The organism is Chryseobacterium sp. KBW03 (genome assembly GCF_003852415.1).
In the GTDB taxonomy this organism is placed as follows: domain Bacteria; phylum Bacteroidota; class Bacteroidia; order Flavobacteriales; family Weeksellaceae; genus Chryseobacterium; species Chryseobacterium viscerum.
On sequence record NZ_QAJO01000005.1, the window covers coordinates 893726 to 951396 of the forward strand.

Below are 57671 nucleotides of genomic sequence, written 5' to 3' on the forward strand. Positions count from 1 at the left end.
AATCCCATCTGCCACAGTTGAGTCCGGCACTATGTTCTTTTAATTCAAATAAAATTTCATCAATCTGAAATGAAGCCGTAATGGTTTCTATTAAAACAGTAGCCTTAATGGTTCCTTCCTGAATTCCCAGATAGTTTTGGGCAAAAACAAAAACTTCATTCCACCAGCGGGCTTCTTTATAATGTTCCAGTTTCGGAAGGTAAAAATAAGGACCACTTCCTTTTTCTAAAAGCGGCTTTGCATTTCTGAAGAAATAAATTCCAAAATCAACCAACGAGCCGGAAGCTTTTTCTCCATTGATTTCTATATGCTTTTCCGGAAGATGAAGGCCTCTTGGACGAATCTGCAAAATGGCCGTCTTATTATTAAGTGTATAAGCTTTTCCTTTTTCGTTAACAAAATCAATAGTCTGGTTAATCGCATCAGAAAGATTAATTTGTCCCTCGATACAGTTTTCCCATACCGGCGAACTGCTGTCTTCAAAGTCTGCCATGAATGTAGAAGCTCCTGAATTCAAAGCATTGATAATCATCTTACGGTCAACAGGTCCGGTAATTTCCACTCTCCTGTCCAGCAAATCTTCAGGCAGCGGTGCACATATCCAATTTCCATTTCGGATCTCTTCTGTTTCTTTCAAAAACTCAGGAAGGTTTCCCTCATCAAATTTCTGCTGTGTTTTTTTCCTTTCTTCTAAAAGTTCAAGTCTCTGATGATTGAAATTCTGATGAAGCGCAATCAGAAAATCTACCAAATCCGGAGTAAAAACTGCTTCAAACTGTTTCTGTGCCTTTATTTTTATTTGAGTCTTAGTTTCCATAACATATTGATTTTGTGATTTGATATTACAAACATATATAAAAACTTTTACAAAACAGCGAACGTTCGCTAATTTTATTTAAAATTTATTATGCGAATAATCGCATCTAATTATTTATATTTGAGTAATGAATTCAGAAAGTGACTTTATCAAAACAGTTTTCGGACTAAAACTGAAACAGCAGAGACAAAAGAAAAACTGGTCTCTGCAGGATCTTGCCGTAAAGACAGGGTTATCAAAATCTTACCTTAATGAAATTGAGAACGGAAAAAAATATCCGAAGCATGATAAGATCATTCAGCTTTCTGAAGCTCTGAACTGTACTTTTGATGATCTTGTTTCTACTAAGCTTGATAAAAGTCTTGCTCCTTTTAATGAAATACTACAGTCGGATTTCTTCAAAGAAGTTCCGCTGGACCTTTTCGGAATCAATAAAAATAACCTCATCAGCATTATCAGTGATGCTCCCAAAAAGGTAACTGCTTTCATCAATGCGCTAATTGAAATCTCCCAGAATTATAATCTTGGAAAGGAAAGGTTTTATTTTGCGGTATTAAGATCCTTCCAGGAATTGTATGACAATTATTTTCCAGAAATTGAAGAAAAAGTGAATCTGTTCACCAAGGAAAATCAGTTAAAAATCGGGAAAAATTTAAAGTCTGACATTCTGGAAAAGATTCTTACCGAAAAGTTCAGTTATACCATTCAATCTGAAGATTTTGAAAAATATGGAACTCTGGATAATCTTCGCTCACTTTTTATTCCTGAGAAAAAATTATTACTCCTGAATCAAAAACTGGAAAAGGATCAGAAAACTTTTATCCTTGCTAAAGAAATCGGATTCAATGTACTGGAATTAAAAATCCGTCCCAATACCTATTCATGGCTTGACTTTGGAAGTTTTGAAGAGATTCTGAATAACTTCTATGCTTCATATTTTGCGGGTGCTTTATTAATTTCAAAAGAACCCGTCATTGAAAAAGCATCAGAATTTTTTCAGCAAAATACATGGAAACCGGAAAACTTCGAAAATCTCATCAACAGCTTTACCCATTCCCCTGAAACTTTTTATTACCGCCTTACCAACATTCTTTCGGCTGAAATGGGAATTAAGGATTTGTTTTATTTATGCCTGGTAAAAAAGAAAAACTCAGATAAAATCCAGATTTTAAAAGAGTTGCACCTGAACCACCAGCAGGCTCCTCATGCGAACGCCACCAACGAACATTACTGCAGAAGATGGATTGCAGTAAAAAATATTGATTATTTAAAAGAAAATGAAACCCTTACGGATGCTCAGATTTCGCATTACAAAGATCAGGGAATAAGCTATCTTGTGATCTCCACTTCACAGAAGAATCCTTTTTCGGATGGAAGCAACAGAAGCTACTGTCTTGGTATTTTATTGAACTCACAAACGATCAAGAAAATAAGTTTTATAAAATCACCTTCTTTAAAAACCATCAATGTAGGCGTTACCTGTGAATCCTGTAGTATTGCTGATTGTGAAGTAAGACAAGCACCACCGGTAAGGCTGGAAAAGGAACATTTTAACCTAAGTATGAAAAGTTCTGTTGAGAAGATCAGGAAAAAGTTTGAAAATTAATGTGGAAAACGCTTAAAGAGTGAAGGTTGGCACACTTCGTTTGTGATTTTTTTATTCTATTGATATTGATTTGCTATTGATTTTGCAGAGCAAAAATTGACTATTATTTTATATCTTTAGTACAAAACACAATCATGATATTAAACTTGTTATTTCCCAATCGTTGCGTTCACTGCAACACAATCATCGGCTCTGAATTTTTGGTATGTGATCTCTGTTTTAGCCAGATTCATTTTACACATTATGATTATTTTGAAAATAATCCGATTAAAGAAAAATGCAGATTACTTTTCCCTGTTGAGAATACCTTTGCTCTGATACAATTTGAAGAGGAAAGCCTAAGCCGGCAGATTATTCATGAACTGAAATACAGAAGCCGGAAAAAAACAGGAAAGATTCTTGCAGACTGGACTACTGAACGGTTAGATTTTAAGGACGAAAAACCTGATCTTTTGGTAAGTGTGCCTCTTCATCCCAAGAAATTGAAAGAACGGGGCTACAATCAGCTTCATTTATTCACAGAGACTTTATCTGAGTTTTATAAAATCCCTTTTGATCATCAATTAATCAAGAGAAATCATTATTCAAAGGCACAAGCATTAAAGGATAAGAAACACAGACTGGAGGCTGTCAATACATTTTCCGTAACCCAGCCTGTTACCGAAAAGCATATTCTTTTGATTGATGATGTTTTTACCACAGGAAATACGGTTTCATCTATTGCATGGGAGATTTTAAATGCAGGGAATAACAAGGTAAGTGTTTTAGTAATGGCGCTGGATGTTTGATGTGAAGTGCGAGATGTGAGTTTCGGGGTACGTGGTGAGTGGATTATATTCAAAAATATTTTCAAACTCTAGAACTCTCAGACTCTCAAACCCTCCCACACTCCTACCCAATCTATTTTCCTTATTCAATTCTTTTTCCTAATTTTCCGGAAACTAAACCACTATGCCCAATCTGATTTTATTACACGGAGCTTTAGGTCACAGCGATATTTTCACGCCTTATCTGAGCACTCTGTCACCATATTTTACCGTACATACTCCTTTATTTTCAGGACACGGAAACATAGAACTTCCTACAGAAGGCATAAGTATTGAAAAGTATACTCAGGAATTATCTGAATATTGTGAAGTGAATAATTTGACAGATGTTTCCATCTTCGGGCACAGTATGGGAGGTTATGCAGCACTTTGTTACGCAATGAAAGCTCCTGAAAATGTAAATTCTATTGTAACGCTGGGAACGAAATTCGACTGGACTGAAGAGCAGGCTTTAAAAGAAAGCAAGATGCTTAATCCTGATGTTATTCTTGAAAAAATTCCGCAGTATGCTCAACTTTTAGAATCTCAGCACGGATCAAAATGGAAGCAACTTCTTCCGGCTATTGCTGATTTAATGATTGATTTAGGTAAAAATCCTCCTTTAGAAAATAATTTGACTACTATTAATGTTCCTGTTCAAATTATGGTAGGAGACAAAGATAATATGGTAACTATTGAAGAGAGCACAAGGGTTTACAAAAGTCTTCCTAATGCAAAATTGGCCGTACTCCCGGATACAAAGCATCCTATGGATAAAGTACGACCTGATTTATTTTTGAATTTAATAAAAGACTTTTGGAATCTTTCTTAAATTATCTCTGAAGTTTTTCTCCGTAGCTAAGATCTCCGGCATCTCCCAGTCCAGGCGTAATATAACCTTTAGATGTTAACTGTTCATCGATGGCTCCTACCCAGATGTGAGCTTCAGGATAGGCATTCTGAATAGTCTCAACCCCTTGTCTTGATGCAATGGCTGCCACAATATGAAGCTGAGTTGGATTTCCATTGGTCAGCAAATCTTTAATCGCTTCAATTAAAGAAGCACCTGTTGCCAGCATAGGATCTGCCACGATCAGAGGTCTTCCTTCGATACTTGGGCACGTAAGATAATCCTGTTTGATTGAGAAATAATCGTTAGCATCATGTTTTCTGTATGCTGCTACAAAACCACAGTCTGCTCTGTCCAGGTAATTCAGAATTCCTTCAAACAATGGAACTCCCGCTCGTAAAATAGTTGTAATAACCGGCTGTACAGCAATTTCTCTACTTTTTATTGTATCTAAGGGCGTTTGAATTTCAACATCTTTATACTCCAGTCCTTTACTGATTTCAAAAGCGGCAATCTCTCCGATTCTTTCCATATTCCTTCTGAATCTCATTCGGTCATGCTGAATGTCAACGTTTCTAAGTTCGTTGATCCATTCGTTGACAAGAGAAAAGTTTTGCGATAAAATAGTAAGCATGAAAATTTTATTTTTTTTTAATTTCAGTTAATTGATATTAATTCTTGCAAAATTACAACTAAAAAACGAATTGAAAGATTGAGCCTGAGGAGAAATCAAGTATATTTAACAAAATATTCCCTCCATACTATATTGTAATTTTTAAATGATGAAAAGCCTTATTTTAGGAAAGATCAGCCCCGAGTTTATCAAAGAAGAAACTCTGCCTGAATTACTGGTTCCCACCTTTGAAAAATATAAAGATAAAACAGCCTTTATATTTAAAGATAAAAAATTATCCTATGCTGAACTAGACAGCTGGAGCAATGCCATTGCCCTTCAACTGCAAGATCAGGGAGTACAGCCCGGTGATCGTGTAGGAGTATGGTATCCCAGAAGTCTTGAGCTTCCTGTAGCCATACTTGGAATTTTGAAAGCTGGTGCCGCATACATTCCTTTAGACCGGGAAATGCCAGAGGATAGAATAAAAAAAGTTTTTACAGACATCAATGTTAAGACTTATTTTTCTGATACTGATGCTCATATTCACTGTAAGCCTTTAGAAATTGTTCCTCAGCCTCCAATCCCTGTTTCTTCAACTATTTCGGACTACACACCGGACAATTGGGCCTATGTATTATTCACTTCCGGAAGTACCGGAAACCCTAAAGGAATTCCCATTTCACACCGGAATATCTGTCATCTGATCCGTTCTGAACAGGATTTTATAGGAATAAACGACACTGATATTGTGTACCAGGGGTTCTCTGTTTCTTTTGACATGTGGTGCGAGGAAGTATGGATCAGTCTCTTTGCCGGGGCTACTATATGGATTGCTGATGCCACTACTGTAAAAGCGATTGACGAACTCAGCGATGTTTTAATCAAAAATAAAATTACGGTACTTCATGCAGTTCCCAGTATTTTAGCCATTATTGATGAAGTTCCTGCTATCAGACTGATCAATACAGGAGGTGAAGCCTGTACAAAACAGGTACAGGAAAAATGGGCTAAACCTTACAGAGCATTTATCAACAGCTATGGACCTACGGAAACAACGGTTTCCTCCAACATGGCTCAACTGAATAGTCAACAAGAGTTGACAATAGGACCTCCTCTTCCCAATTATCATGTTGCCGTGATTGACGAAAATATGAATATCGTGGCGCGTGGAGAGCGTGGCGAAATGGTTATTTCCGGTCCCGGGGTAAGTAACGGATATTTTAATCTTCCTGAACTCACCGAACAGAAATTTTTATCTAATCCATTTCCGGAAGAACTTCCGGGAGACAAAATTTACAAAACCGGAGATGCTGTTATTATACGTGAAGATGGTTTCATCGATTTCCAGGGAAGAATAGACGATCAGATCAAATTACGCGGCTACAGAATTGAGCTTGGTGAAATAGAATCCCGGCTGAACCAGCTTCGTGATGTTTCTTCCGCTGCCGTAGCGGTAAAAGAAGACTCCAACGAACAGGGACAGCTTGTAGGATATGTCGTGATGAACAATGAGTCTTCTTTTGATGAAAATGAAATGCGGAAGGAACTGGCCAAGTTTCTGGCTCCTTATATGGTTCCGATTTCTATTGTTCTGCTGAAAGAAATGCCGAGGATGCCAAGTGGTAAAATCGACAGAAAACGACTTCCCATTCCTGAAAGTTTCACCAGCCATGAGAAAAATGAAGATATCAACATTGATTCTGAAGCTCCTGTAGAGGAAAAACTTATTCAAACTCTGAAATGGGTATTTCCAGGAAAAGAAATTAACCTGAGTCAGGATTTTTTTACTGATCTGGGTGGACATTCCCTGCTGGCAGCTACCTTAGTTTCCCACCTTCGTCAAAAGGCGGGAATTCCTACTGCTTCATTAAAGGAAATCTATGAGAACCGCCCTTTGTCAGCCTATTCTGAATGTCTCAAAAATAAACATGCTCAGGCTGCGTCTCATCAGGAGCCTTTTCACAGGGTTTCAACGTTTCAGTATATTGCCTGTAGTATTGCCCAGACGATCAGCTTACTGGTTGTATTCGCTTTATTAAGTATTCAGATCTTTTTCCCATATTTAAGCTATTATTATTTTCAGATTAATGGATACGGACTGCATTACGCTTTATTGAGTGCCGTTTTACTGTATACGTTGATTCCACCAGTCTATTCCATCATTATTGTTTTTACCAAATGGCTGGTGATAGGAAAAATAAAAGAAGGAGACTATCCGCTTTGGGGCTGGTATTATTTCAGATGGTGGTTATGGAAAACAATTAAAAGGTTACTGCCTTCTGAGTTTATTGTAGAAACTCCTTTATATCCGAAATATTTAAAATTGCTTGGGGTAAAGGTGCATCCAAGTGCTCAATTGAGCCTGCTTCCTATCTCTGCAGAAGATCTTGTAACGATTGATGAAAATGTGAATACCAGTTCCGGCTGTAGTATTGATAATGCTTCTGTTGAAAATGGTATCTTAAGAATAAGAAAAGTACATATTAAAGCGCATGCTTACCTTGGTTCTTCTGTTATTGTGTGTGGAGATACAGTTATTGAAGAATTTGGAGAACTTCAGGATTTAAGCTGTCTTAATGAAGGTGGAAGAATTGGATTTGGAGAAGTCTGGAACGGGAGTCCTGCTGAAAAAGTAAGAGTAAAATCAGGTGAAGAAGTTGAAGTTCCAAAACTGGCGTCAGCAAGAAAGAGAAATCGGTTTGCATTGATGTATGCATGCTCTTTATTTTTCTTTCCTCTTCTTATTGTTTTGCCTTTAGCTCCTACTCTTTATACCCTATATTATCTGGATGACCGTTCAGCCGATTATAATTTTTATTATTTATGGCAGGCTCCGATACTTTCTACCGTGTATATTTTATTGTTTATTGGAGTGGTAAGTATACTGACCAGAATTTTACAATACAATATGAAACCGGGAATCTATCCCGTGTACAGTTTTATGTATTATAAAAAATGGATAAAGGACCAGATTTTCAATCTGTCTCTTATTATAGTGCATCCACTTTTTGCATCCATTTATATCAGTAAATTTTATAGAATGATGGGTGCCAAAGTAGGGAAAAATGCAGAAATATCGACCGCCAGTGATGTTTCTCACCATCTTCTAGAGATTGGAGAAGGTTCCTTTATTGCGGATGCTGTGATTCTTGGAGAACATGATGTAAGAAATGAAAAATTAATTTTATCAAAAACAACCATAGGAAGCAACAGCTTTGTAGGAAACAGCGGACTGATACCGCAGGGATATAAGCTTGGAAATAATATGCTGATTGGTGTTCTGAGTAAAGCTCCTTCTGAAGAACAGTTGAAAAATTCCACTGAGAAAGACTGGTTCGGATCTCCTCCAATAGGTCTTCCTTCCCGACAAAAATCTGAGGTATTCCAGGATAATCTCACTTACAATCCGCCATTCCGCCTAAAGCTTGCCAGAGCTATTGTAGAAGGGATCAGGATTATTCTTCCACAGACTATAGTCATCATTTGCAGTGTATTATTCATTGCGTATACCAGTACCTATCTGGAAGGAAATATTCATTATCTTCTTTTGCTGGCTCCGTTTTATTATTTGGGTATTGTTGCATTACCTTCATTTTTCTTCACTGTATTACTGAAGTGGATATTGGTTGGAAAGTATAAGAAAACCGAAATGCCAATGTACAGTATGCAAGTATGGCTGAGCGAAGGAATCACTACCATTTATGAGGCACTTCCTGTACAGTTTTTTCTTGATTTTCTGCGGGGTACATTCTGGCTGCCGTTCTTTATGAGGTTTCTGGGAGTAAAAATCGGAAAAAGAGTTTGGCTTAATACGACTGACATTACAGAATTTGATATGGTATCTATCGGAGATGAAACAATGCTGAACGAAGACTGCGGTCCTCAAACCCATCTCTTTGAAGACAGAATCATGAAAATAGGGAGTGTAAAAATTGGAAGCCAGACAACGATCAATTCAAGAACAATTATTTTATATGATAGTGAGATTGGAAATAATGTCAACATAGATCCTCTTTCTCTGGTTATGAAAGGAGAAGTTCTTTCCGATAACACATCGTGGTATGGAAGTCCGTTGAGAGGAAAGTAATTATGCAGGAAGATGGAGGCCGGATGATGGAAGTGATTAAAATTCAGAAAAGGAATACATATCTTTCCAATTAAACTTGTTTTATACATCAATAACAAGGATTATATCATTACGCAATAGAAACTTCCAACTCCCCTCTTCCTGCTTCCAACAAATAAAAAAACATCATTATGAATTATTCCATCAGAAAAATAAAAATCAATGAAAACCTTCCTATTGTAGATGAATTGGTAGGTGAGCTTCATATTTCGGAAAAAACAATGAATGATAAAACTGCCGACTGGAGCCAGATCCGGGAAAGCTATCTCCGTTTCATGTCAGAATGTGAGGAAGAAAATGAGGGCACTTTTCTTATTGCAGAAATTGATGGCAACGCTATAGGTTTTCTTTTTGGATATATTGAAGAGAGAGACGACAGTAATTTCGAACTTGGAGAAGGAGATGATTTATATGTTTCTGAAGGATATGTGAAAAAAGAGTTTAGGAAGCAGGGAATCTACTCTGCTCTCAATAAAGCATTTGAAGAAGAATATAAAGGCTATAAAATCCGGAAAATATACCGTTATACGCTTTGTACCAATGATACCATGCAAAGCTGGCTTTCTTCCCAAGGTTACCAGCCTGTAAGATTGGTCTATGAAAAATGGATGTAAGCTAGAAAAGAAATTATTCTCCTATAAATTTAGGTTAAAATAAGAAATCCGGTAAGCAAGCTTACCGGATTTCTTTGTGAACATTGTTCTTATTATTTTTGTCTGAAATATACTTCAATCGGAACTCCGGTAAATCCGAATTCTTTTCTCAACTGATTTTCAGTAAATCTTTTATATGGTTCCTTCACATACTGCGGAAGGTTACAGAAGAATACAAACTGTGGTGACGGCGTAGGAAGCTGTACACAATATTTGATTTTAATATATTTTCCTTTCAATGCTGGTGGTGGTGTCTGCTCGAAGATCGGAAGCATTACTTCATTCAATTTTGAAGTTTTGATCTTCTTCTTACGGTCTTCATAGACCTCCATTGCCAGTTCTACAGCTTTTAAGATTCTCTGCTTCGTTAAAGCTGAAACGAACAAGATTGGAATATCCTGGAACTGACCGATTTTATCTTTGATTGATTTTTCGAAATCACGTATCGTATTGGTCTGCTTGTCTTCGATCAAATCCCATTTATTAACAAGGATTACAATTCCTTTTCTGTTTTTCTGAGCCAATCCGAAGATGTTCATATCCTGAGACTCCCATCCCTGGGTAGCATCCACCATAATGATAACTACGTCAGAATATTCAATAGAACGGATAGATCTCATTACAGAATAGAATTCTAAGTCTTCATTTACTTTAGACTTTCTTCTCATCCCTGCTGTATCTACCAATACAAACTCGTGTCCGAATTTATTGTATAAAGTCTGGATACTGTCTCTTGTAGTTCCTGCAATATCGGTTACAATATTTCTTTCAACATCCAATAAAGCATTGGTCATGGTAGACTTTCCTACGTTTGGACGACCTGCAATAGTAATTTTAGGCAATCCTTCAAAAGGGTCTTTATATTCTGTAGTCGGGAAATCTTTAACGATATCATCTAACAGATCTCCTGTTCCTGAACCGGTAGCAGAAGAAAGTGTATAATATTTATCTATTCCTAACTGATAAAATTCTGTTGCTGGAAGTTCTTCTTTAGAAGAATCTACTTTGTTAATAACGATATAAATAGGTTTGTTGGATCTTCTAAGAAGTCTGTAAATTTCGTAATCTGTATCAGTAAGCCCTTCCTCAACATTCATCATAAAGATAATGGAAGTTGCTTCATCAATTGCCAATTGTACCTGCTTACGGATTTCTTCTTCAAAGATATCATCTGTACCTACATCATAACCTCCTGTATCAATTACAGTAAAGTCTACTCCATTCCAGTCAGATTTTCCGTAGTGACGGTCTCTGGTAACACCGGCTGTAGAATCTACAATGGCTTCTCTTCTTTCTAATAAACGGTTAAAAAGCGTGGATTTTCCTACGTTAGGACGTCCAACGATTGCAACAATATTTGACATAAAAAATGTTTAATAATCCTTTTGCTATGCTCAGGATATGTTATTAATGGGTTACTCCAACTTTTGGAGCCCAATTTTTTGCAAAGATAAGATTTTATTATTTAACTATAGTTTTAAGAGCATTAGCTGGGAAAAGACTCTCAAAGCAACTATACAAAGGATAATCTATGAAACTGTTTTCAATTAAAATGGGATAAACAATATCCACAACTCTGCTATTTTACGATGAAAGTAGTTTTTTTGATTTTTTTATTGAAAAATAATGATTTGGCAATCAATAAGTAAAGCAATTACTCCTCTATTATGTTAATTAATCTTTAATTTTGATTTTCATATTTAAAATAAATTCTATAATTTCGCAGCATAGAAACAGACCTATAGTGTAACGGTAGCACTCCGGTTTTTGGTACCGTCAGTCGGGGTTCGAATCCCTGTGGGTCTACAAACCATCCTTTTTTAAGGATGGTTTTTGTTTTTTATATTTATGATGAAATTGTAAAGCGAGCAATACTATTTTTTTGATTTAGGTACCATATTGCTTATCTGAGATATCAATTATGTTATTGACAAATTTATTCTTTAGCTTCTCATCTGTAAATTCTATCTCTAAACGTATAATTTTTTGGGCTGGTGTTTCTTTTGAATTGTATATAATATGAATCTTCAGGACGGGACAATCTTTGTAACAAAAAAGACAGCATTACCGCCTTCTTTTTGTTATAATGAAATGATTTTTCAAGCTAAATCAAACCTGCCAAATTTCCTTTGTACATCACTACTTCATCTTTCCTTCGAAAAACATGAAACCTCATAGTTATCTCATTTTCACATCATATTTACTCTTATTAAGAAATAATAACGCATTATCCATTTCTATCATTTCTTTAAGAGCGGCATCTTTATCTTCTGCATTTTCATAATAACTTTCTGCTATCTGGTATCCCATACGGTATCCAAGATCTCCGGGGCGGTCTTTACTACTAGCTGCATTGAAGAGCCATTTGCTGAAATCTTTTGTACACAATTCTGCTTTCAGCTCTTTCCAAAGTTTTTTTTCATTTTCCTTGACAAAAGAATAAGCGCGACTTTTATTTTCCTTTTTCTGCAATAATAATTTTTCCGAAATATAAGAAGCCACTCCTTCTTTGATAACATTTTCCAACAATGGGCAATCACATGCATTTTTCACCATCTTTTTCTGTTGAGTATGAACATATTCATGAACTGCTGTTTCTACAATGAAATCATTCACTTCAGCAGAAGATGTTCTGGACAGGATATCTGTTTTTAGATTTTCATTGGTAATTTCGGAAACATCACAATCTTTACTTCCCGCAATCATCTCGGTTCCTAATAAAAGATAATGATTAGAAATAGTGCCTCCTGTAGACATGGGGCCTACGACAAAACAAATTTTGGCAGGAGTAGCGTTTGGATATTTTCTCTTAAAATTCTCAAGCACAGAAGACAATTTTTCTCCCATTTGTAAAGGTAGTTTTGTATTCTCTCTTACACTTTGGTAGAATCTCTTGTATTTCCCAATTCTCTCCACAAAAAGCTCAGCTGCAAAATATCTTGCCTTCTGAAACTCTTTAAGTCCATCCGTCGCACGATCCAGATAGACTGTCTGAATAATATTAATACTGTCCTGATTGGTTTTAGCCAAAGATAACCTGTCATATGCTTCCCAAAAACGGGTGATATCACTTGTTGTAATTTGTTTTATATTTTCCTGCTTAAGCTCTTCCGCAATCTTCTTACGTCTATCAATTTCTTTTTGACTTATTTTTTTAGTGAATATTTCAATGGAGCCATCAGCTTTTTTTTGTTTTTCAACTGAACGGATTATCAATTGGTAGCGATCATCTTTATCTGAAAAAAAATCAATTTTATCATAACCATTATTTCCATCCGCTAAATCAGTGTAAGCAACCCGTTTTTTTGCAGAATCGAGAAGAATCATTTCAACATCAATCTGGTTTTGATGAACTGTAAAAAGATAGGTACTGCCTTTTTTCAGCTGTATTGTATAACTTACGTCAATACTCCCATCAAAAGGGAGTTTGGAATTAGATTTTCCAATCTCTAAAGTTTGTCCAAAGGAAAAGAAAGAAAGTCCTAAAAAAAGAAATAAAAGTAATTGTTTCATAAGTTATTTGTCTATTAATTAGACAACTTTAAAACAAATTTTATTACATTAGAAATAATGATATACAAAAAAAGGCAGCAATAAATGCTGCCTTTCCCTATTTTCATTTTTATGTATTAGACCAGATCAAACCTATCCAGATTCATCACCTTCGTCCAAGCTGCCACAAAGTCATTCACAAACTTTCCTTGTGCATCGGCGCTTCCATATACTTCTGCAATCGCTCTCAATTCAGAATTGGATCCGAAAACAAGATCAGCACGGGTTGCTGTCCATTTTGGCTGACCTGTTGAGCGGTCGCTTCCCATATATAATTCTTTATCGTCTGACATTGCTTTCCACTGCGTTCCCATATCCAACAGGTTTACGAAGAAATCATTGGTAAGAACTCCCGGACGGCTGGTGAATACACCATGTTTAGAACCGTCAAAGTTCGTATCCAAAGCACGCATTCCTCCTATTAATACACTAAGCTCAGGAGAAGTAAGCGTTAATAACTGTGCTTTATCGATCAATAAAGATTCTGTAGAGACCGTATATTTTCTTTTCAGATAATTACGGAATCCATCAGCTGCCGGTTCAAGATATCCCATAGATTCCACATCGGTTTGTTCCTGAGAAGCATCCATTCTTCCCGGTGCAAAAGGAACTTTTACTTCCTGACCCGCATTTCTTGCTGCCACTTCTACAGCGGCATTACCTGCCAAAACAATCAGATCGGCTAATGATATTTTCTTACCTCCACTCTGAGAATCGTTGAATTCTTTTTGAATTCCTTCCAACACACTTAATACTTTATTCAGTTGTGCAGGGTTATTCACTTCCCAATTTCTTTGAGGCTCCAGCCTGATTCTGGCACCGTTGGCACCACCACGCTTATCACTTCCTCTAAACGTAGAAGCAGATGCCCATGCTGTAGATATAAGCTCAGAATTATTTAATCCAGAATTTAAAACTTTTGATTTCAACCCTTCCACATCATTTCCGTCAACCAACTCATGATTTACTTCTGGAATAGGATCCTGCCAGATCAGTTCTTCCTGTGGTACATCTGGTCCTAAGTAACGGGCACGTGGTCCCATATCTCTGTGCGTCAGTTTAAACCATGCTCTTGCAAAAGCATCCGCAAACGCATCAGGATTTTCGTAAAAGTGTCTTGATATTTTTTCGTAAACAGGATCCAGTCTCAATGAAAGGTCTGTTGTAAGCATTGTTGGCTTATGTTTTTTAGAAGAATCAAATGCATCAGGAATGATATCTGCTCCATCCTTTGCTACCCATTGATGAGCTCCGGCAGGGCTTTTTGTCAGTTCCCACTCATTTTCAAAAAGGTTTTTAAAGAAATAATTGCTCCATTGAGTTGGAGTTTCTGTCCATGTCACCTCCAGACCACTGGAAATAGCATCTCTTCCACTTCCTGATTTATATGTACTTGTCCATCCAAGTCCTTGTTGCTCAATTCCTGCTCCTTCAGGTTCTTTACCTACATGATCTGCAGGACCAGCCCCGTGAGTTTTACCAAAAGTATGTCCTCCGGCAATCAAAGCTACAGTTTCTTCATCATTCATTGCCATACGGCCGAAAGTATCACGGATATCTTTAGCAGCTGCAATCGGATCAGGATTTCCGTCCGGACCTTCAGGATTTACATAAATAAGTCCCATCTGTACAGCGGCCAATGGATTTTCAAGGTTTCTTGAATGAATATCTCCGTCTGCATTATCATCTGTAGGGAGAACAGCTGAATGTCCTTCAACTACTCCTTCTGAACCATGAGCATAACGAATATCACCTCCCAGCCATGTTTTTTCTGATCCCCAATATATATCGGAATCCGGTTCCCAAACATCTGCACGGCCTCCTGCAAATCCGAATGTTTTAAAGCCCATCGATTCTAAAGCAATGTTTCCGGTAAGAATCAAAAGGTCTGCCCAGGAAATATTTCTACCATATTTTTGCTTGATTGGCCATAACAACCTTCTTGCTTTATCAAGGCTTACGTTATCCGGCCAGCTGTTTAAAGGCGCAAAACGCTGCTGTCCAGCTCCTGCTCCTCCTCTACCGTCTCCTACACGATAAGTTCCTGCGCTGTGCCAGGCCATACGAATAAAAAGAGGTCCGTAATGACCAAAATCTGCCGGCCACCAATCCTGTGAATCTGTCATCAATGCATGAAGGTCTTGTTTTACCGCTTCCAGATCCAGGCTTTCAAATGCTTTCGCATAGTCAAAATCCTTATCCATAGGGTCAGAAAGGGAAGAATGCTGGCGCAGAAGATCTACTCTAAGCTGATCAGGCCACCAGTCAGAATTCTGGGTACCGCCCCCTGCTACATTCTTCTTCATTGTTCCGTTGTGAAACGGGCATTTACTGATGTCATTCAAATCTTTTTCCATTGTCGTTTATTTTATTATATTGATTAATACAGTTTAGATTCCTTATTGTAAGAACATGACAAACCTACAACGTTTGACTGATAAATACAATCTATTAATTTTTATTTCAACGATAGTTAAAAACTATAAATAAATATTTCCTACCTCATGAAAACCAAGACATAATTGTGGTATTAAATTAGTAATTTTTTAGATTAACTTAAATAAAAACAGCAGTATACAGCTCAATTTAGAATTACTCAACGTAAGCATTAATGAAAAAGAGAAGACCAAAACTGGAAAATAAAAGTTTATTGATAGCCGAAAAAACAGCTTAGCAATTTGCATACAAATTAGTAAAAGAATATGATTTCCGGAGCTTCCTTCTGTAGAATCCACTCTCTTCAAATCAATCTGCATTAAAAAATAATTTAGCTACCTTTATCATGACCAACATGAACATCTGCTATGAAAAAAATAATCGTTATCATTCTCGTTGCCTTTATCCTTATTCAGTTTTTCCCCATTGATAAGACGAATCCGCCTCCTACGCCCGGTATGGATTTTCTGAAAATTAAAAATACTCCGGACAAAATTGCCCGTATCATCAGGACTTCATGCTACGACTGTCATTCCAATGAAACAACATATCCATGGTATGCCAATATTTCCCCAGCTTCATGGTGGGTAAAAAATCATATCAATGAAGGAAGGAAACATCTTAATTTTTCTACCTTTGCAGTATATGAACCTCAAAGACAGCTTCATAAACTGGAAGAATGTATAGAAATGGTTGAAAAAAAAGAAATGCCGCTTGAGTCTTATTATCTGGGGCATCAGAACGCCAAGTTATCAGATGAACAGCGTACAGCTCTTATTCAATATTTCAAAAAAGTAAAAGAAGATACTGAAAGAGGAATCATGTTTAATAAATAAAGTCGTGGAAAACTGGGAAAATAAACATATTGTATTTTTTGATGGAGATTGCGGAGTCTGTAATTTCTGGGTGCAGTGGATTTTGGAGAGAGATAAGAAAGATAAATTCATGTTTGCGTCCCTTCAATCTGACTTCGGGCAGCAGTTTTTATCTGAAAGAGGATTGGAAACAAATGTATTCAATACAATGTATCTATGGAAACCCGGCAGATATTATCAGATCAAATCAAGAGCTATACTGGAAATCGCTAACTTGTTGGGAGGTGTATATTCACTTTCATTTATTGGAAAAATTATCCCCCGATTTCTAAGTGATAAAGTATATGATGTGGTTTCCAGAAACAGAATGAAACTGGCTAATCAGAAATGTTATTTGCCAGATCAGCATCAGAAGAAAAAGTTTATTCAGGTATAATTTTCTTTGTTTCGAAGAAGGATTTCCTTACTATCAATAATCTCGTATAAAATATCATCCCGTAGGAAGCTCAACTAACTTAGCTTTAAAAAGGCCTTGTGTGAATTCCTACGGAATGATAAAATTGATGCATCAATGAACAAATTAGAGCTTATGATATGTTTTATTTTTCAATTCACTCATGGCTCATCATTGATTGCTCATTGCTTATAAATTCAGTGACCAAACAGAATAAGAATTTGGCGCACATTGGATTTTCACCCATTTATCGCCTTGTGTTGTCGGATACCAGCCTGAACTTCCTGTAAAGTCTTTGATCTGCTGACTGCTCCAATTGGTTTCCACCCATCTTTCCTGCCAGCTTGATGACGTATTAATATAAACAACTAACCCGGGATTGCCGTTGTATCCGTTACGTCTTGCAATATATTCATCGTTATCGGTATATAAAATAGAAGTGGTTCCGGTGGCTTTATTATTATGAATCCAGATCAGGTTGTTCAATCTTTCTTTATTCAGCCATTCTTCATAATCTCTATAAAAAATGGTAGGATACCCTTCGTGTGTTAAGATATAAGCATAGGCCGGCATTTTATTGTTAATAATATCCGTGTCGTGATTGGCTACAAAAGTGACTGCTTTGTATGGGTTTCTTTTCCACATCATATCATCATTCAAAGCATTTAAATTTCCGTTATCAAAAGCTTCATCCATTTTATAGTAGGCTGCAAAATCAAAAACGGAACTGTTGGCATTATTCGCCCACCACTCCAGCGTATTGACATTAGAATCCCATAATTCTCCGACAGAAAACCCTCCTACTTTTGAATTCCAGGTATTGACCACCCAAGGACCAAAACCTTTAACATAATCGAATCTCCATCCGTCAAATTTCATCACATTTTTATAATATTTGGCGACAGAATCATCTCTTCCCCAAAGCCAGTCCTGAACATGTGGATTGGAGTGGCACATATCCGGAAAGCCTCCAAAAGCACCTTCATCATTGTTTCCGTAGGCATTTTTATAAAAATCATTGTAGTTTCTCTGGAATTTTCCAGAAGCAACTCCTGAAAAATCAGTCCACGTATTGGTTCCTGTAAAAGGATTGGCTTCCGATTGACCGCCACTGTTGTGATTGATCACAATATCTGCATACACCTGCATATTTTCTGAGTGCGCCTTGGTAATCAATGCTTCCAGTTCGGTTCTTGATCCGAAACGAGTTTCGGTGCTTCCATTTTGATTAAAATTTCCGAAATCATAATAATCTGTAGGATCATAACCCATTGAGTAGGCTCCGTTTTGTGCTTTTGAAGCCGGAGGAAGCCATACCGCACCAATTCCTGCATTGGACCAGGCGGTTAATTTATCTTTAACGGTATTCCACCAGTTACCTCCTTCAGGAACATCCCAATAAAATCCCTGCATCATCACTCCGCCACCGGGACCGGCTACAAATTTACTCTGTGCAGATGCTGAACCGGTTCCAGTACTGAAAGGCCGTCCATCATGGTGGGTTACATTTACCGTTTTGTTATGAACCTCTTCCTGCCTGGAAGGTTCCGTAATAAATTCATCACTGTTCTGGCACGAGTTCGCTAATGCTAAAGCCAGTAGGGAAAGGAAAAAATGTGTTTTTTTCATCGTAATAATTAATTATCAATCTATTAAACAAGATACAATTTTATTGAAAACAAATTCCAATGAATGGGATATATTTTAATTTTTAATAATAAATCAAGAAGAAAGTCATTTGACGTTTTCATTAAAAAATCATAAATTTTTCAGATTCTCGAAGCAATTTTTCTTTTAATCCATATATTTGCATACTATGGAATACAATACCCAAAAAACTCAGCTTAATATGCCGGAATATGGCAGAATAATACAACAGTTGGTTGAGCGCTGCAAAGAACTTCCTACCAAAGAGGAAAGGAACGAAATGGCTATGGCAATCATCGATTTTATGGGTCAGAGAAACCCACAACTTCGCGACGAGGAAAATTATAAACATAAACTTTGGGACCATCTTTTTATTCTTGCTAATCATGATCTGGACGTAGATTCTCCTTATCCGTTCCCTACAATGGAACAATTGGCAGAAAAACCTAAAAGAATGGAATATCCAAAACTTCAAGGTGACTTTAAGTTTTACGGAAAAAGTATTCTTCAATTGATAGAAAAAGCAATCGAACTGGAAGCGGGTGACGAAAAAGAAGCCCTTATCGAAGTGATTGCCAACAATATGAAGAAATCTTATAATGTCTATAATAAAGAACATGTGACGGACGATGTTATTTTCCGCCACTTGAAAGAACTGTCTGAAAACAGGTTGGATCTGACGGGAATAGAATCTCTTGAAAAAAGTAAAATCTATTACACCAGCAATAACAACAACCGAAATAATAACAATAACAACAACAGGAACAGCAACAACAGCAATAATAAAAACAACAACAATAGCAACCAGCCTAATAAAAGAAGGCATAATAACAATCATAAAAACAGAAAGTAATGAGTGGAACGTTTCAGATAAGAGGAGGAAAAAGATTGCAGGGCGAAATAACTCCACAAGGAGCCAAGAATGAGGCTTTACAAATTTTATGTGCGGTTCTCCTTACGGACGAAGAAGTAAGAATCAAAAATATTCCTGATATTCATGACGTCAACAGACTGATTGAAATTCTTGGAGATTTTGGAGTAAAAATTACTAAAAACGGACAGGGAGATTATACTTTCAAGGCTGATCAGGTTAATTTCGATTACGTAAAATCCAACGAGTTCAAAAAGGACGGAGCAAAATTACGTGGATCTATTATGTTGATGGGGCCTATGCTGGCTCGTTATGGAGAAGCATATATGCCCACTCCGGGAGGTGATAAAATCGGAAGAAGAAGATTGGACACTCACTTTCAGGGACTGGTTGAATTAGGTGCTGAATTCAAATATGACGAGGAGGAATATTTTTATTCTTTAAAAGCTAAAGAATTAAGAGGAAAATTCATTCTTTTGGAAGAAGCTTCCGTAACAGGGACTGCCAATATTGTAATGGCAGCTGCTTTGGCAAAAGGAAAAACAAGAATCTACAACGCGGCATGTGAGCCATATCTTCAGCAATTATGTAAAATGCTGAACAGAATGGGAGCTAATATCTCAGGAATCGGGTCGAACCTTGTTACGATTGAAGGTGTTGAACACCTTAGAGGAACTGAGCACACTATGCTTCCGGATATGGTAGAAATCGGGTCTTGGATTGGTCTTGCAGCCATGACAAAATCTGAAATCACCATCAAAAATGTAAACTGGAACCAGCTTGGAGTAATCCCGAATACATTCAGAAAATTAGGAATTGAGCTTGAGCAAAGTGGTGACGACATCTACATTCCTGCTCAGGAACATTATAAAATTCAGAAATTTATTGACGGTTCTATCCTTACGATTTCGGATGCGCCTTGGCCAGGATTTACGCCGGATCTATTATCTATTATTTTGGTGGTAGCGACTCAGGCAAAAGGAAGTATTCTGGTACATCAGAAAATGTTTGAATCCAGATTATTCTTTGTTGATAAATTGATTGACATGGGAGCTCAGATTATTTTGTGTGATCCACACAGAGCTACTGTAATCGGGTTGAATCAGGAAGCTCCGTTAAGAGGAACCACCATGGTTTCCCCTGATATCAGAGCTGGAAATGCACTTCTTATTGCTGCACTTTCTGCAGAAGGAAAATCTATTATCCACAATATCGAACAAATCGACAGAGGATACGAAAATATCGATGGAAGACTGAAAGCCATTGGTGCTGATATCGAAAGAATTTAAAATTATTTATTTAATATAGAAGCGTTCAGAGTAATCTGAGCGCTTTTTTTGTTTGACTTTTGTCATTCTGACGAAGGAAGAATCTTATTGTCAACCCAATATATGAGATTCTTCACTGCATTTATGAGCTACGTTCGCAGACTTTCGGTCTGTGTTCAGAATGACACTCTTGAAGCAACCTCAATTCTGTACCGATTCATGATCGGTCTTTTTAATTTGCTTATAGTATAAAATAAAAAGTGCCTGGTAAAAGAACCAGACACTTTGAGTAATTAAAACTATATGAATCTCACTTAAAAATAGGTTCTGCAGGTATATTCTACCGTCGTATTGATAAGTTTATTTTTATTCAGATAGATCTCAAGCTGATGGAAATCTTCTGAATTGACATTAATATATAATTGTACTGAACCAAAACTATATCCGTTCATATACTCTATGTTTGCTGATAACACTCTATGACAGATGCCCAATTGGTTATAGATGGTATTCATCAAATGTTCAAATTTCATTTTGCCATTCAACTCTATTTCTAATAACAATTCTTTTTTAGGCAGGTTTATTTTGTTTTGTAAAACCTGCAGGCCAGGATTAGGTGTAATCATCGCTAAACATTTTTGGGTTAAACATTATCAGATCATATTGCTCTCTGCATGTAAATCTGTGACAAAAATATAAAAAAATATTAGTCCACCAAATTAGTAGACTAATATTTTTTAAAATTTAACATAAAAAAAAGAAGCTTCATCAGCTTCTCTCCCTATTTTAAAGTTTCTCTATTCTTTCCAGCTTGTCTGAACCTGCAAGTCCATTAGGGTTGCAACCCGGCTCTCCTTCGGGTATCTTCAGATTTTTCTTAGTATAAAATTCTTCCCAGAATGCATTTGTTTTTCCTGTTTTGGGATCTATAAACGTCATCGGCTCCAATTTGAAAATATGTTCTTCCCGAAATGCTCTCTCTACAAAATCTGAACAGTAATAGGAATTTTCATCCAGAATATAATTGAAATTATAAGGTTTCCCCACCATAGAATTTGCTTTTTTAATAGCTTCAGGAATTGTTTTCTGGTACTGGTCCTTCAAGCGATAAACGATCACTTCCTGCCCGTCTTCTTTCTGATCTTTGATAAAATCTTTTAAACTCTGTTTCTGCGAACCGCCTTTAGGAGCTGCATGCAGCACAAACATCCTGCCACCCTCTTTTTCCAGAATTCCTATATGATCAAATGAAGCTGTCTTTTGTTTTTGAGTAACATTATTGATCGCACCGGAAAGCCCCGATTCTTTTGCCATTACAAAAAGCAGATCTCCGTTTTTGAGCTGCATTTTTCCGGGAGAGCTGCGATTACACTGAGTCAATAGCAATAATAAACAGGACAAAAAACCTGCAACAATAATTTCTTTAATCTTTTTGTTAAAAACCATCTTAAATTCCGACATCTGATTATACTTTCGGGACCAAAATTACAAAATAGAATTCATTACATTTGTGAGAATATTGATCTATTCTTCATACCAACCCAAACATTTTCAAGATTCTTATGCCACATATTTTATTAGTTGAAGACGACGACAGACTTTCAAAATTGATTGCAAAGGGATTTCAGGAAGCTGAATTTGAGGTAACTGTAGCTTATGACGGAACCACAGGGTTGAAACTGGCTTTACAGACGAATTTTGATCTGGTGGTGACAGATATTGTCCTTCCTAAAAAAAACGGTCTTGAGTTTTGTAATGAAATTAAAGCATTAAAACCCAATCTTCCGGTAATTATGCTTACAGCACTCGGAACTACGGATGATAAACTGGAAGGATTTGATGCCGGAGCAGATGATTATCTGACCAAGCCTTTTGAAATGCGGGAACTGGTAGCAAGAATCAGAGTTCTTCTGAAACGTTTTTCACAACAGCGGCAGCAAAAGGTTTTCGTCCTTAAATATGAAGGGATTGAAATGAATCTGGAGCAGAAAACGGTAAGCAGGGATCATAGTCCGATCAAATTAACCCCAAAAGAATTTAATCTCTTAAAATTCATGCTGGAAAATTCGGAAAAGGTTCTTTCCAGAAGTGAAATTGCAGAGAAAGTATGGGAAACTCACTTTGATACCGGAACCAATTTTATCGATGTGTACATCAATTATCTCCGAAAGAAAATTGATAAAGATTTTGAAACCAAACTTATCCACACCAAAGCCGGTATGGGATTTATTCTAAAAAAAGATTACGAATCTGGCATTGTATAATCATGAAGATCTACTAAAAATATCCGGATGAAAATAAGAACCAGACTTACCCTGCTTTTTACCTTAATCACCGCTATGCTTTTAGGGGTTTACAGCTTTTCGATTTATTATTCATCAAAAGAAGCCAGAGAGAAATCTTTTTACAGCGAACTTCAGAACGAAGCCATCGCCAAGGCTGATTTATTTTTCCGGAGTTCACTGCCTGAGCAGGAAATGCACAAACTTTATAAAAACAATACCAGAACTCTGAATGAAGTTCAGGTAGCAATTTATAGTGCCAATAAACAGCTGATTTATCATGATGATGCCAAAGTAGATTATGTAAAAGAAACCCCGGAAATGCTTTCGCAGATATTCCAGAAAAAGAGGATTAATTTCTTTTTGAACGATTTGCAGGTGATCGGAATGGTGTATCATTATGAAGGAAAAACGTATGCTGTAACCGCTGCATCTTATGACAAATACGGATATGACTATCTTACCCATCTTCTCACCATCAGTATTATCTCGTTCTTTAGTATTCTGATCCTGATTTATCTGGCTGGAATATTTCTTTCCAAAAAAGCGCTGAGCCCGCTCAGTGAAATGGTGAGTCAGATTAAAAATATTACCGCCGGAAAGCTACAGCTGCGCTTAAAAACGACAAAAGAAAAAGACGAACTTAACGAACTGGCTCAAAATTTCAACGGAATGCTGGAACGCCTCGAAAATTCTTTTGATTCGCAGAAGCATTTTGTATCTAATATTTCACATGAGCTGAGAACTCCCCTAGCGGCCATTATTACCGAACTGGAGCTGGCTTCTGAAAAGGATAAAACCCAACAAGAATATCAGGAAACCATCCAATATGCACTGGAGGACGCCCGAAATATGGTTAAGCTGTCCAATAGCTTAATGGATCTCGCCAAAGCAAGCTACGATCCCAATGAAATCAGTTTTTCTGAAGTCCGTCTTGATGAAGTTCTCCTGGAATCTTACACCAAAATAATCAAAGAAAATTCCGGCTATAAAGTTTCACTGAATATTGAAGACACGGTGGAAGAGCATCAGCTTATCATCCAGGGAAATGAATATCTTTTGCAGGTTGCTTTTAATAATCTTATTGATAATGCCTGTAAATATTCACCGGAACACACATGTCTGATAGATGTCAGAACCGATTCCAAAATCCTTAGGATCCGTTTTACCAATACAGGAAATAATATTCCTCAGGAAGATGTACACCATATTTTCGAACCTTTTTACAGAAGTGAAACCTCCAGACAAGAAAAAGGACATGGAATAGGACTTTTCCTTACTGAAAAAATTATTCTGCTCCACAATGCAAAGATTACTGTTGTATCAGATCATAATGAGACTGTTTTTACAGTGATATTTGATATAATTTAGCTTAGGAGCAACCTCCTCATTCAAATTTATTTGAAACTTAACTTCCCTTAAAACCTTAATTAACTTAATGGTTCAAAATTTCACAACTTTACTCATGAGAAAGAGATTTCTTATTGAACACTGTAGTTCCTATACTGGCACCAATCACACAAGCAATAGAAATCCACTGTAAAAAAGATAATTCTTCAGCAAGAAAAACCAATCCTGAAAGCGCTGCAAATGCCGGTTCCAGACTCATCAGAATACTGAAAGTCTTTGCTGGAAGTTTTTTCAAAGCCATCATTTCCAATGAAAAAGGCAAAGCACTTGAAAGGATGGCTACTCCAAGCCCTTTTACAAAAATACTTGGGGTGATATTAAAAACAGCCCCATCCCACAATGTAAAAGGAATAATCACAAGACTCGCAAAGATCATCCCGGTAGTCACCGCATCTTTTCCATCCATTATTTTTGAAACTTTACCTCCCATGACAATATAAACAGCCCAGAACATCCCTGCAAGAAATGCAAGTCCAAGTCCTACCAAATCAATATGATCACTCTTCCACGGAACAATAAGTAAAATTCCTACACACGCCAGCAATGCCCAGATAACATCCAATAGTTTTCGGGACAAAGCTAATGCAAGAAATAAAGGTCCTGCAAATTCTACAGTAACCGCCAATCCTAAGGGAATCCTTTGAATAGCCATATAGAAAATAAGATTCATAGCTGCTAACCCAATTCCATATATTGCGCAGTACTTCCATTTCTGTCTGTTAAATTGTAAAAATTTTGGACGATTAATCAAAGTAAGCAAAACAGCAGAAAGTACAATTCTTAAAGTAACTGTACCAATAGCTCCAATGGCAGGGAAAAGCTGTTTTGCAATGGAGGCTCCTCCCTGCACACAGATGATCGCTAAAAGTGTAGCAGGTATAGCTAAGTTTGATTTTTTCATTTCTAAAATATATAATTCAAAAGATGTTGGAAGGAAGTTTCCGGGACTAAACACACTCTTATTTCATATGATAAATCGTAAAATTCATCATACAAGAAACCTGCCCCCAAATGTATTGAAATTTTATCTCTTACAATGGGTACAGTTTACAACTATTAATAAGATTTAATCAATAAGTCTGTTTAAACTTAACCACAAAAGTTTTTATTCTTTAAACACTTTAGCACACTTTAGAAAGTGTAAGGAAATACCACACAGTTAAGTTCACATAAGATGAAAATCTCTGATTTTCAACAAAGCTTTAGTGTACTTCTTATACACAAAGTATATAACTTAAAATAGCTTAAGTGTTTAAAAAGCTTTTGTTCCTTTTGTGGTTTAATAAAAAAGGTTAAACAGCTTTAATAATTATTTCTTGTAGTATCAAGCTCAAAAAAATAAGATAATATTTTCTCTAATGATTTTCTAATAACATTCTAAAGCTTCTCTAACAGCCTCTTTCTATAAGGAGGAATACCTTTGCAGCAAATAAAAACCCCTATGGATACCGATCCGTCACATTACATCAACTAAGCATTCAGTCATATCACTTTCTGTATATCGGCTGTATGCTAAAAACAGAAAAGTTATGAACACATTAGAATTTACTTTCCGTCTTCTTATCGCATTTACCCTGGGTGCCAGCATTGGTTTTGAAAGACAGTGGCGCCAGAAAAGTGCAGGTCTGCGCACCAATACCCTGGTTTGTCTTGGCTCTGCAGCATTTGTGCTTCTATCCATCCGTATTGGTGGGGATGCTACAGGGAGAATAGCCTCATATATCGTAAGTGGTATTGGCTTTTTAGGAGGAGGAGTTATTATGAAAGACGGGCTTACTGTAAGAGGGCTCAATACGGCGGCTACCATTTGGTGTTCAGCATCTGTAGGAGCTCTCAGTGCTCTGGGATTGCCTTTTGAAGCAGCCATTACAAGTGGTTTTATTATCCTCACTCATATTATCCTTCGGCCTTTAGGCGTAAAGCTAGGCAATACCATCAACAACAGAAATCATTATACAGAATACCTTCTCAGCATCAAGTGTAAAAGTGAAGTAGAGAATCATGTCCGCGTACAGCTCATGCAGTCTTTAAGCGGAAACGACAAAGTATTACTGAAATCTCTTACCAGCGATGACAATGGTGTTCCTGAAAACGCCATCATTACAGCAGAAGTTCACGCTTCCACTCCACAGGACAGTTTCATGGAAAAAACGGCCAGCAGATTGACCATTGAAGATAAAGTCATCAAGGTAAGCTGGGAAATTATAGGTACTGAAAACGATTTATAACATTAAAAAACATGGAAACAATGTTAAAAAAATCTTCCAACAAAAATCTCAATTCAGCAGCTCTTGTAAAATTAAAAGAAGCCGCAGCAGAGAACGAAAAAATGATTTACGCCATGCTGGAAACTTCAGAAGAAGGACTCAGCGAAAACACCGTAAAAGACCGTCTGAAAATTTATGGCAAGAACGAAATTGCCACTCAAAAAGCTCCTTCATGGCTTAAACAGTTTGCCCACTCATTTTTTAATCCATTTAATTATATTCTGGCCTGTATTGCATTAATTTCATTATTCATTGATGGTATTCTTGTGCCCGCTGGTGAAAAGGATTTTAGTACCACTATTATTATTTCTGTGATGCTTTTGTTCAGTACGGTTTTAAGATTTATTCAGGAATTCCGGAGCAACAAAGCAGCAGAAGCATTAAAGAAAATGGTAAAAACAAGCTGTCTTACCAAAAGAAAATTTAATGAAAGTAAAGAAATAGAAATTACAGAAATTGTTCCCGGGGATATCGTTATTCTGTCTGCCGGTGATATGGTTCCTGCCGACTGCAGAATTCTTAAAAGCAAAGACCTTTTCATCAGTGAGTCCATCCTGACCGGAGAAGCTCTGCCTGTAGAAAAAAATGCTCTTCCCATCAAAGATGCCAAAGACAGGAATCCTCTTAGTCTTCAAAACATATGCTTTATGGGAACCAATGTGGTAAGCGGATCAGCAACAGTAGTTGTAGCAAATACGGGGATTTTTACTTATTTCGGAAGCATCAGCAGAAGCCTGGCCAGTAAAAGACCGGAAACAGCTTTTGATATCGGAGTCAATAAAGTGAGCTATCTGCTGATCCGGTTTATGCTGATCATGACCCCTGTTATTTTTCTTATCAATGGATTCGTAAAAGGAGACTGGATGCAGGCCCTATTGTTTGCCATTGCCGTAGCGGTGGGGCTTACTCCTGAAATGCTGCCCATGATTGTTACTGCCAATCTGGCAAAAGGAGCCGTTAACATGAGCAAAAAGAAAGTGATTGTTAAAAGATTGAATGCCATCCAGAATATCGGAGCGATGGATATTCTTTGTACCGATAAAACAGGAACTCTTACTCTCGATAAAATTGTATTGGAAACTCACCTCAACGTTCGTGGTATCGAAGATGATGAAGTATTGAAATGGGGCTACCTCAACAGCTTTCACCAAACCGGACTCAAAAACCTTCTGGATCAAGCGGTCTTGGATCATGCTGAGGTTCATAACCTGATGAGAGCTGATGAACTTTATCAGAAAGTAGACGAAATTCCTTTTGATTTTGAAAGAAGAAGAATGTCTGTGATCCTGAATACTTCCACAGGTAAGCACCTGATGATTTGCAAAGGCGCAGTAGAGGAAATGCTTCCTTTGTGTAAGTATGCTTTAGATCCGGGAGAAGACCACAGTCTGCATATTGAGAATGATAATATTGTTCCACTGGATGACTTCATGAAACAACGAATTATCAGAATGTCCGAAAAGCTCAATGCTGAAGGACAACGGGTGCTTTTGATTGCCATCCGGGAATTTGATGGTGACCATCCGTTAAATTATTCTGTTGCTGATGAGAACCATCTTACCCTTACAGGATTCATGGGATTTCTTGATCCTGCAAAACCCTCTGCAGAACCGAGTATCAAAGCTTTACACAAATTGGGTGTCGAAGTAAAAGTAGTTACCGGAGACAATGATATTGTGGCTAAAAAAATATGTCACGATGTAGGAATTCCTATCAATACCATTATGCTCGGTGATGAACTGGAGAATATGAGCGATGATGAACTTCGTAAGGATATGGATCTCTATTCTGTTTTTGCTAAAGTAAGTCCTTTACAGAAACAGCGTATTGTAAAAATATTAAGATCTAAAGGCCACACCGTAGGATTTATGGGTGACGGAATCAATGATGCTGCAGCCATCAAGGAAGCTGATGTCGGAATTTCTGTCGACACGGGAGCTGATATTGCTAAAGAAAGTGCCGATATCATTCTGCTGGAAAAAGATCTGATGGTACTGCGCAGCGGAGTGATCTATGGAAGAAGAACTTTCGGAAACATTGTCAAATATATAAAGATGACGGCCAGCAGCAATTTTGGAAACATGTTCAGTATGATTGGAGCCAGTGCATTGCTTCCGTTTCTACCCATGCTTCCGCTGCAGATTTTAACCCAGAATTTACTGTATGACGTATCACAGTCTTCCATTCCGTGGGATACTATGGATAAAGATTTTCTTGAAAAACCGAAAAAATGGGAAGCCGGAAGTATCAAAAAATTCATGCTGTACATAGGTCCTTTGAGTTCCATTTTTGATTACGTGACTTTTGCCGTGATGTTCTTCATTTTTAAAGCCAATACTCCGGAACAGCAAGGTTTATTTCAGACAGGCTGGTTTGTGGAAGGTTTATTATCCCAAACCTTGATTGTTCATATTATCAGAACGAAAAAAATACCCTTTATCCAAAGCTGGGCAGCTACACCTGTAGTCGCTTTGACAAGTTTGATCATGCTGATTGGAATTCTGATTCCTTTCACACCAATGGCCGTGTATCTGAAAATGCAGCCGCTGCCTCTGAGCTACTTCCCTTATTTAATAGGAATTCTTACAGGGTATTGTATCCTGACTCAGTTCGTCAAACAATGGTTTATCAAAAAATTCGGACAGTGGCTGTAAGACAAAAATCAGCACCGAAAGATCAATAAAAGAGAAATTAAAATAATGGTTATAAATAACTTATATGAGAAAAACAGTCTTAACAATGGTACTTTTGACATTTGTTACCTCTTGTAAAAATTCCAAAAGTGAAACCCCACAGGATCAGGATCTCCAGATCAAAGGCGATCAGGTCACTGTTCCGGAAAACAATCCTGTTTTCAAAAAAATTAAAACAGAAGTTGTTACCGAACAGGAGCACAGCGATGGTGTAATTTCGGCAGGAACAATTCAGGCAATTCCTAATCATTATGCAGAAATTGCCAGTCCTTTTTCCGGAAGGATAACAAAATCGTTTATTCAGCTTGGACAAAACGTATCGGCCGGAAGTCCTCTCTTTGAGATCCTTTCTTCAGATTATTTTTCGGTTCAAAAGGATTATACGGATGCTCTGAATGATGTACAGCTTGCCGAGAAAAATTACAGACGCCAGCAGGATCTTGTAAAACATGGAGTGGGTATTCAGAAAGAACTGGATGAAGCGGAAACAGATTTTAAAAATAAAAAAACATCCCTTTCCAATGCGTCTTCTGCCTTGAAAGTATACAACAGCAAAGGAGGAGGTATAGGAAGTCCTCTTGTTGTAAGAGCCCCCATCCATGGAGAAATTATTTCCAACAAAATTGTAAACGGTCAATATCTGAAAGGAGATGCTGATCCGGTAATGATCATCGCAGAATTATCCAAAGTCTGGATTTCCGGTGATGTAAAAGAAAAAGACATCCGCTTTGTCAATACCGGAGATCAGGTTTCTGTAAAGGTAGGTGCCTATCCTGACAAAAATATTACAGGAAAAGTCTATCATATCAATGAAATTGTAGACGAAGATACCCGAAGTATAAAAGTTCTTATTGAATGTGATAATCCGGACAGAAAACTAAAGCCGGGCATGTACGCTACAGTTAACTTCTCAACAACTCCTGAAAAGGCAGTGATGATTCCCGTGACCGCTCTGATGCAGCAGGACAGTTCCCAATATGTTTGGATAAAAGCTGGTAAGAATCAATTCATCAAACGCCCGGTGATAACTGGAGAAACCGATCAGAAAACAGTAAGAATTATATCAGGCTTAAAGCCTGGAGAAACCATCATGACTGAAGGGGGAATTTATATGCTGGATGCGAAATAATGTACAATGATGCGAAATCAAAAACTATGAAGAAATTACTTACAATCTCTATACAGAAAAGATGGCTGATGCTTGCCCTCTTCCTTTTATTGGGGTTCTTCGGGTATTATTCCTGGACCAGATTATCCATAGAAGCCTATCCTGATATTGCCGATGTCACCTCACAGGTTGTCACACAGGTTCCCGGGCTGGCTGCTGAAGAAGTAGAACAGCAAATCACAATCCCTTTGGAAAGATCTCTGAACGGACTTCCGGGAATGCATGTGATGAGAAGCAAAAGTACCTTCGGGCTTTCCATTATCACTATGGTTTTCGATGATGGTATAGACGATTACTGGGCCCGGCAGCGTATTCAGGAAAGACTGACTGATGTAGATCTTCCTTATGGTGCTCAGCCAGGACTGGATCCTCTTACCTCTCCTATTGGCGAAGTATATCGCTATATTATCGAAAGCAACAACCACAACCTGCGGGAACTTACCGACTTACAAAAATTTGTGATTATTCCGCGTATCAAACAGGTTTCAGGAATTGCTGATGTTACGAATTTTGGAGGAATTACCACTCAGTTCCAGATCGAACTGGATCCGCATAAGCTTGAACAGTACGGATTATCCTTATCAGAAGTTACTGAAACCATTTCCAAAAACAATGTGAGTGCCGGAGGAAGTATGCTTCCACGGGGAAACCTTGCCTATGTAATCCGCGGAATTGGTCTGGTAAAAGATTTAAATGACCTTGGAAAAATTGTAGTGAAAACCCAAAATGGTGTTCCTGTTTTTTTAAATGATATAGGAACACTGAAATACGGAAACCTGGAAAGAAAAGGAGTTCTTGGCTATACCGACAGAAAACGTAATTATTCTGAAAGTGTAGAAGGAATTGTACTTTTATTAAGAGGTCAAAATCCTTCACAGGTGCTGGACGGAGTACATGAAGCTATTGAAGAGCTGAATAATGAAACGCTTCCTCCCGGTGTAAAAATTCATCCTTTTCTCGACAGAACGGATCTTGTAAAAACAACGCTTACCACAGTTTCCCACACCCTTACCGAAGGCATTGTATTAGTTATTATTGTTCTGATTATATTTCTTGGAAGCTGGCGCGGAGCATTACTGGTCGCTATTACTATTCCGCTCTCTTTATTGTTTGCTTTTATATTAATGCATTTCACCAATATCCCTGCCAACCTTCTTTCACTCGGAGCGATTGATTTTGGGATTATTGTAGATGGAGCCATCGTCATGCTGGAAACCATCCTCAAAAAAAGAGAAGAAAATTCGGAAGAAAGACTGGAAGAAAAAACAATTACCCAAAGAGTGATTGAAGTGGCCAAACCTATTTTCTTTTCAACGATTATCATTATTACCGCCTATCTGCCCTTATTCGCTTTTGAAAGAGTAGAGAAAAAATTATTCACACCAATGGCTTTCACTGTAGGATATGCACTGCTGGGTGCACTCGCTGTAGCATTATTGCTAATCCCCGGATTAGCTTATGTGATCTATCGCAAACCCCAAAAGATTTATCACAATAAATGGCTGGAAAAAATAGCTGCAGCCTACGGAAAAAAAATTGAAAAGATACTGCAGGCTCCCAAGAGGGTTATTATACCTATCGTTATCGTTTTGGTATCCTCAGGAATTCTGTCTTATACGGTAGGAAAAGACTTCCTTCCCGAGCTGGATGAAGGTTCTATATGGCTGCAGGTACAGCTGCCTCCGGGAATTTCTTTAGCCAAATCAAAAGAGATGAGCGATACGTTACGTGCCCGTACCCTGAAACACCCTGAAATTACCTATATGATGATTCAGGCAGGACGTAATGACGATGGCACCGATCCCTGGACGGCTTCTCACTTTGAAGTCTCTATTGGAATAAAACCTTACAGCGAATGGCCTGCCGGGAAAACAAAAGCAGACCTCATCAAAGAGCTCGCCGCAGATTATAAAAACATGCCGGGATTCACTGTAGGTTTTTCACAGCCTATGATTGACGGAGTAATGGACAAAATCTCTGGAGCGCACAGCGAGCTGGTCGTAAAGGTATATGGGGAAGATTTCAAAGAAACCAGACGAATTGCTGAAAACATACTGTCTACTTTGAATACAATCCCAGGGTCTGCCGATCTCGCTATTGATCAGGAGCCACCTTTACCCCAGCTTCAGATTATTGCCGACAGAGATAAGATTGCTCAGTATGGATTGAATGTAGCCGATGTAGCCGACCTGATTGAAGTTGCATTGGGGGGAAAAGCAATTTCCCAGATCTTTATTGGCAATAAAGTATATGATATTTCCTGTCGTTATACCGAAGAGAGCCGGGATACTCCGGACAAAATCGGAAATCTGATGCTGACCTCAGCTTCAGGAGCGAAAATTCCGCTGTCTCAGGTAGCAGAAGTAAAGTTAAGTACGGGTGAAAGTACCATTACCCGCGAAATGAACAAACGCCATCTTACAGTAAAACTGAATTTAAGAGGCACCGATCTTTCTTCTTTCCTGAAAAAAGCACAGGATAAAATTGAAAAGGATATAAAATACGACCACGAAAAATACCAGGTCAAATGGGGCGGACAGTTTGAAAATCAAAACAGAGCTTACTCCAGATTGGCATTTATTGTTCCGCTGGCATTGGCGATTATGTTCCTCTTACTATATGGTGCATTTGGGGATTTCAAGCAAGCTTTGGTCCTGATGTCTATTGTTCCTCTGGCTTTATTTGGGGGAATGCTGGCACTCAATATCCGCGGAATGTCTCTGAATGTCTCTTCCGCTGTAGGATTTATCGCACTATTTGGGGTTGCAATCCAGAACGGAGTTATCATGATTTCGCATATCAATGACCTCAGAAAAAAAGGATATGAACTGAAACAAGCAGCCATTAAAGGGGCAAAGGACCGTTTCAGACCGGTACTGATGACGGCAACGGTTGCAGTAATCGGATTATTCCCTGCTTCATTGGCAACAGGAATTGGTTCGGATGTACAACGCCCACTGGCAACAGTAATTGTTTACGGGTTGATGTTCTCTACTATTTTAACACTATTTGTTCTGCCGGCTATTTATTTTATGGCTGAACGTCGCAACGAAAAACAAAATTTAGAATCAGATGAAAATTAGAGTTCATGTTATCATATTATCTGTTGTATTGCTCAGCATCACAGATATAAAGGCACAGGAAAAAGAGCTTTTACATTTTGAAGAATACCTGAGTCTTGTTGGAAATAAAAATCTCGGCTACGCCTCCCAGAAATACAACGTAAGTATGGCTGAAGCGGCAATCCAAACCGCCAACATGTTCCCGGACCCTCAATTGGAAATGGAGACCACCAATAACGGAGTGAAGAAAGATATGGGCTATGTCTATGGAACATCTATCGGCTGGACTCTTGAGCTTGGCGGCAAAAGAAAAGCCCGGGTTAATCTGGCCAGAAACCAATCGGAGCTGAGCAAAATACAATTGCAGGATTTTTTCAGAAATCTCCGTGCAGATGCCAGTTTAGGATATATTGAAGCTTTAAAATCCAAAGCTTTGCTTGAAGTACAGCAGGATTCTTATAAAAATATGCAGCAGCTGGCAAAGTCGGACAGCATCCGGTACCGTTTAGGAACAATATCATTGGTAACCTCAAAGCAGACCAAGCTGGAAGCCTCCTCTCTGCTCAATGAAGTATATCAGGCTGAAAGTGCAGAACAACAAGCGCTCACCGGTCTGTCGGTATTTCTTGGAGACAACAAAATAACAGACAGAGATGTTGCCGGAGATTTCAATTCCTTCAATAGAGATTTCAGTATTGATGATCTGATCCTGCAATCCCTGAATGAAAGAGCAGATTTACTGGCTGCCAGACAAAATACAGAGGTAACCAAAAGCCAGATCAGTCTGGAGAAAGCCAATCGTGTGATAGATCTGGGCATCAGTGCCGGAGCTGAACATCATACCGAAGCCACCAACGAGATTGCCCCCTCACCTACTGTTAATGCAGTAAAAATTGGTCTCAGTATACCTCTGAAATTTTCCAATAGAAGAAATGCAGGATTAAAAATAGCCGAAATGGCGCATTCCCAGGCAGAAGTTGAATATAAACAAATCGAACAAGGGATCAGGGCTGAAGTGATGCAGGCTTATCAACAGTATTCAGCAACTCAGAAACAGCTCAGACAATTCCATAATGGAATGCTTACGGAAGCGAAAAGTATACTGGAAGGTATTGTTTACAGCTACAAAAGAGGAGAAAGTTCTATCCTGGAAGTTCTGAATGCTCAGAGAACCTATAACAACGTAAGAAAAGATTATTATCAGGCCCTTGCAGATAATGCAGCTGCTTTGATCGATCTTGAACGTAAAACAGGGATCTGGGATATTCATTTCTAGAAAGGAAGAGGGAAGCTGGGAGAGAGAGGTTTCTGGAAGTCGGTGGATAGATGAAAATCATTTTATTAATTTTTAAAGCTCAAAAAATTATCATCAAATGGCAATCAATAATTCTAAAATACAAATATTACCTCCATCTTCATTCCTCCCGCTTCCAGCCCTATCAAATAACAATCAGTAATTCTAAAAACACAAATATAACTTCCAACTTCAATCCTCCATCTTCCAACATAAAAAAAGCTCTGAAATCTATTTGATTTCAGAGCTTTTTTTTATCTTTTATACTGCGATTCATAAATTCCGATCCAGTCATTAGGAGTCATTTTCTGACTCAGTTCAGCAATCAGTTCAAAAGGAATATCCTCTACTTTTTTGAAACGGATACAGGATTTCCCCATATCCAGTTTCTTCTTAGAATGTTTTGGATATTCTGCCACGAACCAATCGAGAAGCTCCGGTCTGGAATACAGCCCCATATGATAAAGTGCTATAAAATTCTTTTGGGAAGCCAGGTTGATGAAAGGCAGCGGCGTTCCGGGTGCACAGTGATATCCGGCAGGAAAGGTTGCCAAAGGAACCACCCAGCCTATCATTCCATAATTGGTAGCTTCTTCAAAACCTTTCGGAAGATTGTCATTCACCGTATCAAAGAGCTTTTTAAAAGCTTCCTGTCTTTCCTCAGGAATCTTTGAGATATAATCTTCTATGGAAACTGACTGAATCTGCATATTTTATTTTTTTCTAAAATACAATTATTTTATAAAATTGTACACACTGAACATCTGAACATCTTTGCTGCTCTTTTGAAGGAACATCATTTTGTTGACATTCGGAATGTACTGAATCATATTTCCGTCTGCAAAACCGTAGTTCTGGAAGAAGTTTCTTCCTTTATAATCAAGGCTTACTTCCTGAGGCTTCAGATTGGCAAAATCAAAAACCTTCATAGAAAACCCTGTATTCCCGAATGCTCCTTTAGGATAAAATGCAGAAATATAAAGCTTATCTCCAGCTTCAACAATATTGATTCTCTTTCCTGTAGAAGTTCCTGCAGCCACAAATTGTTTTACTTCTCCTTCTTTATTAAACTTGATCAACATTCCCGCATCCAGAGAATATACAGGATCTGGAAAACGGTTCATTGTTGTAGGCATCGGTCTCGTCACAGTTTCCTGCTGAACAGCCATTAAAGTCTCATCCCCTTTTACAATTGTTTTGATCACCTTCACATCGTTCATGTCTTTGCTTCCTGCTAAGTTGGTATTGCTTATCACTGCTTTTCCGGACTTCATATCATAGAACATTACCGTCCCGAAAGTACTTGCACCAATCGTAACTGCAGCATTTTTTCTTCCAAAAGTTACCAGATAATCATTGTCATTTTTACTGAATGCATATAATTTTTCAGGAATATATTTGTCATCGAAAGGCAGGTCTTTATCTTCAGTATTGGAAACCAGTTCCAGCTTGTAAGATTCTTTCCATCCCGCAGCTTTACGCAGTACAACTATCTTTGCTGAATTCGTTAATGTTAAAGACTTTTCAACATAATCATTACTCAATGTAATTTCTTTATTCCAAACCGGAGTAAGTGTTCTCAGATCCAATACCAGAACATCATTTACATTATCCGTTTTTTTGTTGGCAAATCTGTCATTGAAGATCGCTGCATATTTCCCGTTTTCGGAGAAAAGAACATAGGTTGTTCCTGATCTGTTGGTAGATTCAATGCTGTATTTTGCAATGCTCTTTGTGGTAAAAGTTCCTTCCTTTCTGCTGAAAACATGTTGAAAAACTTCTTTTCTGTTTTCTTTTCCAAAATACTCTTCTGTAAATGCTATGAATTTATCATCATCGATCTGCTGAGATCCCAGATAATTGTGAAGTACACCGTTTGTTTTATTGGCGTAATCTTTTACATAAGTGTCCACAAGGCTTCCGTTCTGATCCAGTTTTCTCATCAGTAATTTCTTGTGAGGGAAAACATTCCTCATCAGCCCGTCAATATTGATAGCGCTGAACATATAAGAATTGTAGTCGTCTGCCAATACCAGTTTATCATCGGTTTCAAGATTGGCATCCACCGTGAATTTTGTTCCTTCAGTCACCTTCGTCTGTGCATAAGAGTACACCGAAGCCGTAATTAATGCCGAAGCAATAATCTGTTTAATCATATTGTTTTTCTTTAGTTATTATAAATTTTTTCTTCTAATCTTTTCAATTCAAGATTAGCATCATAGGATAGTTTAATATCTACCAAATGTTCCTGTAATTCATTTAAATATTTCTCAGCTTCCTGGTAATTACCCAAAGCGATATTTAATCTGATCAGGTTAAAATAAAGGTATTCTCCAATCTTTTGGTTGTAAGGAGCTTTCTTATCGTTGTAATTCACTTTTGTCAAAGCACTTTTCCAAATGTCAATTCCTTTCTGCATATTCTCCATGGCTACTTTATTCGGCGCATAATCCGTTTTTGCCTGAAGTTTTTTCAGATTGGTCGTCACGTAGATATACGCTTTTTCCAGATCGTCATACTCTCCTTTATTTTTTACCGTTGATAAGGTCACCGTAGAATTGATGGTCTGATATCCGAAGTTTTCATTAATAATATTTCGTGTACGGTCCATCGTTCTCTGCAGATATCTTTTCTCCTGGGCATTGAGATTGATTTCATTAGTCGGAACACTTGCTATTTCAGCAAAATCTGAGAAATAGGTTTTATCCAGTTTTACAGCGCCACCCTGTTTTGCGATAATCCTTGTTGGCTGATTGGCGAAAGTTTTTCCCTGATTGTCCTGAAAATTTGTTCTTTCCATTTCAATGACGATGTCAAGATAATTTCCACCTTTTGAAAAACCTGTCACATCCATTTGAGAAGCCAGAATTTTATTATCCACAATTAAGGCATCTTTAAGATCAGGCTGCTGATAAACCGGCATCGGAGGAATATTAATGATAGGTCTTGAAGGTAATCTCAATACCGGAGCTCCATTGGTTGCAGCAATTTTTTCCACCGCTGATAATTTGCTGTATTCTGCAGATTCAAGTTTATATTTTTCCTGAAGTTTTTTTACCTCAGCATCATAGTCTTTTAATCTTTCCTGATGTTCATATTTGGCATTTTCAACGTTCGTCTGATAGTTGTCTACCTTTCTTTGATAGTCTTCTTTTGACAATCTTACAACATCTTCCTTTGTAATATTATAGGGAGATTTTACGGTAATCGTATAATTTCTGTTGGAAAGTTCCGTAGGAAAAACCGGTTCTTTCAGAAGCTGAAAACTGATAATCTCTTTATCAATTCTTTGGGCCTGTGAAAATTCGGAATAGAATAATGGTATTAAAAAAAGGAGTTTAAGTGCATTCATGGATGATATAGTTTTCGGCGCAAATTTATAATAATTTTACCAACATTTTTGAAGAATCATTTTTCCAGTTATTATTTAATTTGATCATAAAAAAGGCAGCCACACGAATGCAACTGCCTACAGAAATTATTAACTCAAAAAATTTTATTTCTTAATGGCTTTTACTGTTGATTTTGAGCCATCTTTAAAGTTCATTGTCACTAAGTATAATCCGGCATTCAATTCACCTAACTGAAGTTCATTGGTAGGTTGATCAATAGTTTTCACTACTCTTCCCGCCACATCTGTTACTGTAACAGATTTCACATCTTTGATATCAGCGATATGCAGAACATCTTTGAATGGATTAGGATATACACTGATTTCTTTTTTCTTAACAGATGTTTCAGCAGTTGCTAAATTAGACTGTGTAAGCGAAAAATCATCAAATCCCATATAATATGGAGCTGTTGTTGTATTTAAAGTTTTAATTCCAAATGAATAATCACCGGTAGATGTTGGCGTATAAGAAACAGTAACCTTAGTATAAGTAGCACTGTTACTTCCACCTGCAGCTGTTTGATCAGCTGTAATAAATGTTGTTAAGCTGGTTGCTCCGGTCGCTGTTTGGCCATTATTAACCAATACTTCATTTTGCCAGCCCGCAAAACCATCTCCTACCCAATAGAATATAAAATCATATGACGTTCCTGCAGTTAAAGTAAATGTAGGTGTCCATAAATAAGCAGCATTGGTATATGGATAATAAATCGTCAGATAATTAGGTGCAGATTTAGGATCATTATATCCTTGCTGAGAAGCATTTGCTGACGTAAAATTATTTGTAGATGAACTTCCTCCCGGAGTTTGTTTCCAACAATTTGGAATAATCGCAGAACCTATAGTAGCCATCGCATCAAAATTTTCGCTCCAAGGAAGTGTAGTTATGGGAACACAAAGTGTTGTAAACTGTGTAGAGGTAGCGCTCCATATACTCTTATCAGATGCACTACAGCTAGATCTCACCCATGCATAATATGTAGTAGATGGCTGCAGCCCGCCTAACGGCGCAGAAACAGTAGCAGAAGTTACAGAGTTCGCAGCATTCAAAACTGTAGTAGCATCAGGGGCTGTATTTGTTGTGCTGTAATATACTTCGTATCCGTTTGCAGGAACTGAAGAAGGAGCCGTCCAGCCTATTGCTGCTGAATTTGCGGTAACGTTTGATGATGTAACTGCAGTTGGCTCAAAACAGGAAGGAATATTCTGAACGGTAATATTATCAATATAAATGGAACGTGAAGTACCTCCTAAACCATGTTTAAATGCTAACTGCAAATCAGAACCTGCAGGAATATTTACCGTATACTGTGTATGGGTAGTTGTCAAAGCAATAGGAGAACCTATTTGTGTAAAAGATGCCGGATCTGTAGGGTTTGATAGCGTCCCCACTAATAATGTATAATTACTTCCTCCGGATTTTGCATAAAATCTTACACGCTTTGTTCCATCTGAAAGGTTTGTAGTAGGAGGTGCAACTAACATCTGGCTACCCGTAGTAGCACTTGAATTGGTCATATAATAAGCATTAGGTGCTGAATAATTATTTGATGTCGTTACATATCCATACCCTGCAAATGATGCACTTTCCAGATATGCCCAGCAGCTTGGGGCATTAGTATTTGAAGTAGAACCAACACTTGTCGTATCAAAATTTTCTGTGTATGGAACCGTGAAAGTAGAACAAGCTGTTTTAAATGTTCCTGCAAAAGACCATACACTCTGGCCGGTTGCAGTGTTACAGTTGGATCTTACCCAATAATAATAGGTTGTATTTGAATTAAGACCTCCTATCGTTGTACTTGTACCTGCTACTCCCGGATAAGTAGGAGTTACTGAACTGGCAGGTGTTGTATTGGAAGTACTGTGATATACATCATAACTTGCCGCATTGGTTGGAGCTGTCCAGGAAACTAAAGCTGAGTTAGCTGTAATCCCTGAAACCGCCTGCAATGTTGGAGGCACACAGTCTGAATATACATCTGCTGAAAAAGCAAAAATATTAGGATACCCTGCGCCACTTGCTTTGGTTACTGCTACACTCTGTATTGGCTTTGCCTGGTTTGCAGCATCTATAGCTAATGGAGTCTGGTAAAGTCTCGGATCTGTAGTACTGGATTCCAGAGCATCTGAACTTCTTTTGATCCTTCCTATTCCCTGTACGGCAAAATTGGCTCCTCCATACCAGTCAGATAGACTTATATTGGAAAATACCTGGCTGCTGCCATCAGAAAAATTGACGGTTACATTCACTACAGATGTTCCACTACCACTGGTAGAGAGCATATACAGAATAAAAGCAGGTTTAGGAGTAGTAAAAGTAAGCGTTCCGCTATCATTTGCAGCGGCTAACCTTAATGCATTATTTCCACTTAAATTTCCTAAGATATAGCTCAATCCCGGTGTTCCGGCAACGACAGAATTAATAATTCCATCTGTTGGAAGACCATAAGTAAGAGGTGTACTTGTAGAGGTCAGTTGAAAATCTTTCGCTACAAAAGCGTAAGAAACTCCGTCTACATCATTGTTTGTGGAAACTAATGAGGAGCCTATTCCGTTTGCAATTACATCTGCCGTATAGCCTGAAGCAACCGGCATAGTTTGATAATTTTGAGCCATCATTACAGAGGCAGAAAACAGAGCGATAGCGGGAATCACTCTAGAAAATAAATTTATTGCCATTTTATTCACATTTGTGGCGAAATTTAGTAAAAATAACAATACAAAAAAGATATTTCTGAAGAAAAATCAAAATAATTACAAAACACAGCAAATATCAACATTTCAACTAATGAAGGTTATTAGAATTTTAAAAGAATTTAAAGAATGTTGAGCCATTTCTTATTGATCCTTAATTTTATTATTGAGAAATTAAATCCTATTTTTGTCATACAAATTTTTTGAACAATGCCGAATATTTCAAACAGAGCACTGCATATGCCGCCATCGCCGGTAAGAAAACTGGTTCCCTTTGCGTTACAAGCAAAACAAAAAGGAATAAAAGTATATCACCTTAATATCGGACAGCCTGATATTGAAACTCCGGAAACAGCTTTAAATGCTTTAAAAAACATCGATTTAAAAGTATTGGAATACGCACTTTCTGAAGGGAATATAGAATACAGAAAAGCCCTTACAGAATATTATCATTCATTAGGTTTTTCAGATATTACTCCTGATAACTTCATTGTTACCAATGGTGGTTCTGAGGCCCTAAACTTTGCCATCTCTACTTTATGTGATGAGGGTGATGAGGTGATTATTCCTGAGCCTTACTATGCTAATTATAACGGTTTCACCAGCACATTCGATGTGAATATTGTAGCGGTACCTTCTACTATTGACACAGGTTTTGCGTTGCCTCCTATTGAGGAATTCGAGAAAAAAATCACAGAAAAAACAAGAGCGATCATCATCTGTAACCCTGGGAATCCTACCGGATATCTGTATACCCGCGAAGAGCTTCAAAAACTTGCAGAAATTGCTTTAAAATACGATATTGTCATCATCTCTGATGAAGTATACAGAGAATATGTATATGACGGAAAGCAGCAGATCTCAATGCTAGACTTCCCTGAATTAGCTGAAAACTGTATCATCATAGACTCTGAATCTAAACGTTACTCTATGTGTGGAGTAAGAATCGGATGTCTGCTTACACGTTCCAACAAGATCCGTAATGCTGCTATGCTTTTTGCACAGGCGAGATTAAGCCCTGTTCTTTTGGGACAGATTGCTGCAACAGCTGCACACGAAAACGATGGTCCTTACATCAGAGCGGTAAGAGAAGAATATACCCACAGAAGAAATGTATTGGTAGATCTATTGAATGCCATCCCTGGTGTTATCTGCCCTAAACCTAGAGGTGCTTTCTACTGTGTCGCTGAACTTCCGGTAGATGATACTGAAAAATTTGCACAGTGGCTGCTTGAAAAATATTCTCTGAATAATGAGACGATCATGGTTGCTCCTGCCGGAGGATTCTACAGCAACCCGGAATTAGGCAAGAAGCAGGTAAGAATTGCTTACGTGCTGAAAGAAGAAGATTTAATAAGAAGTGCTGAAATTCTTAAAGAAGCTTTAAAGAAGTACAGAGAAGAATTCAGCCTGTAAAATATATCCTATGCCGACAACAAAATATATATATCTGAAAATACTGTTTTCGATTCTTTTGCTGTCGGCATTTTTTTCCTGTGACTCAAAAAAAAACGAAAAGGCGGCTTCCTACAAAAATCCACATGAGATTACTTTCATCAGTGTATCCCATATCGAAGGAAACCTTGGAAATTACAGGATCATTAAAGTCACCAAAGATTCCGTTTTTGCAGAAAAAGGAATAACGGCCAATCAAACCCATAAAGCATGGGCTTCTGCCATCAATTCCAGCACCTGGAAACAGCTTGTATCATCAGTCAATATTGTTGATCTTGACCACATAAAAAGTTCTCCCAGCCAGCAATCGGTAGACGGTATAGATGAAACATTTCAGATCCGTACTCCAAAAAAATCACATATCTATGTGAATGCATATGCGGATACTTTACATTACAAGCAGTTACAGCAACTTAAAGAACAACTAGACAAGATTCTTCCTAAAGAATACCAATAAAAACATGCAAGAAAATTTTTCATTGAAGCCTTATAACACCTTCGGTGTTGAAGCCAAAGCCCAATATTTCACTGAAGTCAATACTATTGATGAATTAAAGGAAACACTTGTTTTCTCGAAGACTCAATCTCTTCAGGTTCTGTTTTTGGGGGGCGGAAGCAACATTCTTCTTACCAAAGATTTTGAAGGACTTGCCATCAAGCTTAATTTAAATGGAATTTCCGAAGAGAGCATCAATGAAAATGAAGTCCTGGTCACGGCAAAAGCAGGTGAAAACTGGCATCAATTTGTGATGTACTGCTTACAAAAAAATTATGGCGGACTGGAAAATCTTTCTTTAATCCCCGGAAATGTAGGAACCTCTCCTATGCAGAATATTGGGGCTTACGGAACAGAAATCAAAGATACTTTTGTCAGCTGTCTGGTATTGGATTTAGAAGATCTTGAGCTTTCAACTTTCAACCTAGAGCAATGCAGATTCGGTTACAGGGATTCTATTTTCAAACAGGAAGGAAAAGGAAGATATGTTATTCTGGAAGTCACTTTTAAGCTTACCCAAAAAGATCACCGTATCAAAACAGAGTACGGAGCGATTCAGTCTGAACTGGAGAATCTTGGTATTAAAACCCCAACCATTCAGGATATTTCAAAAGCGGTCATCAATATCAGACAAAGCAAACTGCCGGATCCTAAAGAAATCGGAAATGCCGGAAGCTTTTTCAAAAACCCGACAATTCCTTTGGCTCAATTTGAAGCGCTGAAACAGCAATTTGAAAATATCCAGGGCTATCCCAATGGAGATAAGGTAAAAGTTCCTGCAGGATGGCTGATTGAACAATGTGGATGGAAAGGGAAACAGATCGGGAATGTTGGTTCACACAAATTGCAATCCCTTGTGATCATTAATGCTACAGGAAATGCTACAGGAAGAGAAATTTTTGATTTCTCTACGGAGATTATCAATTCTGTGAAAGAAAAATTCGGGATAGAACTTGAACGGGAAGTAAATATTTTATAAAATAGATAAAAGCTGTATTCATGATGAGTATAGCTTTTTTATTATCTCTTAAAATATATCAGCTGGATAAACGCGAAGGCGCAAGGATTTTTAATTTACTTTGTTGTTTTAGGACGCAAAGATTTTATCTGTGATAAAATTGAATTCTGTATATTTTATATAATATGATCTCTCGCGGATTTTGCAGATCACGCGGATGTTTATGGAAAAATCTGCCTAATCTCCTAAATCTGCGAGAATATTTTGTTTTAATAAACTTTGGGGATATCATTATTATTCAAAATCTTTGCATTTATGAGGTAAAAATTTATCTGTAATAAAATCCAATGCTGTATAATTTTGTGCTATAGGATGTAATTACCTTTTATTCCATTCTTGCTGAAAATCAAAGATTTTATTGCGCCTTAAAAGTATTGTATTATTCAAAATATTTGCGCCTTTGCGTTTTCCAACAATAATATAGTTTTTAAGTGCAAAGTTTTATTTACAATACAATTGATTACTGCATATTTTAAGCAATATGATCTCTCGCTGATTTTACAGATCCCGCGGATGTTTATGGAAAAACCTGCCTAATCTCCTAAATCTGCGAGAATATTTTGTTTTAATGAAACTTTAGGAATATCATTATTATTCAAAATCTTTGCATTTATGAGGTAAAGATTTATCTGTAATAAAATCCAATGCTGTATAATTTTGTGCTATAGGATTTAATTACCTTTTATTCCATTCTTGCTGAAAATCAAAGATTTTCTTGCGCCTTAAAAGTATTGTATTATTCAAAATCTTTGCGCCTTTGCGTTTTCCAACAATAATATAGTTTTTAAGTCGCAAAATTTTATTTACAATACAATTGATTACTGTATATTTTAAGCAATATAATCTCTCGCTGATTTTGCAGATCACGCGGATGTTTATGGAAAAACCTGCCTAATCTCCTAAATCTGCGAGAATATTTTATTTTAATGAAACTTTAGGAATATCATTATTATCCAAAATCTTTGCGCCTTTGCGTTTTATAACGGCATTACAACGTATTCAATAACAATACATCCCCAAAAAATCATTATTTTAGCTTAAAATTACAATTCGAGATGAAAATAGCTATTCTTGGAGCCGGAAATATGGGACTCTCTTTTTCAAAATCATTTTTAAAATACGAGCTGATCAAACCTGAACATCTGCATCTTATTATCAGAAGTGAATCCAAAATCTCCAAAATAGCTGAAGAATTTCCCAAGTCTAAAATTTCCACATTTGCAGACGTGAAGGATGTTGATGCTGATTTGGTCATTATCGCTGTAAAACCTCAGGATTTCCAGGCGGTTGTTCAAAACATTCAATTTACTTTTAAAGAAAACCAGATGGTATTATCCATCATGGCCGGAATCAATATTGAAAAAATTCAAAAATCACTGAATCATCCGCTTGTTGTAAGAGCAATGCCGAACTCTCCTACTCTTTTAGGAATGGGAATTACGGGTTATACTGCTGCCAACGGAATTTCTTTCAGTCAGCTCATTAATATCGAAAGATTACTGAACAGCACCGGAAGATCTGTTTATTTGGAAGATGAAAACCTTTTGGATGGTGTTACTGCCCTTTCCGGAAGTGGTCCCGCTTATTTCTACTATATCATTGATGCGATGATCAAAGCAGGAATTGAAATGGGAATTGAAGAAAACCTTTCCAAACTTTTTGTAAAGCAGACAATGCTTGGGGCTTATCATTTGATCAATAACTCAGAAAAAAATCTTGAGGAACTGATTAAAGATGTTGCTTCTAAAGGTGGAACGACTGAAGCAGCCTTAAAAACATTTGAAGAAAGCAGTCTCAAAGAAATTCTGAAACAAGGAATTCTGAATGCTGAAAAACGCGCTAAAGAGCTCAACAGTTAAGATTCTTTTCACTCCATCTGCAAAGCAACCATCCCAAATATACCCCGAAAGTATTCAGGATGATATCGTCTACTTCAAATATTCCCATTCTTGTAAAGTATTGAAGAGCTTCGGCAATAACGATGCATGAGATAAAACTATATAGTAATGGCTTCAGTTTTTTCAGGTCAGAGAAAACCCAGCCCAAAAATCCAAAAGGAATAAACATGATAACATTTCCTAAAACAATCTTTACAATATCTATCGTCTTATTTGTACCCTGGATAAATTTTATCGTCGAAAAAACAGGTTCTACAGTAATGAGATTTTCTTCGTACTGAAATCTGCCCATTCCCCAAAACATCAGATAGAGCAGAAACAGAGTATACGGAACAATAATAATTTTATATATTTTCTTCATCATTGAACTGCTAATATATTCATTTTCAATTCTGCTTACAATATATTCTAAAAATTTACGTCCATAAAAAGAGAGCCATTACAGCTCTCTTTTCAGATTATATCATTATGATTTCCTTTTCATTGGGATCTGCAGGTTTGTCGGGCGGTTTTCTTCTGTGTCAAAACCTCTGCCGTCAATATTTCTTGCTCCCCAGAACATCATATCATTGAAAATATAGATCAGGTCATACTCCTTAAAAATCTGCCCTTCCACCAATCCAAACGGCAAAAACTTTTTTCTTAATATGCTTTGAGATTTTCCGGTCTCCCACACTTCAAAATTTTCTTTTGCAAGGGTATTTAAAACAACGGTAAAATTTGGAATTAAAGGGGTTACTTCATAAACCTCATCAGCCGTAAAGTCTACTTTTTGTGCTCCTTCTGCAATATTGTGACTTCCTTTCCATTCTACATGCCCTTTAAGAGCAATTTTAGCCAAAGGTATTTCTCCGTAAGCATCGGCATAATTAATAATTTCCAGCTCAAATTTATCTTCAGGAAGAAATGTAAATGATCTTTTCAAATAAAAAGGTTTCAGACTTCCATCTGCATTTTTTAATGCACCTGGACGGATTTCTGTTGAAATACTCTCCCATTCTCCCAATGCCTTTTTTCTTATCTGTTCTATCATACTGCTGTTGAATTTTTTAATTAATTATATGGGAAACATTCCATTTCCATTAACAGAATTTTCTGCGGTCACTTCTTCCTGCAATACATCCCAATGCTCCACTATTTTATGATCATTTATCCTAAAAATATCCACTGCAATCATATTTTTTCCACTCCAGTTTTGATATCGTCCATGGATCATTACAATATCTCCATTTTCTGTAATGGTTCCCGGCTCATATCTGAAATCTTCAGGTAAGGCTGGCACAAACTGCTTCAGAGCCTCTGTTCCGTTGGGAATTGAAGGGTTATGCTGAATATAATGATCTCCAAAATAGGTATCGAATGCTGTAACATCTCTATCAACAAAAACAGCGGTGATTGCTTTTAATACTAATTCTTTATTATCCATACTTTATTGTCTTTATATCCACGAAGTTATTACCTTTGTACTACTTATTAATACTAGTCTCAATTATTATTTATAGTATATTTTTTTAGACCAATGGAAAATAAAAGGAAAAATAAAGATTTCAATCCCAATAATTGTCCGGTAACTCATTTTTACAATAAAGTAGGAGGCAAATGGAAAACCGTAATCATGTATGGAATAAGCATGAACGTGAACCGTTTCAGCATGCTTCAAAAAGCCATTCCCATGATCAGTAAACAAATGCTGGTAAATCAGCTCAGAGAAATGGAAGAAGATCATATTATTGCAAGAACAATCTATGCAGAAATCCCCCCAAGAGTAGAATATCAGCTTACAGAATATGGAAAAACCTTTATGCCGATCCTTATGACCATTCAGGATTGGGGAATTAAAGATATGGCGTTAAAAAATTAATTTTTTAATAATCTATTTTGACTTTGAGTTTCTTATTACAAACCTTATTTTTACATTATATTTTATTTCAATGAAATACGTTTTACTTACACTTATTTCAGCAATGCTGCTGTCGGTTTCATGGCCAACTTACGGGGTCCCGTTTTTTATATTTTTTGCCCTTGTCCCTCTTCTTATGATGGAACATGGGGTTTCAAAATTTTCTGATTATAAAAGAAAGAGCTGGATGGTCTTCGGATTGTCTTACCTCTGCTTTGTGATCTGGAATGTAGTCACTACAGGATGGCTGTACGGCGCAAAGAATCCGGATGGAAGCCACTCTCTGCTGGCTGTTTTATTCCCCGTCCTGGTAAATTCTCTTTTATATTCTTTGGTATTTCAATGCTATCACTGGTATAAAAATGCTCAGGGAACGTATTGGGGACTTGGGTTTCTGATCGCAATCTGGATGAGTTTTGAAAAGTTTCATATGGGATGGGAATTGACATGGCCATGGCTGAATCTGGGAAATGTATTTTCAGATTACCCGAAACTGATCCAATGGTATGACACACTGGGAGCTACAGGAGGTAGTTTCTGGATCCTTCTGATCAATATTCTGATCTTTTATACGATAAGAACGTGGGAAGCGGGAAGAAAGAGAAAAGATCTGATTAAAAATTCTTCTATTGTAGGAGCTTTAATTGTTCTTCCTATGATTATTTCCGTGATCAAATACAATAATTTTAATGAAAAACCAATTGGACAGGTCAACGTACTGATGTTACAACCTGATCTTGATCCTTATGCTGAAAAATATTCAAAAGACAGTTTAATTATAGAGCAGGATCTTTTAGCACTCGCTGAAAAAAACTCAACAGGTAAAATAGATTATTATATAGCTCCGGAAACAGCCCTTCCCGGAAGAGGATCTATTTCTGAAACTGCTTTTGAAAAGAGTTTACTTTTAAACAATATCAAAGGATTTTTATCCAAACATCCGGGATCTGTTTTTGCAACAGGAATTTCTTCACACCGTTTTTATTATAATCCTGCTGACCTGCCTAAAGAAGCGTACCCAATCAATAGCGGTGTCTGGGTAAGCAGCTATAATACAGCGATTCAGCTTGTACCTAATCAAAAAGTTCAGGCGTATCACAAAGGGAAATTGGTACCGGGTGTTGAAATATTCCCTTATATGAATGTTTTAAAACCACTTTTAGGAGATGCCATGCTCAATCTTGGAGGTACTGTAGCTTCTTTAGGAACAGACAAAGAAAGGGTTGCTTTCTCAAATCCTTACAACAAAGGAAAATTAGCTCCTATCATTTGCTATGAAAGCATTTATGGTGAGTTTGTAACAGACTATGTAAAAAAAGGTGCCAATTTCTTAGGAATTATGACCAATGACTCCTGGTGGGGGGTTACAGAAGGACACAAACAGCTTTTATCTTACGCAAAACTGAGAGCCATTGAAACCAGAAGAGAAATTGCCCGTGCTGCCAATAGTGGTATTTCTGCTCATATCAATGCTAAAGGTGAGATTACCGCAGATACTTTCTATGGAGATCAGACCGCTTTATTTGCAAAAGTAAATCTTTATGATACCATGACGTTCTATACAAGAGCCGGTGATCTTCTTTCAAGGTTTTCAATCTTTGCTTTAGGATTTTTACTGTTTTATTACCTGATTGAGTGGTTTAAAAAGAAAACGAAGAAAGCATAGTTTTTTAAACACAAACTGCACAAATTTTCACACGAATAACACAAAGTCTGCGAGAAAATATAATGCTCGAAAGTCCTGCAGATCGCACAGATTTTCAGTGTATGAAATTTAATTATTCTGATTGTAAATAATTAAAATATTGAACATAAAAAAAGAGAAAAGCCAGCTGGACGTCTGGCTTTTCTCATTGATAGAAGATAGAATTGATTCAATTACTTAATCGTAAGCTTCTTGGTGGTTATTTCGTTTTTTATCTTCAGTTTTAATAGATATACTCCTTTAGGTAAATGAGAGACATCAATAGACTGATCTCCATTTACCGTAATATTAAGTTTTCTTCCGTCCATTGAATACATTTCAGCTTCCGAAACTTTTCCTCCTTTGATATATACTTTATCTGATACAGGGTTTGGATAAATGACAAGCTGTTTATCAGATTTAATTTCTGCTGTTCCCAGTACACTCTGCACAGAAGCATCAGAATATACTTTTGAGGCATCAATAGACTTTACACTCCAATACACATTCTGAATGGCCGGATCAAGATCCAGAAACCAGGAAGGCGTTGTCACAACATATTTAGCAATGTCATGAGCTCCCTGTGTAGATCCCACCGTAATTTCATAACGCAGAGCATTCACCGGAGTTTTATCATCCGAAGCGCCACTCCATGCAAAATTAAAACGGTTTCCGTTTTTGGTCATATTCAGCTGAGTGGGAGGAGTCGGCTTTGCGTTTTCTGCTGTAGAATTATTTTTAAAGACCTTAGTCAGTGAAGGAAGATCAGCAGTTGCCCAGTCAAATCCTCCCAGCAGGATATCCAGATGATGATCATTATTAAAATCAAAAAGATGCACCAGCCCGGGACCTCCCAATTGAGTAATACCCGTTATAATTCCTTCATTAAATTTATGATCAGATGTATTGTATATATAGGTTTTTACAACCGCATTATAGTTTTCGTTTCCAGCAATGATAAAGTCATAATATCCGTCATTATTAAGATCACCAATACTTATTGCGGCATCCGAAATATCATTTACAGCAATCACCTGGGGAGTCAATGTACCTGTACCGTCATTCATTAAAACAGCAAAATACCCATCATCATTTCCGTCTTTTCCTATCACAATAATATCCTGAAATCCGTCTGCATTAAAGTCTGCAAAATCTATTTTCCCACCGGATAACGGAGCAAGATCCTGTGTATGTGTAAGAACGCCTGCCTGGTTCATGTATACCTTAGAAACCGGAACTCCATTGATATCCGATCCGATAATCACAAGATCCAGAAGATGGTCATTATTTAAGTCTACAATTTTGAAACTTCCGTTTTGGGTTCCGTCAACCCAATTCTCTGTCATATCAAAATCAGTCCCTGTATTTTTATAATAATCTAATGTATTTCTGAAACCGCCTCCATGGGCATATTGAGTTCCATTAATGGCATAGTCCGGTTTCCCATCATGGTTAAAATCAAAAACTTCCATTGATCCATAGATTTTTCCAGGAAGTTCAGTTTCTTTTACAAATCCTGTCCCTGTATTTTTGAATCGATAATGTTTATAATTAACAATATCCATATAGCTGAGTCCGGTGGAAATAATATCCATCAGCCCGTCATTATTATAATCAATGAACTTAATATCCCCCAAATGGTTAGCGTCAATTCCCAATCCTGCATAAGGCAACAATGTCGTTCCATTATTCTGATATACTTCATTATAAGTACTATCTACATTTCCGTCGCCATCAGAATCTATAGCTCCGTTCAGTACAATATCCATCGTACCATTGTTGTCTATATCCGCAATATCAGCTGCCGAATAGTAAAAATTATTCATGCTGGTCTGTATCTCAGTAAAGTTTTGAGCCATCAGGCCAACAGGCAGCATAGACAATAAAATAGAAATCCTCCTCATGATTATTTTTATTTAGATTAATTAAAAACAAAGATAGATTATTAAATTCTTTGTCTAAAAAAAAGCCTGTATGAAATATATCAGGACCCATTATCTGCTGTATCCCAAGGATTCTACTATTTTAAAAATTCAATATTATTAATCAGTCACTTATTTACAAATATTTTCCAAAAGATTTGTCTATCTAAAAAATTCTTCGTTATTTTGCACTCTCAAATATTATACAAATAAGAACATCGAGATATGTCAAGAATTTGCCAAATAACAGGAAAGCGTGCAATGGTTGGTAACAACGTTTCTCACGCTAATAACAAAACGAAGCGTCGTTTTGAAATTAACTTATTAGAGAAGAAGTTTTACCTTCCAGAGCAAGATAAGCACGTTACACTGAAAGTATCAGCTCATGGATTGAGAGTGATTAACAAGATTGGAATCGAAGAAGCTATTGAAAGAGCTACTAGAAACGGATTGATTAAAAAGAATTAATAAATCATGGCAAAAAAAGGAAATAGAGTTCAAGTAATCCTTGAATGTACAGAGCACAAAGAAAGCGGTATGCCAGGAATGTCTAGATACATTTCTACAAAAAATAAAAAGAACACTACAGAGAGATTGGAATTGAAAAAATACAATCCTGTTCTTAAGAGATCTACCCTTCACAAAGAAATTAAGTAATTTATAAATAATATCTTACCATGGCAAAGAAAGTAGTAGCAACCCTACAAAGCGGTCAGTCTAAGAAGATGACTAAAGTGGTGAAAATGACTAAGTCTTCTAAATCAGGAGCTTACGTTTTCGAAGAAAAAGTAATGAACGCTGACGAAGTAGACGGTTATTTGAAAAAATAATCAGTACTTTGTTTACAATATAAAAAACTACTCATATTTTGGGTAGTTTTTTTGTTATCTTTGTTCACCAGATTATTAATCAGCAAAATATGAAAAAGATTCTTGTTCTGGCATGCACAGTAACTTTTCTATTTTCATTCAGTCAGAAAACGATGAGCTCTATAGAATATAAAAATTCACCAAAAGTTTTCAGCATAAAAGGACTTTCACAGTCAGTAAGTATCGACTGCGGAAGCTCCAAAATGATCTTATTGTCTGGGCAGGTGCCTCTGGATACTGAAGGTAACTTAGTAGGAAGCACTATAGAGGAACAAACCCATCAGGTTTTCAAAAATATTGAAAACATATTGAAAGAATACGGAGGTACCGGGAAAGATATTATTAAATTGGGAATCTTCACCACAGACATCCAAAAAACACCTGATTTTAGAAAAGTCAGGGATTTGTATGTTAATATCCAGAACCCTCCCGTAAGCAGCCTTGTAGAGGTGAGCAGACTCTTCAGAGACGATGTGCTTATAGAAGTAGAAGCTACAGCAGTGATTAAAAATAAATAAGAATAAACTAAAACTATGAGTTGGTTTAAAAATATTTTCAAAAAAGAAGAAAAAGAAACCTTAGACAAAGGATTGGAAAAATCCAGTCAGGGATTCTTTGAAAAAATGACGAAAGCCGTAGTCGGCAAAAGTAAAGTAGACGATGAAGTACTTGATGATCTGGAAGAAATACTGATTGCTTCTGATGTAGGCGCCTCTACCACTATCAAAATCATAGAAAGAATTGAAGAACGTGTTTCAAGAGATAAATATGTAGGAGTAAACGAGCTGGATAGTATTCTTCGTGAAGAAATCTCAGGACTGCTTCTTGAAAACCCTCACGCCAGTACCGGAAACATCGACACTTCAAAGAAACCATATGTCATTATGGTAGTAGGGGTGAATGGTGTTGGAAAAACAACGACTATCGGAAAACTGGCTCACCAGTTCAAATCAGAAGGTAAGAAAGTCGTTCTTGGAGCTGCTGATACCTTTAGAGCTGCTGCCGTAGATCAACTTGTTATCTGGAGTGAAAGAGTGGGTGTTCCTATTGTAAAACAGGAGATGGGCTCTGATCCTGCTTCTGTAGCATTTGATACCGTGCAGAGTGCTGTAGCACAAAATGCGGATGTGGTCATCATCGATACAGCAGGAAGACTTCACAACAAGATCAACCTGATGAACGAACTTTCCAAGATCAAAAGAGTCATGCAGAAAGTGATTCCTGATGCCCCTCATGAGATCCTACTGGTTCTTGACGGTTCTACAGGACAGAATGCCTTCGAGCAGGCAAAACAATTTACAGCGGCAACGGAAGTGAATGCTTTAGCAGTAACAAAATTGGACGGAACAGCAAAAGGAGGTGTTGTCATCGGAATCTCTGATCAGTTCCAAATTCCAGTTAAATATATTGGTGTAGGCGAAAAAATGCAGGATCTACAGCTCTTTAATGGTACGGAATTTGTAGACTCATTCTTCAAGAAAAGATGATTTATATCATGTTTTCCCTTATATTAGCAAACTAATCATTTTTAAATATTAACAATAAAAAAATTTGCAACTATGGGAATACTAACATGGATCTTATTCGGTCTTATTGCTGGTGCAATCGCTAAAATGATCATGCCCGGAACTCAGGGAGGAGGATGGCTAATCACTATTATCCTGGGAATCCTTGGAGCTTTTGTAGGAGGAGCTATTGGAGTTTACGTTCTACATTGGGGTGATGTCTCTTCATTCTGGAATCCTAGAAGCTGGATTCTTTCAATTGGAGGAGCTTTAATCCTACTCTGGATTTACGGAATGGCTACCAAAAAAAGCTGATATCAAATATCAATGTTGATAAAAAAATAAAATCCCGGATCTGAAATTCAGATCCGGGATTTTCGTGTACAATATAAATTTAGTTAGTTGTTGATTCTAATCTGATAAGGCATTTCCATTTTCACCTCAGACTGTAATTTTTTGTCTGTGATTTGCTGTAAAATCTCATAGTTGGATTTACCTATTTTATTTTTAATAATTCTGGCAGAAACATCCTCTTCGTTCAGATCCTTGAAGATTTGCTCGAAAGGCGACATTCTCTTAGGGAAAGCATCTACCTGGTAAGATTTCAATCCGGCCTTCTGTGCAGCAAACTTCACAGCATCATTCAGCGTACCCAATTCGTCTACCAAACCAATCTGCTTGGCACGAACTCCGCTCCATACTCTACCCCCTCCTACATTGTCAATCTGCTCAAAAGTTTTCTTTCTGTTCTGAGTCACAAAATGTACAAATCTCTTATAAGTACCTTCTACACTTCTGGTCATCATATTCACACCATAAGGAGTCACTCCGTTTAGCCCTGAATAATACATAGAGTTCGCATTGGTAGCAACAATATCTGCACGGATTCCGTTTTTACTCGCGATATCTTTATAATAAGGCATTACCCCAAATACTCCGATAGAACCGGTAAGCGTGTTAGGCTCTGAATAAATTTTATCAGCCGCCATTGCTACATAATATCCACCTGAAGCAGCATAATCTCCAAAAGAAACGACCAATGGTTTTTTCTTTTTCAGCTGCTGCAATTCAAATAAAATTTCATCCGAAGCATTAGCGCTTCCCCCCGGAGAGTTGATTCTGAAAACGACTGCTTTCACTTTATCATCGTCCTGAAGTTTTTTGATATAATTCACATACTTGTCAGAATGAATATCATTATACTCATCTCCATTGTTGATAGATCCTGAAGCATAAAGTACAGCTACCTTTTCACCCGATTTATCTTCGTCCGAATAAGAGCTGATATAACTTGACAGAGATATTTTATTAAGCTTTTCTTTTTCTTTTAAACTCAATTTCGACTTAATAAGATCTTCATATTCCGATTTCTGAATAAGTTTGTCTGCAAGTCTGTATTTTAGGCCCTGCTCAGGAATCATTCCATATAAGCTGTCTGTAATTGTTCTGAACTGAGCGGTATCAATTTTTCTTGAAGCTGCTATTTTATTGGACGTATTTTTCCAAAGATCATTCAAAAGAGTGCTTAGCTGCTCTTTATTTTCCGGAGAAATATCATTTCTTAAAAAAGGTTCTACCGCAGACTTAAATTTACCGTGACGGATCACTTCAATTCCGATACCATATTTATCAGCAAAATCCTTAAAGAATGTAACCTCAGTAGAAAGACCTTTCAATTCGATTCCTCCTGCCGGATGCAGATAATATTTGTCAGCTACAGATCCTAAATAATAAGCTGATTGTGATACTCCGTTTCCGTAAGCATACACAAATTTTCCACTTTTCTTAAAATCTTCAATAGCATTTCTAAGATCATCGATCTGAGTAAGCCCGGCATTCAAATTATCCGCCTCAATACTAATTCCTTTAATATTATCATCGGTTTTAGCTTTATTAATAGCTTCCAATGCATCATATAATAGAATACTTTTATTTTGGGAACTTATACCAAACAACCCCATCTGCTCTTCAGTAGGACTATCGATTATATTTGTTTTTAAATTAATCGTAAGAACCGAGTTCTTTTTCACTACTGCCGACTTGTCATTCCCCATGGAACTGAACACAAGCACTGTAATGAAAAAGATGAAAAATAGAGCGCAAAGTATGATAATTGCTACTATATTTGCCAAAACGTTTTTAAAGAAACTTCTCATAAATCAATCAATTTTCTAATATGTCGCAGCATAAGGTCGTTTTGTTACTAGGAAGTAACTTAGGAGAGCAAAAAAAAAATATAGAGCTTGCATTAAAGAAGATCAATGAGGCAGGAAATAACATTTCACAAACCAGCGAATATTTAATGTCTGACCCTGTAGAATTTGCCAGTTCCAATATTTTTTGTAATATTGCAGCAATAATATTCACACATCTTTCACCAATTCAACTGCTTGATTGTATTAAGAATATAGAAGTTGAGATGGGAAGAATTAATGATTCAAAAGTCTCCGGAGGGTATACCGACAGGATAATAGACATTGATATCATTAAGTATAATGAATTAGTTTTTAAATCAGAAAGATTAGAAATCCCTCATAAAAAACATCTTTTTGAACGGGATTTTTCCAGAATATTATTAAAAGATTTTATTTAAAACATAAAACATATTGTATGAAATTAGGTTTATTATTATTGGCTACGACATTGCCAATTGCAGCTTTCGCACAGAACAGCAGCACTACAGTAAACTCTTCCACAGAGTATCCTAATACATTCTCCTCAGGCTCCGCTAATGTACAACCCTTTGACAATAAAGCCAGACGTTTCAGAGACTGGTCTATTTCTGTCGGAGGAGGTCCCGCATTTATGGTTCACTCCGATTTAAAATCTATCCGCAAGGATAAGATCAATTGGGGGTACAATGCTTACGTAAGCGTAGATAAGCAAATCACACATGCATTCGCTCTAAGCGTTATGTATATGAGAGGAGAAACGAAACAAACAGCACAACTTCCCGGTGCTGCAGGAGTAAAATCAGGAATTGCTACGGCAACAACCCAGTTTGATAATATCTCTTTATTAGGAGATATCAACTTCTCAAACTTATTCAGAAGAGTAGATAATCATTCACCTTACAGATGGGCACTCCATGGGTATATGGGAATTGGAGTTCAGGGATTCAGAACGTCATTACATGACAATGATGAATTCAGATGGAGTACAACTCCTAGAAGAGCTCCTTTATTCATTAAGCAGGATATCGATATCAACTCTATCTTCTATCAGGGAGGTTTAGGAATCAAATACAACGTTTCTAAACTTATTGATGTTGAAGCAAGAACGATGTACATTATCAGTGGTGATGATGAATTCGATGGCGGCGGATGGGCAGATCCTAATGACTATGATCCTTCTACTCCAGGTTCAAAATATAATATGCTAAACCCTAGAAGATCAGATAATGCATGGACAGTAAGTTTAGGTGTATCTTTCAAGTTAGGAAAGCAGTTATCTCACCTTGCATGGCATGATCCGCTTCAGGAAGCTTACTACAGAACCAGCGTTCTTGAAAATGCATCTACAGATCTTGTCGTTTGTGAAAAAGGCGATGCAGACAATGATGGAGTATGTGATGATTGGGACAGACAGCTTGATACTCCTGCAGGAGCAAGAGTAGATGGTGCCGGAGTTGCTTTGGATATGGACCTTGACGGAGTTATTGATCTTTATGATAAATGCGTAACCGTTCCAGGACCTGTTGAAAATAACGGTTGCCCTATCAAATAATTAAAAGCTGAAAACTGCTTTTTCAAAAAAAATCAAATAATAATACACGATGAAATTAAGTTTAGCAATTGTTGCATTTGCTTTGGCAATTCCTTCTGCCACTTATGCACAAGACTCAACTGCAGATTCTGGCGGAAAATACCCTAATACATTTTCTTCGGGATCTGCGAATGTTTCCCCATTTAATAATCAATCTAAAAGATTTAATGACTGGTCTGTTTCAGTGGGAGCGGGTGTTCCACTTCTTCAATCGGCAGATTTAACTTCTATCAAGAATGGTAATGGTAAAAATCTTTTTGGATATTCTGCTTATGTAAGTATTGATAAAGCAATTACACATGCTTTCGGAATCAACTTACAGTATGACAGAGGTGAAACCAGACAAGGATGGTTCAACAGTAAAGATGCAGCACCTGA

The 57671-nt window shown here is 37.2% G+C and carries 49 protein-coding genes and 1 tRNA gene (2 of these 50 running past the window's edge); 32 read left to right on the forward strand and 18 right to left on the reverse strand.

The window, feature by feature from the left end:
- Positions 1-817 carry the 5' portion of a malate synthase A gene (aceB, locus tag DBR39_RS15615; RefSeq protein ID WP_124534617.1) on the reverse strand. It extends 758 nt beyond the left edge of the window, so 817 of the gene's 1575 nt are visible here — the first part of the coding sequence; the start codon lies at positions 815-817; the stop codon falls past the left edge of the window.
- A 127-nt stretch (positions 818-944) separates the two neighbouring features.
- Between aceB and DBR39_RS15620 the strand changes: the two genes are divergently transcribed.
- The 3 genes from DBR39_RS15620 to DBR39_RS15630 all read left to right on the forward strand — a co-directional run bounded on the left by DBR39_RS15620 (position 945) and on the right by DBR39_RS15630 (position 4061).
- On the forward strand, positions 945-2423 hold the full coding sequence (locus DBR39_RS15620) for a helix-turn-helix domain-containing protein (protein WP_124534619.1): 1479 nt from the start codon (positions 945-947) through the stop codon (positions 2421-2423).
- Positions 2424-2557: 134 nt separating this feature from the next.
- Positions 2558-3211: a ComF family protein gene (locus DBR39_RS15625; protein WP_124534621.1), complete on the forward strand. Its 654-nt coding sequence runs from the start codon at positions 2558-2560 to the stop codon at positions 3209-3211.
- 163 nt (positions 3212-3374) lie between these two features.
- Entirely contained in the window at positions 3375-4061 is a 687-nt protein-coding gene (locus tag DBR39_RS15630) for an alpha/beta fold hydrolase (RefSeq protein ID WP_124534623.1), read from the forward strand.
- Between the two features lies 1 nt (position 4062).
- On the opposite strand, the gene upp is transcribed toward DBR39_RS15630, so the two are convergent.
- Positions 4063-4713: a uracil phosphoribosyltransferase gene (gene upp / locus DBR39_RS15635; protein WP_103234442.1), complete on the reverse strand. Its 651-nt coding sequence runs from the start codon at positions 4711-4713 to the stop codon at positions 4063-4065.
- 148 nt (positions 4714-4861) lie between these two features.
- Here upp and DBR39_RS15640 point away from each other — a divergent pair, with 148 nt between their 5' ends.
- Both DBR39_RS15640 and DBR39_RS15645 read left to right on the forward strand, forming a co-directional pair.
- Complete coding sequence (locus DBR39_RS15640) at positions 4862-8782, forward strand: Pls/PosA family non-ribosomal peptide synthetase (RefSeq protein ID WP_228447848.1); 3921 nt, start codon at positions 4862-4864, stop codon at positions 8780-8782.
- Positions 8783-8952: 170 nt separating this feature from the next.
- Positions 8953-9435, forward strand: a complete 483-nt coding sequence (locus DBR39_RS15645; RefSeq protein WP_124534627.1) for a GNAT family N-acetyltransferase — start codon at positions 8953-8955, stop codon at positions 9433-9435.
- 92 nt (positions 9436-9527) lie between these two features.
- On the opposite strand, the gene der is transcribed toward DBR39_RS15645, so the two are convergent.
- Positions 9528-10838 carry a ribosome biogenesis GTPase Der gene (der, locus tag DBR39_RS15650; protein ID WP_103234439.1) on the reverse strand — a complete coding sequence of 437 codons (1311 nt, stop codon included), beginning with the start codon at positions 10836-10838 and terminating at the stop codon, positions 9528-9530.
- A gap of 371 nt (positions 10839-11209) precedes the next feature.
- Here der and DBR39_RS15655 point away from each other — a divergent pair.
- Positions 11210-11280 (forward strand) — tRNA-Gln (locus tag DBR39_RS15655).
- A 372-nt stretch (positions 11281-11652) separates the two neighbouring features.
- Here DBR39_RS15655 and DBR39_RS15660 read toward each other — a convergent pair.
- Together DBR39_RS15660 and katG are read right to left on the reverse strand one after the other, a co-directional pair.
- Complete coding sequence (locus tag DBR39_RS15660; protein ID WP_124534629.1) at positions 11653-12987, reverse strand: DUF2268 domain-containing putative Zn-dependent protease; 1335 nt, start codon at positions 12985-12987, stop codon at positions 11653-11655.
- A gap of 116 nt (positions 12988-13103) precedes the next feature.
- Positions 13104-15383 carry a catalase/peroxidase HPI gene (gene katG / locus DBR39_RS15665; RefSeq protein WP_124534631.1) on the reverse strand — a complete coding sequence of 760 codons (2280 nt, stop codon included), beginning with the start codon at positions 15381-15383 and terminating at the stop codon, positions 13104-13106.
- Positions 15384-15830: 447 nt separating this feature from the next.
- Between katG and DBR39_RS15670 the strand changes: the two genes are divergently transcribed.
- Together DBR39_RS15670 and DBR39_RS15675 are read left to right on the forward strand one after the other, a co-directional pair.
- Positions 15831-16298: a heme-binding domain-containing protein gene (locus tag DBR39_RS15670; protein ID WP_124534633.1), complete on the forward strand. Its 468-nt coding sequence runs from the start codon at positions 15831-15833 to the stop codon at positions 16296-16298.
- A 4-nt stretch (positions 16299-16302) separates the two neighbouring features.
- Positions 16303-16713 carry a thiol-disulfide oxidoreductase DCC family protein gene (locus DBR39_RS15675; protein WP_124534635.1) on the forward strand — a complete coding sequence of 137 codons (411 nt, stop codon included), beginning with the start codon at positions 16303-16305 and terminating at the stop codon, positions 16711-16713.
- Positions 16714-16920: 207 nt separating this feature from the next.
- On the opposite strand, the gene DBR39_RS15680 is transcribed toward DBR39_RS15675, so the two are convergent.
- Positions 16921-18360 (reverse strand): alpha-amylase, encoded by a 1440-nt coding sequence (locus tag DBR39_RS15680; protein WP_124534638.1) that lies wholly within the window; start codon positions 18358-18360, stop codon positions 16921-16923.
- A gap of 187 nt (positions 18361-18547) precedes the next feature.
- On the opposite strand from DBR39_RS15680, the gene DBR39_RS15685 reads away from it, so the two are divergent.
- Together DBR39_RS15685 and murA are read left to right on the forward strand one after the other, a co-directional pair.
- Positions 18548-19231, forward strand: a complete 684-nt coding sequence (locus DBR39_RS15685; RefSeq protein WP_103233704.1) for a DUF4290 domain-containing protein — start codon at positions 18548-18550, stop codon at positions 19229-19231.
- Positions 19231-20538, forward strand: a complete 1308-nt coding sequence (murA, locus tag DBR39_RS15690) for a UDP-N-acetylglucosamine 1-carboxyvinyltransferase (protein WP_124534640.1) — start codon at positions 19231-19233, stop codon at positions 20536-20538. Before DBR39_RS15685 ends, murA begins: the two co-directional genes overlap by 1 nt.
- A 293-nt stretch (positions 20539-20831) precedes the next feature.
- On the opposite strand, the gene DBR39_RS15695 is transcribed toward murA, so the two are convergent.
- A complete protein-coding gene (locus DBR39_RS15695; RefSeq protein ID WP_124534642.1) occupies positions 20832-21143 on the reverse strand; it encodes an NIL domain-containing protein in 312 nt (103 codons plus the stop codon).
- A gap of 160 nt (positions 21144-21303) precedes the next feature.
- Positions 21304-21864 (reverse strand): YiiX/YebB-like N1pC/P60 family cysteine hydrolase, encoded by a 561-nt coding sequence (locus DBR39_RS15700; RefSeq protein WP_124534644.1) that lies wholly within the window; start codon positions 21862-21864, stop codon positions 21304-21306.
- Between the two features lie 215 nt (positions 21865-22079).
- On the opposite strand from DBR39_RS15700, the gene DBR39_RS15705 reads away from it, so the two are divergent.
- Together DBR39_RS15705 and DBR39_RS15710 are read left to right on the forward strand one after the other, a co-directional pair.
- Positions 22080-22781 carry a response regulator transcription factor gene (locus tag DBR39_RS15705; protein WP_124534646.1) on the forward strand — a complete coding sequence of 234 codons (702 nt, stop codon included), beginning with the start codon at positions 22080-22082 and terminating at the stop codon, positions 22779-22781.
- Positions 22782-22808: 27 nt separating this feature from the next.
- Positions 22809-24170, forward strand: a complete 1362-nt coding sequence (locus DBR39_RS15710; RefSeq protein ID WP_124534648.1) for an ATP-binding protein — start codon at positions 22809-22811, stop codon at positions 24168-24170.
- A gap of 88 nt (positions 24171-24258) precedes the next feature.
- Here DBR39_RS15710 and DBR39_RS15715 read toward each other — a convergent pair whose 3' ends face one another.
- A complete protein-coding gene (locus DBR39_RS15715) occupies positions 24259-25110 on the reverse strand; it encodes an EamA family transporter (RefSeq protein WP_124534650.1) in 852 nt (283 codons plus the stop codon).
- A gap of 628 nt (positions 25111-25738) precedes the next feature.
- On the opposite strand from DBR39_RS15715, the gene DBR39_RS15720 reads away from it, so the two are divergent.
- From DBR39_RS15720 to DBR39_RS15740, 5 genes are all read left to right on the forward strand, one after another.
- Positions 25739-26437: an MgtC/SapB family protein gene (locus DBR39_RS15720; protein ID WP_103233709.1), complete on the forward strand. Its 699-nt coding sequence runs from the start codon at positions 25739-25741 to the stop codon at positions 26435-26437.
- Between the two features lie 11 nt (positions 26438-26448).
- The gene (mgtA, locus tag DBR39_RS15725; RefSeq protein ID WP_228447849.1) at positions 26449-29130 is read left to right on the forward strand and encodes a magnesium-translocating P-type ATPase; all 2682 of its coding nucleotides are present in this window, start codon (positions 26449-26451) and stop codon (positions 29128-29130) included.
- Between the two features lie 64 nt (positions 29131-29194).
- A complete protein-coding gene (locus tag DBR39_RS15730) occupies positions 29195-30298 on the forward strand; it encodes an efflux RND transporter periplasmic adaptor subunit (RefSeq protein ID WP_124534652.1) in 1104 nt (367 codons plus the stop codon).
- 26 nt (positions 30299-30324) lie between these two features.
- Entirely contained in the window at positions 30325-33420 is a 3096-nt protein-coding gene (locus tag DBR39_RS15735) for an efflux RND transporter permease subunit (protein ID WP_124534654.1), read from the forward strand.
- The gene (locus tag DBR39_RS15740) at positions 33410-34675 is read left to right on the forward strand and encodes a TolC family protein (protein ID WP_124534656.1); all 1266 of its coding nucleotides are present in this window, start codon (positions 33410-33412) and stop codon (positions 34673-34675) included. Before DBR39_RS15735 ends, DBR39_RS15740 begins: the two co-directional genes overlap by 11 nt.
- Positions 34676-34947: 272 nt before the next feature.
- On the opposite strand, the gene DBR39_RS15745 is transcribed toward DBR39_RS15740, so the two are convergent.
- The 4 genes from DBR39_RS15745 to DBR39_RS15760 all read right to left on the reverse strand — a co-directional run bounded on the left by DBR39_RS15745 (position 34948) and on the right by DBR39_RS15760 (position 40766).
- Positions 34948-35403 (reverse strand): DUF1801 domain-containing protein, encoded by a 456-nt coding sequence (locus tag DBR39_RS15745; RefSeq protein ID WP_124534659.1) that lies wholly within the window; start codon positions 35401-35403, stop codon positions 34948-34950.
- Between the two features lie 24 nt (positions 35404-35427).
- Positions 35428-36849, reverse strand: a complete 1422-nt coding sequence (locus tag DBR39_RS15750; RefSeq protein WP_124534661.1) for a hypothetical protein — start codon at positions 36847-36849, stop codon at positions 35428-35430.
- Positions 36850-36860: 11 nt separating this feature from the next.
- Entirely contained in the window at positions 36861-38045 is a 1185-nt protein-coding gene (locus DBR39_RS15755) for a hypothetical protein (protein WP_124534663.1), read from the reverse strand.
- Between the two features lie 144 nt (positions 38046-38189).
- Entirely contained in the window at positions 38190-40766 is a 2577-nt protein-coding gene (locus tag DBR39_RS15760; RefSeq protein WP_124534665.1) for a fibronectin type III domain-containing protein, read from the reverse strand.
- Positions 40767-40991: 225 nt separating this feature from the next.
- Between DBR39_RS15760 and DBR39_RS15765 the strand changes: the two genes are divergently transcribed.
- The 4 genes from DBR39_RS15765 (at position 40992) to proC (ending at position 45609) form a co-directional block, all read left to right on the forward strand.
- Complete coding sequence (locus DBR39_RS15765; protein ID WP_124534667.1) at positions 40992-42197, forward strand: pyridoxal phosphate-dependent aminotransferase; 1206 nt, start codon at positions 40992-40994, stop codon at positions 42195-42197.
- Between the two features lie 10 nt (positions 42198-42207).
- Positions 42208-42693 (forward strand): hypothetical protein, encoded by a 486-nt coding sequence (locus DBR39_RS15770; RefSeq protein ID WP_124534669.1) that lies wholly within the window; start codon positions 42208-42210, stop codon positions 42691-42693.
- Positions 42694-42697: 4 nt separating this feature from the next.
- Complete coding sequence (gene murB, locus DBR39_RS15775) at positions 42698-43711, forward strand: UDP-N-acetylmuramate dehydrogenase (protein ID WP_124534671.1); 1014 nt, start codon at positions 42698-42700, stop codon at positions 43709-43711.
- Between the two features lie 1094 nt (positions 43712-44805).
- Positions 44806-45609: a pyrroline-5-carboxylate reductase gene (gene proC / locus DBR39_RS15780; protein WP_124534673.1), complete on the forward strand. Its 804-nt coding sequence runs from the start codon at positions 44806-44808 to the stop codon at positions 45607-45609.
- Here the strand turns inward: proC and DBR39_RS15785 are convergent.
- From DBR39_RS15785 to DBR39_RS15795, 3 genes are all read right to left on the reverse strand, one after another.
- Positions 45599-46012, reverse strand: coding sequence for a VanZ family protein (locus DBR39_RS15785; protein ID WP_124534675.1), 414 nt, complete (start codon positions 46010-46012; stop codon positions 45599-45601). The two genes, proC and DBR39_RS15785, sit on opposite strands and share 11 nt — an antisense overlap.
- A gap of 102 nt (positions 46013-46114) precedes the next feature.
- Positions 46115-46681, reverse strand: coding sequence for a hypothetical protein (locus DBR39_RS15790; RefSeq protein WP_124534677.1), 567 nt, complete (start codon positions 46679-46681; stop codon positions 46115-46117).
- Between the two features lie 24 nt (positions 46682-46705).
- Positions 46706-47074 carry a nuclear transport factor 2 family protein gene (locus DBR39_RS15795; RefSeq protein WP_124534679.1) on the reverse strand — a complete coding sequence of 123 codons (369 nt, stop codon included), beginning with the start codon at positions 47072-47074 and terminating at the stop codon, positions 46706-46708.
- 93 nt (positions 47075-47167) lie between these two features.
- Between DBR39_RS15795 and DBR39_RS15800 the strand changes: the two genes are divergently transcribed.
- Positions 47168-47509 carry a winged helix-turn-helix transcriptional regulator gene (locus DBR39_RS15800; RefSeq protein ID WP_103234359.1) on the forward strand — a complete coding sequence of 114 codons (342 nt, stop codon included), beginning with the start codon at positions 47168-47170 and terminating at the stop codon, positions 47507-47509.
- Between the two features lie 70 nt (positions 47510-47579).
- A complete protein-coding gene (gene lnt, locus DBR39_RS15805) occupies positions 47580-49214 on the forward strand; it encodes an apolipoprotein N-acyltransferase (protein WP_124534681.1) in 1635 nt (544 codons plus the stop codon).
- Positions 49215-49426: 212 nt separating this feature from the next.
- Here lnt and DBR39_RS15810 read toward each other — a convergent pair whose 3' ends face one another.
- Entirely contained in the window at positions 49427-51136 is a 1710-nt protein-coding gene (locus DBR39_RS15810) for a T9SS type A sorting domain-containing protein (protein WP_228447850.1), read from the reverse strand.
- 243 nt (positions 51137-51379) lie between these two features.
- Between DBR39_RS15810 and rpmB the strand changes: the two genes are divergently transcribed.
- The 6 genes from rpmB (at position 51380) to DBR39_RS15840 (ending at position 53843) form a co-directional block, all read left to right on the forward strand.
- Positions 51380-51622 carry a 50S ribosomal protein L28 gene (gene rpmB, locus DBR39_RS15815; protein ID WP_002976757.1) on the forward strand — a complete coding sequence of 81 codons (243 nt, stop codon included), beginning with the start codon at positions 51380-51382 and terminating at the stop codon, positions 51620-51622.
- 6 nt (positions 51623-51628) lie between these two features.
- Complete coding sequence (gene rpmG, locus DBR39_RS15820) at positions 51629-51811, forward strand: 50S ribosomal protein L33 (protein WP_027373683.1); 183 nt, start codon at positions 51629-51631, stop codon at positions 51809-51811.
- Between the two features lie 20 nt (positions 51812-51831).
- Positions 51832-51984 (forward strand): DUF4295 family protein, encoded by a 153-nt coding sequence (locus DBR39_RS15825; RefSeq protein WP_081989060.1) that lies wholly within the window; start codon positions 51832-51834, stop codon positions 51982-51984.
- Positions 51985-52073: 89 nt separating this feature from the next.
- Positions 52074-52541 carry a RidA family protein gene (locus tag DBR39_RS15830; protein ID WP_124534683.1) on the forward strand — a complete coding sequence of 156 codons (468 nt, stop codon included), beginning with the start codon at positions 52074-52076 and terminating at the stop codon, positions 52539-52541.
- A 15-nt stretch (positions 52542-52556) separates the two neighbouring features.
- A complete protein-coding gene (ftsY, locus tag DBR39_RS15835) occupies positions 52557-53510 on the forward strand; it encodes a signal recognition particle-docking protein FtsY (protein ID WP_103234354.1) in 954 nt (317 codons plus the stop codon).
- Positions 53511-53582: 72 nt separating this feature from the next.
- Positions 53583-53843, forward strand: coding sequence for a GlsB/YeaQ/YmgE family stress response membrane protein (locus tag DBR39_RS15840; protein ID WP_124534685.1), 261 nt, complete (start codon positions 53583-53585; stop codon positions 53841-53843).
- 83 nt (positions 53844-53926) lie between these two features.
- Here DBR39_RS15840 and sppA read toward each other — a convergent pair whose 3' ends face one another.
- Positions 53927-55684 carry a signal peptide peptidase SppA gene (gene sppA / locus DBR39_RS15845; protein WP_124534687.1) on the reverse strand — a complete coding sequence of 586 codons (1758 nt, stop codon included), beginning with the start codon at positions 55682-55684 and terminating at the stop codon, positions 53927-53929.
- Between the two features lie 20 nt (positions 55685-55704).
- Between sppA and folK the strand changes: the two genes are divergently transcribed.
- The 3 genes in view from folK to DBR39_RS15860 are tightly spaced (at most 49 nt apart) and all read left to right on the forward strand, a layout consistent with a single transcriptional unit that may run on beyond the window.
- Positions 55705-56121 carry a 2-amino-4-hydroxy-6-hydroxymethyldihydropteridine diphosphokinase gene (gene folK, locus DBR39_RS15850; protein WP_124534689.1) on the forward strand — a complete coding sequence of 139 codons (417 nt, stop codon included), beginning with the start codon at positions 55705-55707 and terminating at the stop codon, positions 56119-56121.
- A gap of 17 nt (positions 56122-56138) precedes the next feature.
- Positions 56139-57254, forward strand: coding sequence for an OmpA family protein (locus tag DBR39_RS15855; RefSeq protein WP_124534691.1), 1116 nt, complete (start codon positions 56139-56141; stop codon positions 57252-57254).
- A gap of 49 nt (positions 57255-57303) precedes the next feature.
- A protein-coding gene (locus DBR39_RS15860; protein ID WP_124534693.1) for an OmpA family protein crosses the window boundary here: on the forward strand, positions 57304-57671 show its beginning. 1159 nt of this gene lie beyond the right edge of the window; only the first 368 of its 1527 coding nucleotides appear in the window; its start codon is at positions 57304-57306; its stop codon lies beyond the right edge, outside the window.

Excerpts from the sequence above, each read along its gene's own strand:
- DBR39_RS15620 (WP_124534619.1), top strand. The coding sequence starts at position 945 with ATGAATTCAGAAAGTGACTTTATCAAAACAGTTTTCGGACTAAAACTG.
- DBR39_RS15625 (WP_124534621.1), top strand. The coding sequence starts at position 2,558 with ATGATATTAAACTTGTTATTTCCCAATCGTTGCGTTCACTGCAACACA.
- DBR39_RS15630 (WP_124534623.1), top strand. The coding sequence starts at position 3,375 with ATGCCCAATCTGATTTTATTACACGGAGCTTTAGGTCACAGCGATATT.
- upp (WP_103234442.1), bottom strand. The coding sequence starts at position 4,713 with ATGCTTACTATTTTATCGCAAAACTTTTCTCTTGTCAACGAATGGATC.
- DBR39_RS15640 (WP_228447848.1), top strand. The coding sequence starts at position 4,862 with ATGAAAAGCCTTATTTTAGGAAAGATCAGCCCCGAGTTTATCAAAGAA.
- DBR39_RS15645 (WP_124534627.1), top strand. The coding sequence starts at position 8,953 with ATGAATTATTCCATCAGAAAAATAAAAATCAATGAAAACCTTCCTATT.
- der (WP_103234439.1), bottom strand. The coding sequence starts at position 10,838 with ATGTCAAATATTGTTGCAATCGTTGGACGTCCTAACGTAGGAAAATCC.
- DBR39_RS15660 (WP_124534629.1), bottom strand. The coding sequence starts at position 12,987 with ATGAAACAATTACTTTTATTTCTTTTTTTAGGACTTTCTTTCTTTTCC.
- katG (WP_124534631.1), bottom strand. The coding sequence starts at position 15,383 with ATGGAAAAAGATTTGAATGACATCAGTAAATGCCCGTTTCACAACGGA.
- DBR39_RS15670 (WP_124534633.1), top strand. The coding sequence starts at position 15,831 with ATGAAAAAAATAATCGTTATCATTCTCGTTGCCTTTATCCTTATTCAG.
- DBR39_RS15680 (WP_124534638.1), bottom strand. The coding sequence starts at position 18,360 with ATGAAAAAAACACATTTTTTCCTTTCCCTACTGGCTTTAGCATTAGCG.
- DBR39_RS15685 (WP_103233704.1), top strand. The coding sequence starts at position 18,548 with ATGGAATACAATACCCAAAAAACTCAGCTTAATATGCCGGAATATGGC.
- murA (WP_124534640.1), top strand. The coding sequence starts at position 19,231 with ATGAGTGGAACGTTTCAGATAAGAGGAGGAAAAAGATTGCAGGGCGAA.
- DBR39_RS15695 (WP_124534642.1), bottom strand. The coding sequence starts at position 21,143 with ATGATTACACCTAATCCTGGCCTGCAGGTTTTACAAAACAAAATAAAC.
- DBR39_RS15700 (WP_124534644.1), bottom strand. The coding sequence starts at position 21,864 with ATGCAGCTCAAAAACGGAGATCTGCTTTTTGTAATGGCAAAAGAATCG.
- DBR39_RS15705 (WP_124534646.1), top strand. The coding sequence starts at position 22,080 with ATGCCACATATTTTATTAGTTGAAGACGACGACAGACTTTCAAAATTG.
- DBR39_RS15710 (WP_124534648.1), top strand. The coding sequence starts at position 22,809 with ATGAAAATAAGAACCAGACTTACCCTGCTTTTTACCTTAATCACCGCT.
- DBR39_RS15715 (WP_124534650.1), bottom strand. The coding sequence starts at position 25,110 with ATGAAAAAATCAAACTTAGCTATACCTGCTACACTTTTAGCGATCATC.
- DBR39_RS15720 (WP_103233709.1), top strand. The coding sequence starts at position 25,739 with ATGAACACATTAGAATTTACTTTCCGTCTTCTTATCGCATTTACCCTG.
- mgtA (WP_228447849.1), top strand. The coding sequence starts at position 26,449 with ATGGAAACAATGTTAAAAAAATCTTCCAACAAAAATCTCAATTCAGCA.
- DBR39_RS15730 (WP_124534652.1), top strand. The coding sequence starts at position 29,195 with ATGAGAAAAACAGTCTTAACAATGGTACTTTTGACATTTGTTACCTCT.
- DBR39_RS15735 (WP_124534654.1), top strand. The coding sequence starts at position 30,325 with ATGAAGAAATTACTTACAATCTCTATACAGAAAAGATGGCTGATGCTT.
- DBR39_RS15740 (WP_124534656.1), top strand. The coding sequence starts at position 33,410 with ATGAAAATTAGAGTTCATGTTATCATATTATCTGTTGTATTGCTCAGC.
- DBR39_RS15745 (WP_124534659.1), bottom strand. The coding sequence starts at position 35,403 with ATGCAGATTCAGTCAGTTTCCATAGAAGATTATATCTCAAAGATTCCT.
- DBR39_RS15750 (WP_124534661.1), bottom strand. The coding sequence starts at position 36,849 with ATGATTAAACAGATTATTGCTTCGGCATTAATTACGGCTTCGGTGTAC.
- DBR39_RS15755 (WP_124534663.1), bottom strand. The coding sequence starts at position 38,045 with ATGAATGCACTTAAACTCCTTTTTTTAATACCATTATTCTATTCCGAA.
- DBR39_RS15760 (WP_124534665.1), bottom strand. The coding sequence starts at position 40,766 with ATGGCAATAAATTTATTTTCTAGAGTGATTCCCGCTATCGCTCTGTTT.
- DBR39_RS15765 (WP_124534667.1), top strand. The coding sequence starts at position 40,992 with ATGCCGAATATTTCAAACAGAGCACTGCATATGCCGCCATCGCCGGTA.
- DBR39_RS15770 (WP_124534669.1), top strand. The coding sequence starts at position 42,208 with ATGCCGACAACAAAATATATATATCTGAAAATACTGTTTTCGATTCTT.
- murB (WP_124534671.1), top strand. The coding sequence starts at position 42,698 with ATGCAAGAAAATTTTTCATTGAAGCCTTATAACACCTTCGGTGTTGAA.
- proC (WP_124534673.1), top strand. The coding sequence starts at position 44,806 with ATGAAAATAGCTATTCTTGGAGCCGGAAATATGGGACTCTCTTTTTCA.
- DBR39_RS15785 (WP_124534675.1), bottom strand. The coding sequence starts at position 46,012 with ATGATGAAGAAAATATATAAAATTATTATTGTTCCGTATACTCTGTTT.
- DBR39_RS15790 (WP_124534677.1), bottom strand. The coding sequence starts at position 46,681 with ATGATAGAACAGATAAGAAAAAAGGCATTGGGAGAATGGGAGAGTATT.
- DBR39_RS15795 (WP_124534679.1), bottom strand. The coding sequence starts at position 47,074 with ATGGATAATAAAGAATTAGTATTAAAAGCAATCACCGCTGTTTTTGTT.
- DBR39_RS15800 (WP_103234359.1), top strand. The coding sequence starts at position 47,168 with ATGGAAAATAAAAGGAAAAATAAAGATTTCAATCCCAATAATTGTCCG.
- lnt (WP_124534681.1), top strand. The coding sequence starts at position 47,580 with ATGAAATACGTTTTACTTACACTTATTTCAGCAATGCTGCTGTCGGTT.
- DBR39_RS15810 (WP_228447850.1), bottom strand. The coding sequence starts at position 51,136 with ATGAGGAGGATTTCTATTTTATTGTCTATGCTGCCTGTTGGCCTGATG.
- rpmB (WP_002976757.1), top strand. The coding sequence starts at position 51,380 with ATGTCAAGAATTTGCCAAATAACAGGAAAGCGTGCAATGGTTGGTAAC.
- rpmG (WP_027373683.1), top strand. The coding sequence starts at position 51,629 with ATGGCAAAAAAAGGAAATAGAGTTCAAGTAATCCTTGAATGTACAGAG.
- DBR39_RS15825 (WP_081989060.1), top strand. The coding sequence starts at position 51,832 with ATGGCAAAGAAAGTAGTAGCAACCCTACAAAGCGGTCAGTCTAAGAAG.
- DBR39_RS15830 (WP_124534683.1), top strand. The coding sequence starts at position 52,074 with ATGAAAAAGATTCTTGTTCTGGCATGCACAGTAACTTTTCTATTTTCA.
- ftsY (WP_103234354.1), top strand. The coding sequence starts at position 52,557 with ATGAGTTGGTTTAAAAATATTTTCAAAAAAGAAGAAAAAGAAACCTTA.
- DBR39_RS15840 (WP_124534685.1), top strand. The coding sequence starts at position 53,583 with ATGGGAATACTAACATGGATCTTATTCGGTCTTATTGCTGGTGCAATC.
- sppA (WP_124534687.1), bottom strand. The coding sequence starts at position 55,684 with ATGAGAAGTTTCTTTAAAAACGTTTTGGCAAATATAGTAGCAATTATC.
- folK (WP_124534689.1), top strand. The coding sequence starts at position 55,705 with ATGTCGCAGCATAAGGTCGTTTTGTTACTAGGAAGTAACTTAGGAGAG.
- DBR39_RS15855 (WP_124534691.1), top strand. The coding sequence starts at position 56,139 with ATGAAATTAGGTTTATTATTATTGGCTACGACATTGCCAATTGCAGCT.